59 protein-coding genes (2 of these 59 cut by a window edge) are annotated in these 55,582 nt (G+C 64.5%); 35 read left to right on the forward strand and 24 right to left on the reverse strand.

Features of this window, described 5'->3' with window-relative positions:
• Positions 1 to 778: the 5' portion of a DUF2306 domain-containing protein gene (locus FHU29_RS04695; protein ID WP_064441621.1), read on the reverse strand. 377 nt of this gene lie to the left of the window's left edge; only the first 778 of its 1,155 coding nucleotides appear in the window; its start codon is at positions 776 to 778; its stop codon lies beyond the left edge, outside the window.
• Between the two features lie 151 nt (positions 779 to 929).
• On the opposite strand from FHU29_RS04695, the gene FHU29_RS04700 reads away from it, so the two are divergent.
• Positions 930 to 1,658: a TetR/AcrR family transcriptional regulator gene (locus FHU29_RS04700; RefSeq protein WP_183377472.1), complete on the forward strand. Its 729-nt coding sequence runs from the start codon at positions 930 to 932 to the stop codon at positions 1,656 to 1,658.
• 19 nt (positions 1,659 to 1,677) lie between these two features.
• Here FHU29_RS04700 and FHU29_RS04705 read toward each other — a convergent pair whose 3' ends face one another.
• On the reverse strand, positions 1,678 to 2,736 hold the full coding sequence (locus FHU29_RS04705) for a beta-ketoacyl-ACP synthase III (protein WP_064441622.1): 1,059 nt from the start codon (positions 2,734 to 2,736) through the stop codon (positions 1,678 to 1,680).
• A gap of 101 nt (positions 2,737 to 2,837) precedes the next feature.
• Here FHU29_RS04705 and FHU29_RS04710 point away from each other — a divergent pair, with 101 nt between their 5' ends.
• The 4 genes from FHU29_RS04710 (at position 2,838) to FHU29_RS04725 (ending at position 6,073) form a co-directional block, all read left to right on the forward strand.
• A complete protein-coding gene (locus tag FHU29_RS04710; RefSeq protein ID WP_083962451.1) occupies positions 2,838 to 3,677 on the forward strand; it encodes a helix-turn-helix transcriptional regulator in 840 nt (279 codons plus the stop codon).
• A gap of 10 nt (positions 3,678 to 3,687) precedes the next feature.
• Complete coding sequence (locus FHU29_RS04715) at positions 3,688 to 4,092, forward strand: nuclear transport factor 2 family protein (protein WP_064441623.1); 405 nt, start codon at positions 3,688 to 3,690, stop codon at positions 4,090 to 4,092.
• 90 nt (positions 4,093 to 4,182) lie between these two features.
• Positions 4,183 to 5,202 (forward strand): beta-ketoacyl-ACP synthase III, encoded by a 1,020-nt coding sequence (locus tag FHU29_RS04720; RefSeq protein WP_064441624.1) that lies wholly within the window; start codon positions 4,183 to 4,185, stop codon positions 5,200 to 5,202.
• A gap of 124 nt (positions 5,203 to 5,326) precedes the next feature.
• Positions 5,327 to 6,073 (forward strand): spermidine synthase family protein, encoded by a 747-nt coding sequence (locus FHU29_RS04725; RefSeq protein ID WP_064441625.1) that lies wholly within the window; start codon positions 5,327 to 5,329, stop codon positions 6,071 to 6,073.
• Here FHU29_RS04725 and FHU29_RS04730 read toward each other — a convergent pair.
• Positions 6,024 to 6,767 carry a class I SAM-dependent methyltransferase gene (locus FHU29_RS04730; protein ID WP_064441626.1) on the reverse strand — a complete coding sequence of 248 codons (744 nt, stop codon included), beginning with the start codon at positions 6,765 to 6,767 and terminating at the stop codon, positions 6,024 to 6,026. The genes FHU29_RS04725 and FHU29_RS04730 overlap by 50 nt on opposite strands.
• Positions 6,768 to 6,895: 128 nt before the next feature.
• Here FHU29_RS04730 and FHU29_RS04735 point away from each other — a divergent pair, with 128 nt between their 5' ends.
• From FHU29_RS04735 to FHU29_RS04745, 3 genes are all read left to right on the forward strand, one after another.
• The gene (locus tag FHU29_RS04735; protein ID WP_064441627.1) at positions 6,896 to 7,948 is read left to right on the forward strand and encodes a hypothetical protein; all 1,053 of its coding nucleotides are present in this window, start codon (positions 6,896 to 6,898) and stop codon (positions 7,946 to 7,948) included.
• A gap of 102 nt (positions 7,949 to 8,050) precedes the next feature.
• Positions 8,051 to 8,908 carry an endonuclease domain-containing protein gene (locus FHU29_RS23025; protein WP_064441628.1) on the forward strand — a complete coding sequence of 286 codons (858 nt, stop codon included), beginning with the start codon at positions 8,051 to 8,053 and terminating at the stop codon, positions 8,906 to 8,908.
• Between the two features lie 154 nt (positions 8,909 to 9,062).
• A complete protein-coding gene (locus tag FHU29_RS04745; protein ID WP_157095303.1) occupies positions 9,063 to 9,218 on the forward strand; it encodes a hypothetical protein in 156 nt (51 codons plus the stop codon).
• Position 9,219: 1 nt separating this feature from the next.
• Here FHU29_RS04745 and FHU29_RS04750 read toward each other — a convergent pair whose 3' ends face one another.
• The gene (locus FHU29_RS04750; protein ID WP_064441630.1) at positions 9,220 to 9,522 is read right to left on the reverse strand and encodes a hypothetical protein; all 303 of its coding nucleotides are present in this window, start codon (positions 9,520 to 9,522) and stop codon (positions 9,220 to 9,222) included.
• Positions 9,523 to 9,595: 73 nt separating this feature from the next.
• Here FHU29_RS04750 and FHU29_RS23030 point away from each other — a divergent pair, with 73 nt between their 5' ends.
• Both FHU29_RS23030 and FHU29_RS23615 read left to right on the forward strand, forming a co-directional pair.
• Positions 9,596 to 9,982 (forward strand): hypothetical protein, encoded by a 387-nt coding sequence (locus FHU29_RS23030; RefSeq protein ID WP_232323039.1) that lies wholly within the window; start codon positions 9,596 to 9,598, stop codon positions 9,980 to 9,982.
• Between the two features lie 60 nt (positions 9,983 to 10,042).
• Positions 10,043 to 10,213, forward strand: a complete 171-nt coding sequence (locus FHU29_RS23615; protein WP_232323040.1) for a hypothetical protein — start codon at positions 10,043 to 10,045, stop codon at positions 10,211 to 10,213.
• A gap of 3 nt (positions 10,214 to 10,216) precedes the next feature.
• On the opposite strand, the gene FHU29_RS04760 is transcribed toward FHU29_RS23615, so the two are convergent.
• Together FHU29_RS04760 and FHU29_RS04765 are read right to left on the reverse strand one after the other, a co-directional pair.
• Positions 10,217 to 10,366 (reverse strand): hypothetical protein, encoded by a 150-nt coding sequence (locus FHU29_RS04760; RefSeq protein WP_157095305.1) that lies wholly within the window; start codon positions 10,364 to 10,366, stop codon positions 10,217 to 10,219.
• Positions 10,367 to 10,465: 99 nt separating this feature from the next.
• Positions 10,466 to 11,917, reverse strand: coding sequence for a plasmid pRiA4b ORF-3 family protein (locus tag FHU29_RS04765; protein WP_064441631.1), 1,452 nt, complete (start codon positions 11,915 to 11,917; stop codon positions 10,466 to 10,468).
• Between the two features lie 216 nt (positions 11,918 to 12,133).
• Here FHU29_RS04765 and FHU29_RS04770 point away from each other — a divergent pair, with 216 nt between their 5' ends.
• Entirely contained in the window at positions 12,134 to 12,586 is a 453-nt protein-coding gene (locus FHU29_RS04770; RefSeq protein ID WP_064441633.1) for a hypothetical protein, read from the forward strand.
• A gap of 21 nt (positions 12,587 to 12,607) precedes the next feature.
• Positions 12,608 to 13,504 carry an oxidoreductase gene (locus FHU29_RS04775; RefSeq protein WP_064441635.1) on the forward strand — a complete coding sequence of 299 codons (897 nt, stop codon included), beginning with the start codon at positions 12,608 to 12,610 and terminating at the stop codon, positions 13,502 to 13,504.
• A 13-nt stretch (positions 13,505 to 13,517) separates the two neighbouring features.
• On the opposite strand, the gene FHU29_RS23620 is transcribed toward FHU29_RS04775, so the two are convergent.
• On the reverse strand, positions 13,518 to 14,150 hold the full coding sequence (locus FHU29_RS23620; RefSeq protein ID WP_064441636.1) for a TetR/AcrR family transcriptional regulator: 633 nt from the start codon (positions 14,148 to 14,150) through the stop codon (positions 13,518 to 13,520).
• A gap of 116 nt (positions 14,151 to 14,266) precedes the next feature.
• On the opposite strand from FHU29_RS23620, the gene FHU29_RS04785 reads away from it, so the two are divergent.
• Both FHU29_RS04785 and FHU29_RS04790 read left to right on the forward strand, forming a co-directional pair.
• Positions 14,267 to 15,082 (forward strand): thioesterase family protein, encoded by an 816-nt coding sequence (locus FHU29_RS04785; RefSeq protein WP_064441638.1) that lies wholly within the window; start codon positions 14,267 to 14,269, stop codon positions 15,080 to 15,082.
• 118 nt (positions 15,083 to 15,200) lie between these two features.
• Positions 15,201 to 15,488: a hypothetical protein gene (locus FHU29_RS04790; protein WP_064441640.1), complete on the forward strand. Its 288-nt coding sequence runs from the start codon at positions 15,201 to 15,203 to the stop codon at positions 15,486 to 15,488.
• A gap of 4 nt (positions 15,489 to 15,492) precedes the next feature.
• Here FHU29_RS04790 and FHU29_RS04795 read toward each other — a convergent pair whose 3' ends face one another.
• On the reverse strand, positions 15,493 to 16,281 hold the full coding sequence (locus FHU29_RS04795; protein ID WP_064441642.1) for a DeoR/GlpR family DNA-binding transcription regulator: 789 nt from the start codon (positions 16,279 to 16,281) through the stop codon (positions 15,493 to 15,495).
• 225 nt (positions 16,282 to 16,506) lie between these two features.
• Here FHU29_RS04795 and FHU29_RS04800 point away from each other — a divergent pair, with 225 nt between their 5' ends.
• From FHU29_RS04800 to FHU29_RS04820, 5 genes are read left to right on the forward strand one after another with little or no spacing between them, the layout of a single operon-like run.
• Entirely contained in the window at positions 16,507 to 18,600 is a 2,094-nt protein-coding gene (locus FHU29_RS04800; RefSeq protein ID WP_064441644.1) for an RbtT/DalT/CsbX family MFS transporter, read from the forward strand.
• Positions 18,597 to 20,105 carry an FGGY-family carbohydrate kinase gene (locus FHU29_RS04805; protein WP_064441646.1) on the forward strand — a complete coding sequence of 503 codons (1,509 nt, stop codon included), beginning with the start codon at positions 18,597 to 18,599 and terminating at the stop codon, positions 20,103 to 20,105. The genes FHU29_RS04800 and FHU29_RS04805 overlap by 4 nt, the downstream gene beginning before the upstream one ends.
• Positions 20,098 to 21,558: an FGGY-family carbohydrate kinase gene (locus FHU29_RS04810; protein WP_064441648.1), complete on the forward strand. Its 1,461-nt coding sequence runs from the start codon at positions 20,098 to 20,100 to the stop codon at positions 21,556 to 21,558. The genes FHU29_RS04805 and FHU29_RS04810 overlap by 8 nt, the downstream gene beginning before the upstream one ends.
• Positions 21,555 to 22,199, forward strand: coding sequence for a histidine phosphatase family protein (locus FHU29_RS04815; protein ID WP_064441650.1), 645 nt, complete (start codon positions 21,555 to 21,557; stop codon positions 22,197 to 22,199). The genes FHU29_RS04810 and FHU29_RS04815 overlap by 4 nt, the downstream gene beginning before the upstream one ends.
• Positions 22,196 to 23,203, forward strand: coding sequence for a 2-hydroxyacid dehydrogenase (locus FHU29_RS04820; protein WP_074390910.1), 1,008 nt, complete (start codon positions 22,196 to 22,198; stop codon positions 23,201 to 23,203). The genes FHU29_RS04815 and FHU29_RS04820 overlap by 4 nt, the downstream gene beginning before the upstream one ends.
• 63 nt (positions 23,204 to 23,266) lie before the next feature.
• Here the strand turns inward: FHU29_RS04820 and FHU29_RS04825 are convergent, their stop codons facing one another.
• Entirely contained in the window at positions 23,267 to 23,869 is a 603-nt protein-coding gene (locus FHU29_RS04825; protein ID WP_016997609.1) for a cadmium resistance transporter, read from the reverse strand.
• Entirely contained in the window at positions 23,866 to 24,225 is a 360-nt protein-coding gene (gene cmtR, locus FHU29_RS04830; RefSeq protein ID WP_006590980.1) for a Cd(II)/Pb(II)-sensing metalloregulatory transcriptional regulator CmtR, read from the reverse strand. Before cmtR ends, FHU29_RS04825 begins: the two co-directional genes overlap by 4 nt.
• Positions 24,226 to 24,470: 245 nt before the next feature.
• Between cmtR and FHU29_RS04835 the strand changes: the two genes are divergently transcribed.
• From FHU29_RS04835 to FHU29_RS04850, 4 genes are all read left to right on the forward strand, one after another.
• Entirely contained in the window at positions 24,471 to 26,144 is a 1,674-nt protein-coding gene (locus tag FHU29_RS04835; protein WP_064441652.1) for a Mu transposase C-terminal domain-containing protein, read from the forward strand.
• On the forward strand, positions 26,138 to 27,055 hold the full coding sequence (locus FHU29_RS04840; RefSeq protein ID WP_064441654.1) for a TniB family NTP-binding protein: 918 nt from the start codon (positions 26,138 to 26,140) through the stop codon (positions 27,053 to 27,055). The genes FHU29_RS04835 and FHU29_RS04840 overlap by 7 nt, the downstream gene beginning before the upstream one ends.
• An 11-nt stretch (positions 27,056 to 27,066) precedes the next feature.
• The gene (locus FHU29_RS04845; protein ID WP_232323043.1) at positions 27,067 to 28,236 is read left to right on the forward strand and encodes a TniQ family protein; all 1,170 of its coding nucleotides are present in this window, start codon (positions 27,067 to 27,069) and stop codon (positions 28,234 to 28,236) included.
• A 118-nt stretch (positions 28,237 to 28,354) separates the two neighbouring features.
• Positions 28,355 to 28,957, forward strand: coding sequence for a recombinase family protein (locus FHU29_RS04850; protein ID WP_221194830.1), 603 nt, complete (start codon positions 28,355 to 28,357; stop codon positions 28,955 to 28,957).
• A gap of 119 nt (positions 28,958 to 29,076) precedes the next feature.
• Here FHU29_RS04850 and FHU29_RS04855 read toward each other — a convergent pair whose 3' ends face one another.
• The 4 genes from FHU29_RS04855 to FHU29_RS04870 all read right to left on the reverse strand — a co-directional run bounded on the left by FHU29_RS04855 (position 29,077) and on the right by FHU29_RS04870 (position 35,981).
• Positions 29,077 to 32,529 (reverse strand): pyruvate carboxylase, encoded by a 3,453-nt coding sequence (locus FHU29_RS04855; RefSeq protein WP_064441791.1) that lies wholly within the window; start codon positions 32,527 to 32,529, stop codon positions 29,077 to 29,079.
• Positions 32,530 to 32,713: 184 nt separating this feature from the next.
• Positions 32,714 to 33,355 (reverse strand): LutC/YkgG family protein, encoded by a 642-nt coding sequence (locus FHU29_RS04860; RefSeq protein ID WP_064441658.1) that lies wholly within the window; start codon positions 33,353 to 33,355, stop codon positions 32,714 to 32,716.
• Positions 33,352 to 35,085, reverse strand: a complete 1,734-nt coding sequence (locus FHU29_RS04865; protein WP_064441660.1) for a lactate utilization protein B — start codon at positions 35,083 to 35,085, stop codon at positions 33,352 to 33,354. Before FHU29_RS04865 ends, FHU29_RS04860 begins: the two co-directional genes overlap by 4 nt.
• On the reverse strand, positions 35,082 to 35,981 hold the full coding sequence (locus tag FHU29_RS04870; protein ID WP_064441662.1) for a (Fe-S)-binding protein: 900 nt from the start codon (positions 35,979 to 35,981) through the stop codon (positions 35,082 to 35,084). Before FHU29_RS04870 ends, FHU29_RS04865 begins: the two co-directional genes overlap by 4 nt.
• A gap of 396 nt (positions 35,982 to 36,377) precedes the next feature.
• Between FHU29_RS04870 and FHU29_RS04875 the strand changes: the two genes are divergently transcribed.
• The 5 genes from FHU29_RS04875 to FHU29_RS04895 all read left to right on the forward strand — a co-directional run bounded on the left by FHU29_RS04875 (position 36,378) and on the right by FHU29_RS04895 (position 42,330).
• On the forward strand, positions 36,378 to 38,174 hold the full coding sequence (locus FHU29_RS04875; RefSeq protein ID WP_064441664.1) for an L-lactate permease: 1,797 nt from the start codon (positions 36,378 to 36,380) through the stop codon (positions 38,172 to 38,174).
• A gap of 104 nt (positions 38,175 to 38,278) precedes the next feature.
• Positions 38,279 to 39,115, forward strand: coding sequence for a FadR/GntR family transcriptional regulator (locus tag FHU29_RS04880; protein ID WP_083962453.1), 837 nt, complete (start codon positions 38,279 to 38,281; stop codon positions 39,113 to 39,115).
• A gap of 407 nt (positions 39,116 to 39,522) precedes the next feature.
• Entirely contained in the window at positions 39,523 to 40,110 is a 588-nt protein-coding gene (locus FHU29_RS04885; RefSeq protein ID WP_432679578.1) for a recombinase family protein, read from the forward strand.
• 7 nt (positions 40,111 to 40,117) lie between these two features.
• Positions 40,118 to 41,515, forward strand: coding sequence for a Mu transposase C-terminal domain-containing protein (locus FHU29_RS04890; RefSeq protein ID WP_074390911.1), 1,398 nt, complete (start codon positions 40,118 to 40,120; stop codon positions 41,513 to 41,515).
• Positions 41,512 to 42,330, forward strand: coding sequence for an AAA family ATPase (locus FHU29_RS04895; protein ID WP_037161208.1), 819 nt, complete (start codon positions 41,512 to 41,514; stop codon positions 42,328 to 42,330). Before FHU29_RS04890 ends, FHU29_RS04895 begins: the two co-directional genes overlap by 4 nt.
• 163 nt (positions 42,331 to 42,493) lie before the next feature.
• Here the strand turns inward: FHU29_RS04895 and FHU29_RS04900 are convergent, their stop codons facing one another.
• The gene (locus FHU29_RS04900; RefSeq protein WP_064441668.1) at positions 42,494 to 43,123 is read right to left on the reverse strand and encodes a maleylpyruvate isomerase family mycothiol-dependent enzyme; all 630 of its coding nucleotides are present in this window, start codon (positions 43,121 to 43,123) and stop codon (positions 42,494 to 42,496) included.
• 13 nt (positions 43,124 to 43,136) lie between these two features.
• Positions 43,137 to 43,598, reverse strand: a complete 462-nt coding sequence (locus FHU29_RS04905) for a cupin domain-containing protein (protein ID WP_064441670.1) — start codon at positions 43,596 to 43,598, stop codon at positions 43,137 to 43,139.
• An 85-nt stretch (positions 43,599 to 43,683) separates the two neighbouring features.
• Here FHU29_RS04905 and FHU29_RS04910 point away from each other — a divergent pair, with 85 nt between their 5' ends.
• Complete coding sequence (locus FHU29_RS04910) at positions 43,684 to 44,121, forward strand: MarR family winged helix-turn-helix transcriptional regulator (RefSeq protein ID WP_064441672.1); 438 nt, start codon at positions 43,684 to 43,686, stop codon at positions 44,119 to 44,121.
• Positions 44,122 to 44,462: 341 nt separating this feature from the next.
• On the opposite strand, the gene FHU29_RS04915 is transcribed toward FHU29_RS04910, so the two are convergent.
• Together FHU29_RS04915 and FHU29_RS04920 are read right to left on the reverse strand one after the other, a co-directional pair.
• A complete protein-coding gene (locus FHU29_RS04915) occupies positions 44,463 to 45,167 on the reverse strand; it encodes a DUF3159 domain-containing protein (RefSeq protein WP_083962455.1) in 705 nt (234 codons plus the stop codon).
• Positions 45,164 to 45,826, reverse strand: a complete 663-nt coding sequence (locus FHU29_RS04920; RefSeq protein WP_064441674.1) for a TetR/AcrR family transcriptional regulator — start codon at positions 45,824 to 45,826, stop codon at positions 45,164 to 45,166. The genes FHU29_RS04915 and FHU29_RS04920 overlap by 4 nt, the downstream gene beginning before the upstream one ends.
• A 112-nt stretch (positions 45,827 to 45,938) precedes the next feature.
• Here FHU29_RS04920 and FHU29_RS04925 point away from each other — a divergent pair, with 112 nt between their 5' ends.
• The 3 genes from FHU29_RS04925 to FHU29_RS04935 all read left to right on the forward strand — a co-directional run bounded on the left by FHU29_RS04925 (position 45,939) and on the right by FHU29_RS04935 (position 49,340).
• Positions 45,939 to 47,339, forward strand: a complete 1,401-nt coding sequence (locus tag FHU29_RS04925) for a DUF2252 domain-containing protein (protein WP_064441676.1) — start codon at positions 45,939 to 45,941, stop codon at positions 47,337 to 47,339.
• Positions 47,340 to 47,447: 108 nt separating this feature from the next.
• Entirely contained in the window at positions 47,448 to 48,566 is a 1,119-nt protein-coding gene (locus FHU29_RS04930; RefSeq protein ID WP_064441678.1) for an outer membrane protein assembly factor BamB family protein, read from the forward strand.
• A 54-nt stretch (positions 48,567 to 48,620) separates the two neighbouring features.
• A complete protein-coding gene (locus tag FHU29_RS04935) occupies positions 48,621 to 49,340 on the forward strand; it encodes an LmeA family phospholipid-binding protein (RefSeq protein WP_064441680.1) in 720 nt (239 codons plus the stop codon).
• A 7-nt stretch (positions 49,341 to 49,347) separates the two neighbouring features.
• On the opposite strand, the gene FHU29_RS04940 is transcribed toward FHU29_RS04935, so the two are convergent.
• Positions 49,348 to 50,526: a cytochrome P450 gene (locus tag FHU29_RS04940; protein WP_064441682.1), complete on the reverse strand. Its 1,179-nt coding sequence runs from the start codon at positions 50,524 to 50,526 to the stop codon at positions 49,348 to 49,350.
• 80 nt (positions 50,527 to 50,606) lie between these two features.
• On the opposite strand from FHU29_RS04940, the gene FHU29_RS04945 reads away from it, so the two are divergent.
• Entirely contained in the window at positions 50,607 to 51,233 is a 627-nt protein-coding gene (locus FHU29_RS04945) for a TetR/AcrR family transcriptional regulator (protein ID WP_083962456.1), read from the forward strand.
• Positions 51,234 to 51,257: 24 nt separating this feature from the next.
• Here the strand turns inward: FHU29_RS04945 and FHU29_RS04950 are convergent, their stop codons facing one another.
• Positions 51,258 to 51,722: an NUDIX hydrolase gene (locus tag FHU29_RS04950; protein ID WP_074390912.1), complete on the reverse strand. Its 465-nt coding sequence runs from the start codon at positions 51,720 to 51,722 to the stop codon at positions 51,258 to 51,260.
• A gap of 132 nt (positions 51,723 to 51,854) precedes the next feature.
• Between FHU29_RS04950 and FHU29_RS04955 the strand changes: the two genes are divergently transcribed.
• The gene (locus FHU29_RS04955; RefSeq protein ID WP_157095307.1) at positions 51,855 to 52,253 is read left to right on the forward strand and encodes a VOC family protein; all 399 of its coding nucleotides are present in this window, start codon (positions 51,855 to 51,857) and stop codon (positions 52,251 to 52,253) included.
• Positions 52,254 to 52,465: 212 nt separating this feature from the next.
• Positions 52,466 to 53,305 carry a DUF559 domain-containing protein gene (locus FHU29_RS04960; protein ID WP_064441684.1) on the forward strand — a complete coding sequence of 280 codons (840 nt, stop codon included), beginning with the start codon at positions 52,466 to 52,468 and terminating at the stop codon, positions 53,303 to 53,305.
• Between the two features lie 4 nt (positions 53,306 to 53,309).
• Here FHU29_RS04960 and hepT read toward each other — a convergent pair whose 3' ends face one another.
• The 4 genes in view from hepT to FHU29_RS04980 are tightly spaced (at most 35 nt apart) and all read right to left on the reverse strand, a layout consistent with a single transcriptional unit that may run on beyond the window.
• Positions 53,310 to 53,723 carry a type VII toxin-antitoxin system HepT family RNase toxin gene (gene hepT, locus FHU29_RS04965; RefSeq protein ID WP_064441691.1) on the reverse strand — a complete coding sequence of 138 codons (414 nt, stop codon included), beginning with the start codon at positions 53,721 to 53,723 and terminating at the stop codon, positions 53,310 to 53,312.
• 2 nt (positions 53,724 to 53,725) lie between these two features.
• Positions 53,726 to 54,112: a type VII toxin-antitoxin system MntA family adenylyltransferase antitoxin gene (mntA, locus tag FHU29_RS04970; RefSeq protein ID WP_064441694.1), complete on the reverse strand. Its 387-nt coding sequence runs from the start codon at positions 54,110 to 54,112 to the stop codon at positions 53,726 to 53,728.
• A gap of 35 nt (positions 54,113 to 54,147) precedes the next feature.
• Positions 54,148 to 54,885: an ABC transporter permease gene (locus FHU29_RS04975; RefSeq protein WP_064441695.1), complete on the reverse strand. Its 738-nt coding sequence runs from the start codon at positions 54,883 to 54,885 to the stop codon at positions 54,148 to 54,150.
• A 16-nt stretch (positions 54,886 to 54,901) separates the two neighbouring features.
• On the reverse strand, positions 54,902 to 55,582 hold the 3' portion of the coding sequence (locus FHU29_RS04980; RefSeq protein ID WP_083962458.1) for an ABC transporter ATP-binding protein. 198 nt of this gene lie beyond the right edge of the window; only the last 681 of its 879 coding nucleotides appear in the window; its start codon lies beyond the right edge, outside the window; its stop codon occupies positions 54,902 to 54,904.

Raw genomic sequence — 55,582 nt, forward strand, 5'->3', positions numbered from 1 at the left:
ACGCAACCACTGCGGACGCGTAAATCGTTCCCCGGACCCAGGGTGGTACGGCGATTGGCTGGTTGATCTTCGAGATCCGGCGTGTGTCGGACGCTCGGATCGCGAATACCGCGCCCAGGAAGAGCACGATCGGAACCACCGTGCCGCTCGCGACATTGATGATGTCGTGGGTTGCGTCTGGCCACGCAAGCCCGAAGAGCAAGTATCCGATGCGCAGGAGCGGCGCAGACAGCAGCAGCGCGAAGTTGACAGCCATCAGTGTCTGATGTGTCCGCACATGCCCGCGAACGATTGCTATCACCGCGAGGATGGACGTGGTGAGCGTCGCAATCACCAAAGCCCAGAGCTGCAGGTAGAACGCCGGCCCGGAGAACGTGTCGTCAGGCCCGGTGCGTATGAGGTAGCCGCTCGCGGCAATCATCGAAATGATCACAATAGTCACCTGCGCCCGGCCAATTCTCCGGTGAATATGCAGGTAACGCGTGCGGAAGCGCTGCGAGAACTGGGTGATGCCGAGGAGGATGGCCAGCCCTCCGCCTATCGTGTGGACGAGAAGCCACCCGAGGCTATTTTCGTATGCGGCCTGCTGGTCGAGATGAATTGAACCCTCGCCATAGACGATTTCGTCTCCGACGACCGACGAGAAGGTCGTGTCCCACAGCGACGGCGCGTTTGGGGTGAAGAAGCGAAGCATGTATTCGATCGCCATCGGGCCGTAGACGACGCAGAGCAGCGCGAGCCCGATCCACATCGCTGTGCGGACCTGTTTGTTCTTCATGTGTCGCTCCTGCCGCCGTTGGCTGGGCTCCGCCCGGGTCGTCGCATTCGAGACTGGCAGACCCGAACACAATTTACAAGTAGATTCAAAAGTGAATCTAATTCACAACTGGCTGACATGGAAGGGGGATGTGACCCATTACGCTGTGAGCATGGCGGCATCAGCCCAGCAACATCAGATCGGCGACGCGGCACCACAGAGCCCGCGGGTCAGTCGGCGCCGCGCGCGAAACCGTGAAGCCATGCTCGACGTCGCCGAGCGGCTGCTTTCTGCTGACGGGGTCGATGCGGTCCACATCGAACAGATCGCCGAGGCCGCGGACGTCTCGGTGGGTTCGATTTACACCCACTTCGGCAACAAAGAAGGCTTGATCCTCGCGACTGCAGATCGCATCTTCGACCGCATCCACGACTACCTAGCCATGGCGTATTCGGCGAGTGAGAAGCCGATCGAACAAGTTGTGGCCACCGGAAGTGCTTACCTCAACCTGCTGCTTGACTACCCATTCCTAGTTCGTTTCATGGCGTCTGGACTGCCGCAGCAGGGGGAGGATGGCGTTGTCTTACGCATTCACCAACGCATCGAGGCGCTGCTCACGTACCTCGAAGACAGGATCGACGCGGCAATCTCAGCTGGACAGGCGAAACCAGTCAACAGCGCACACTTCGCCCGGTTCCTCCTGGGATCGTGGAACGGAGTCGTCGCGCTGAGCTTGCAAGGTGACGCATTCCGCTTATCCCGTGACGAAGCCGAAGAGTGCCTATATCAAGCCCGACGCATCATCATCGAGGGTCTCTGCACGCCCCCGTACCTCGATGATGAAGGGCGCGCCACAATCGACCTCCCGCGCGTACCACGCCCGCCGTCAGAATCAGCATGACGGCAGGCCGTAGGGGCGGTTAGAAACTGGGCTCGACTGGAGCGGGCGGGAGCTTCACTACCTGCCCGGCATAGCTCAGGCCAGCACCAAAGCCGAGTAGCAGCGCGATCTGACCGCCCTTGGCCTTGCCGCTAACGAGCATCTCTTCGATCGCGAGCGGAATTGACGCGGCCGACGTGTTGCCGGTGTTCTCGATGTCATTAGCGACGGGCACATTCTCGGCGAGACCGAGGTTCTTCTTCATCAGGTCGTTGATGCGTGAGTTCGCCTGGTGGGGGATGAACACGTCGATATCATCAGTGGAGACGCCGGACTGTTCGAGAACGTTCGACAACGCCTTCGGCAACGTGATGGCAGCCCAGCGGAAAACACGCGGACCCTCCATCCGGATCGCCAGCCGCCCTACCTTCTCGACTTCCGGATCAGTGCCCTGAAGTGCGTTAGCCCGATCCATATACTCCACGAGGTCGTATTGCTGCGCGATCGCGCTGGCGTTTTCACCGTCGCTGCCCCACACCGTCGGAGAGATCCCATTTTCTTCGCTCGGGCCGACGATTACGGCACCCGCACCGTCACCGAAGATGAAAGCGGTTCCGCGGTCGGTCGGGTCGAGGCCGAGCGACATCGTCTCCAGACCGATGACGAGAACGTACTTCGCGGACCCTGCGCGCACCTGGTCCGCTGCTACAGAAAGCGCATACCCAAATCCGGCGCAGCCAGCGCACACATCGAATGCCGCGACGCCGTTGATGCCGAGGTCGTAAGCGACAGTCGGCGCGCCGTGCGGGGTGAGTGTTTTCCACGTCGATGTGGCAAGGATTACCGCGCCAATTTCTGCTCTATCGATGCCGCTGCTGTTGATAGCGCGATCGGCGGCTGCGACAGCCATTGAACGTGGCGTCTCATCGCCGCTGACGAAGCGACGGTTACGAATGCCGCTGCGTTCGAAGATCCACTCGTCGGAGGAGTCGAGAACCTCACATACCTCGTCGTTGGTGACGACTCTGTTCGGACGGTACGCGCCGATGCCGAGCATCGACACATTCTGGTGGCCCTTGGTGGAGGCAATGCTGACCATGGATCTCGGCTCCTTCGCCTTGCGTGCAGGTATCCAACATATCTTGTGGATGGTGCTAGACGTTTCTTCTGGGGGTAACTGGGAGAAATATACTGGTACTCGTGATCTCAGGTAGTCCTGAGCTGGATCTCGTGGTGCGCGAGCCGCCATTGGCGTTGCGCGGACTCATCGATGGTTACCTCGGTTACCGGATGTCAGGATTCGCGCCGGCGCTGCATCGTGGCCTGCCCTCGAGTCACATGACCTTCATCGTCAGCATTGGTTCGCCGATCGTTGTGGTGGAGCAGACCAGCCCCGCTCAGCGGCCGGACCGTTACCGGTGTGTGCTTAGCGGTTTGCAGGCCTCATCTGCAGTTATCTCGCATGACGGCTGCCAGGAGGGCGTGGCGATCGAACTGACGCCGCTCGGCTGCCGCGCATTGTTCGGGATGCCCGCCCGGGAACTGTGGGATCTTTCGTTCGAGTTCGGTGATGTCGTCGGGCGACGCGGTGAAGAGCTGTGGGATCGGCTGCAGTATGCCTCCACCTGGAGTGACCGTTTTCACGTCTGTGATGACGTCCTCACCCGGATGATGACGGCTCGACAAGTCGCCCCGGAACTGGCGTCGTGCTGGCGCGGCATCATCGGGTCCGCGGGACAGGTGCCGGTCGCCGCGCTCGCTGACCACGCGGGGTACTCACGACAGCACCTGGCGCGGTTGTTTCGCGCGGAGTTCGGCCTGGGCCCGAAGCTGGCTAGCCGTGTTGTCCGATTCGATGCGGCACAACGCGAATTGCGTTCGCAGCCAGGAACACCTCTCGCTGACATTGCACAACATGCTGGTTTTGCCGATCAGGCGCACTTCACCCGCGAATGTCTGGAACTCGCAGGGTGCACGCCTCGTGAGCTGAGGGCGGAGTCCGTTCCAAAGGTTCAAGAATCCGTCACCGCCAACGAGTGATCCTTGAGATATGCAGGACACATCAGATCACGCTGAGTTTCAAGACCTTCTCGACCGCTGGGCCGCAGCGATCGTTGCAAACGATGCCGACGCGATCGCGTCGTTCGCCGAACCTGACTGGGTGATCGTGGGCCCCGAAGGCGGACCGTCGCGCCTCTCGGATTTTCTCGCGGTCGTGCGGTCCGGCGACCTCACCCATTCGGAGATGACATTCGAGATCCTCGATGTCCGACGGTTCGGCGACATCGCGCTCGTCCTCGCGCACGGCACGAATAAAGGCGAATGGCAGGGTGAGCCCTTCAGCGCCGACGAATGGGTCAGTGAAGCCTTCGTTCGGCGTGCGGACGGGTGGCGCTGTGTACAGTCAGCGCTGACACCGAACTATGCCGCCGGAACTCCACCGACGGCTCGGTAACTTTCGGAGGCGTAGACACTGGGTGTGGCGATTCCGCGATCCTGGGATAAAAACCGGGACAATAACCGCAAACAGCGGGAAGTAGGTTGAATGCCACCTCAGATCAGGGCCGTTAATGGTGCGGCTCATACGCGAATACTTGGGCTGGGCGTGTACCGGCCACAACGCGTGGTTCCCAACGCTGACATCGTCGGCGCGATCGACTCGTCAGATGAATGGATCCAGACGCGGTCGGGGATCCGCAACCGCCGGTTCGCAGGCGACGACGAAACAGTGATCTCCATGTCCGTCGCCGCCGCGGAGCAGGCGATCCGCTCGAGTGGGATCGAAGCGGGCGATGTCGACTGCGTTATCGTCGCGACCTCCACATACCTGTATCAGACACCGGCCGCAGCGCCGCAGATCGCCTACCAGCTGGGGATGAGGGGAGCGGCGGGCTTCGATGTGTCCGCGGGCTGTGCCGGGTTCTGCCACGCCCTGTCACTCGCGTCAGACATGGTGCGCGCGGGAAGCGCCGGGCACGTCCTCGTTGTCGGTGTGGAGAAACTCAGTGAAAACATGGACCCCACGGACAGGTCAACGGCGTTCATTTTCGCTGACGGCGCGGGCGCGGTGATCGTGGGACCCTCGGACACCCCGGGCATCGGTCCCGTCGTGTGGGGTTCGGATGGATCGCAGTATCAGGCGATTCGGCAAGAGCCAAGCTGGGGTGAGTTCCGCGCAGACTCCTCGATACCGCGTCCTGTCGTGAAAATGGAGGGCACTGCAGTGTTCCGGTGGGCTCCATTCACAATGGCCCCAGTTGCGCGGAAAGCGCTGGAAAAGGCCGGCGTCACGATTGACGACCTTGATGCGTTCATCCCGCACCAGGCGAACATGCGGATCACCGAAACGATGGCGCGAAGCCTGAAAATCCCTGAGCATGTGGCGATTGCCCGCGACATCGTCGATTCCGGCAACACGTCCGCCGCTTCGGTGCCCCTCGCGATGGAAACTCTGCTGAAAAACGGGGACGTCGGTGAGGGATCGCTCGCTTTACTCATCGCGTTCGGGGCAGGGCTGTCCTTCGCAGCGCAAGTCGTGACAATGCCGGGGCTCGCTGCTAACTGACGCCAGAGAAGGATGACTTCCGGCCCACCTCTGCGCGACAGTCCCGAAAGTTGTCGCGCAGAGGTGGGCGGACAGAAATCGGCCCGCGAGGCCGGTGAACGGTTCACTCCGTAGAGTCGGGGGGATGCGATTCGAAGAGCTGGCGTACAAGCAAACGGCCATTGGTGAGGTCAGCCTGCGGCGGCGGTGGGACCCGGCCGTGCAGAAGGACGTCTATGAGGTGAAGCTCGACGACGACTATCTGATGTCCAGTTTGTTCACCGTCGCTGAGGAAGATCTCGCCCGGATCGCGCTCACACATCTGGACGGCGAGCAACTGCACGTCGCGGTCGGCGGGCTGGGGCTCGGCTACACCGCGCTCACGGTGCTCGACGACTCTCGAGTCGACTCACTTATCGTGATTGATGCACTCGCGGAGGTGATTTCGTGGCACGAAGAAGGCCTGATCCCCGCCGGCCGCAGGCTAATGGCTGACGAGCGCTGCCGATTCGTGCACGCCGACTTTTTCGAACTGAACGGAACCAGTTCGCTGGATCCGCAGCGCCCGGACCAGCGATTCGATGCGGTGATCGTGGATATCGACCATTCGCCGCAGCATGTGCTGCACCCGAAGAATGCAGCGCTCTATTCGGTGGACGGGCTGCGTCAGCTCGCCACCCACATACAGCCCGGCGGCGTCTTGGCACTGTGGTCCAACGACCCCCCGGATGACCAGTTCATCACGCGCCTCAGCGCAGTCTTCGCTAGTGCTGACGCTCGTGTCGTCGAGTTCCCCAACCCACTTCAGGGTGGCCAGTCGGCGAACACCGTCTACCTGGCCATCACTGCCGACGCGAATAGCAAAACGCATACGTCCGGTACGGCATCGTGAAGGTGGCTCTGCCTCGAAGTGCGGCGTCGTCGGCGAGGAGCCGTTCCAGCGCTTCATCAACCCGGCGTCGCTCCTCCAGAGACGCGGTCAGATAGGGGCTGCGGCTCCGCGCCAGTTCGCGCAACGTTTCAGGTGCGAGCGGCCGTTCCCAATCCCACGTCTCAAGCCGATCGAGCTGGAACGGGGCGGCAACCTCCGGTTCGGATGTGAGGATCAGATCCTCCGCCGGACTATGCCCGATGATCGCCGTCAGCTTGCGTACCCATTCGACGTCCTCGTTGCGGATATTCCAAATCAGAATCAGGACGCCGCCTGGGGCGAGAACACGGTCCGCTTCTTGTGACGCGGCCACAGGGTCCACCCAGTGCCAGGCCTGCCCGAACAACAGTGCGCGCGCGGTGGAATCGGGGAGGGGCATCGACTCGCCTGTCCCCTGAAAAGTCGGGAGACCTGGGGATTCGGCGCGGAGCTGCTGCAGCATAAGGGGATCGGGATCGACAGCGGTAACAGCATGGCCGAGTTCGATAAGAGCCCGCGTGAGCAAACCCGTCCCCGCGCCACAGTCGATGACGGAACCACCAGCAGTGGGCAGAACCCGCGCTAGGAGTTCCCTCGGATAAGTAGGCCGTGCACGGTCGTATTCTGCGGCTGCCTGGCCGAAACTCGTCGCTCTGTCTGGCGAATTGGCGGTCATTCGATACTCCTAGCTGCGGATTATCCACATGTTTTGCATGCCAACAACTATCATCCGCTTATGGAGACCGGCAGGCCGAAATGCCAAGCACCGAGCGTCGCGCGGCCTTGTGGCACGGAGCCAGCCCGGTGAGGCGCAAGAAAGCCGAGCCGGCGCCCGACCCGCACGCGTTCGGCCGTGAGGCTGCATCCCGCGCAATTGACAAAGCTTTTGAACCGGTCCGCCAAGCTGCCGAGAACGCCGCAGCCGACGCAGTAACCGCAACCGCGTCGAGCATCGCTGAAGAAGTCGCGAGCATGGTGATCGACAGTCCTGTTTTCTCTGCCTCGGTGCGAGCATCGGCAATCACCGTCGCGAGTCCGGTGGGCCGCGCGGCCACGAAGGCCACCTACTTCGCGTCAGGGACGCCGATGGGCAGGGTGGTGCGAGACGTGGCCGGGCTTGCGGCAGCGAGTCCTGTTACGCGGCGCGTCGATAGGGCGGCGAAGGAAACAATAGGTGCCGCGCTCGTCAATGACGCAACCCACGCGGCCCTCAGCGTGGTTGTCGACGCCGCGCTCGACGCTGCAGTGGACGTGGCGATCCCAATGCTCGTCGAAGCGGGCGTAAATGCGGCGTTCGAAGTCGCCAAAGCTGGCGCGCTCCACGGTGCCACCGCCGTGGGCGGAGGACACGAGAGTATTACTGATGCAGTAACATTCGCCACTGGCAACCCGGTGACTACCGGTGCGCAGCGGTTCTTCGTCAAAGCTGTTTCCCTGACCGCGAGGCGGGCCGCGGCGATTGTCGTCGCGCCAATCCTGGGGCGGGCCGCGGAGAAGGCTCGCGGTGAAATTGTCCGGAAGGTGACAGGCGACGTTATCGTCGACATCCCCGTCGCGATGAGCAACGCCGTGCTGGTCACCATCGGTGACGTCATCGAAGCGAACGGCAAGTCCCGCGCCGAAATCGAGCTGCTTTTGAGCGAGGCGGCAGCACATGCAGTTGCCGATGTGGTGCGCAGCGGTGTGCGACCGGTGGCGGGGATGGTTGCGCGCGACGTCCTCACTGGCTCCGTCGTCACGGCGGCGGTCAAAGCTGCCGTCCGCGAGGCGATCGAGGCGATCAAGTCGACCACGCACGCCGCGAGCGGGGCCCCAGGCCGGTTCCGCCAATGGCTGACCAGACGGAACGACGACTGACTTCGCGTCGTGTGCACAAACTCGCGGTCCGCTTGCAGATTTTTTGCGAGTTTGTCCACACGACCGCGAGTCCGTCTCGGCCTCTCGTGCGTCCAACCATGCGTGACAGATTTCGAGACTCGCTCGCCATTCAAGCCTGCCCGTCGCGCCATTCCGCACTACGCCGCGGGCCGGAAGTACCGGCGATTGCTCGACGGCGTGTATGTCGACAGATCGGTGCCGGTGACTCCCGCAGTGAAAGCGCAGGCGGCGTGGGTGTGGTCGGATGGGAACTGCATCCTCTCGGGTATTTCGGCCGCCGCGATTTGGCGGGTCAAATGGCTTCCGGTCGAGGCGCCCGCGGAGATCGTTGTCAAACGGGTCGTCCGGGTGCACAACCTCGTGGCGCACAGGGACGTCGTGTCGCCACACGACGTTGCAGTACGCAGCGGCATGCGACTGACAACTCCCGCACGGACCGCTTTCGATCTCGCGCGCCGGCTTCCTGAAACGGACGCGGTCACCTTGACGGATGCGCTGTACCAGGCCACTGGGATTTCCCCAGATAGCCTGCGTGAATCGGCTGCCATGCGGCCGGGTTACAAAGGGATCCGGAAGCTGCGACGTGTGATTGTGTTGTCAGATGCCGGTGCGGAGTCGCCGCGCGAGACGCAGTTGAGGCTGCTGGTTCTCGGTGCTGGACTGCCCCGCCCAGTTGCACAGTATGTGGTCCGTGATCGTGCGGGCAGGTTCATTGGGCGCGCTGATCTGGCGTGGCCGCAGTGGAAAGTCGCACTCGAATATGAGGGTGCGCATCATTTCACTGATCCGGTGCAGGCGCGGCGGGACGCGCTGCGTGCGAACGCTTACATGCAGGCGGGCTGGAGGACAATCCGTGTGCTCAGCGAGCTGACCCGTGAGCCGGAAGCATTGCTGAACCAGATCATCAGCACTCTGCGAGCGGCCGGCGCTCCAATCTGACTTCGCGTCGTGTGCACAAACTCGCGGTCCGCGTCACAGATTTCTGCGAGCTTGTGCACACGACGCGGTGTCCGCCGATGGAACCACAGCGCAATTCGATGCGTCAGTTCTAGTTATGCGTTTGTACGGGATAACTTGGCGGCGGCTGCGAAGCGTGAGCATCGTAGCCGGGGTATTCGCGGGCACCGCGCTGGGAGCGTGGCTTGTCGCGACGGGCGGCGAATGGCCCGGCTACGGCATGCCTGGGCTGCCGGGCGGGGGAAGCCCGAGCGAGGTGACGGTTGTCGAGTCCTTTCGGGACACGAGGTAAGTCAGCTCTCGACGAGGTCAGCGCCCTTGATGACGGGCCCGGTGCCGAGTAGTTCTGAGGGCGCCGCCATGAGTGGATTGAGCAGTTGTCCGACCACCGGACCGATCCGCGGCAGCGCGGTTTTTGCGCTTTCTTCCTTATCCCACAGATTGACGGTGGCTTGTTTACCGTCACCGAGATCAACGATGAGGCTGCCGATGAACCCAGGCTGCTCGGCGTGGATCCGGTCGAATTCCGCGACATCGGTCGAGTGGGCGGTGAGTTTCTCGGTGTCGAAATGATTGACTCGCACCACGGCATACATGTGACGGCCTCCTTCGAAGGTGGGGTGGTCTCAGGTTACTAACCACAGGCGGGCACGCAGCTAAACTTGCGGTGTGCAGACGATGCCAGAGAATCAGGGTGAACATGCTGCACGTCGTCCGCGCCGCCACCGTGTCGCAATGCTCCTGGTCGCATCTCTCGTGTTCATCGTCGGCCTGGTCTGGGTGGTCGCCGCCTACTTTGACCTGTGGAACATGGTGGGCCCCCGATCGTTCCCCGATGTCGAGGTCACCGAACTCGATGAACGGCAGGCTGCGGTGATCGAGGTGCTTCGCACGGAGTTCGCAGAGAATCCGCCGGGGGAGAAGTACTCGGAAGGCGCGGACGAGGCTTGGTGCGCGAACTTCGTGAGCTGGGTGATGCGCGAAGCAGGGATGCCGCTGGAGAATCCGAACTCCGGGTGGTGGCGAATCCCTGGCGTGTACACGCTGGAGGAGTAGTACCGGGCAGAAGGCCGCTTCGAGTCGCGCGACTCAGGTTACGAGCCGAAGGCGGGTGATGTGGTCCTGTATGCGCCAGGCAGCAAGTTCACCCAGCACACCAGCATTGTCGTCCGCAACGACGATGGGGCCTTGACCACCGTCGGCGGCAACGAGTTCATTCGCGGAGAGGTCGCCGCGCGTAACGTCGGCATGGGCCACTCGGGGATCATCGGTTACGGGGTGCTGTAACAGCTAAAGCCCCAGGAACGTGCCTCCGCTGAGGCCGAGCATCTCGATGAGCGCATACATGATGCCGAAGATTGAGTCGAAAATTTCTTCTCGGGGCATGCCGAGCTGGTCTTCGCCGAGCGTGGAGAAGTCGAGAACGGAGAACGGGGGCATGGATTGTCCTTTACCGAGAGGGGATGTTCCCCAGGAGCGTACGTTGGCTGGAGCGGCTGCGTTGCGGCAGTAGCTGTTTCGTAACATTCACCGGCCGCGTTAGACGGGCCGCTGGAGCGCGGCACGCGCGAACTGGACGCCGCCTGGGGTGATATGGTCCAGCTCCCAGCCTTCCCGCGATAATGCGCCGACCAGGCACAGGTCGTGGTACAGCGGCTGCGTCAAATCCAGCACGTCGATCGCGTCGAGTGGCTCGTCATCCATGCGCCACCCGATTTCTGTCATCAATTCTGCCGTCGGGTGGAGTGCCGAATCATCGGCGAAACCGGCGATAGTCAGCAGCAGCAGTATTAACGCGTGCGACTCGCATGGGTCCGCCGCGATGACGGGGGCTGTTTTCGCGAGGTGGTGCCACAGTGCCAGCGGGTCGTGTGCCAGGTGACGGCCGAGCTTCGTGAGGACCAGCGTCCCTTTCTTCGTTCGCAGCAACCCTTTGTTTTGCGCTGATGCGCGCAGCCGGAGCAGCGGGCCAACACTGACTTCCCGATTCACTTTGAAGATCGCGGGATCGAGCTCGAGCGCCTGAATCCCCTCCTGAACCAGCTTGGGTGGCAGATATCCGGCATTGGTGAGTTTGATGCCGTCGCCCTCCGCGCGCTGCAGCAGCCAGGCATAGCTGGACACCATGGGGGCGGCTTTCTCCGCCGTGATCACGGGGTCGGCGGTGAGGTTCGCGCCCGAAATCAGCCGTAGAACGGGACGCTTGCAGGTGTTCGGCAGTGAGTCAGTGAACTGTTGCACGAACGGTGGCATTTCCACATCGGCGAACATCGCTCGGAGGGCTTTGTTGATATCTCGGGCGCGGAATGGAATCAGCGTATGAACGGGCTGGGGGTGGTGGAGGTTCTGAACGGCGCGCTCATACGCCTGCACACCGCCGCAGTCTTCGGGCGGCCCTGGACGTCGCCCGCCCGTGCACCAGGCGGCCGGTTCTGCGCCGCTGCGCGGCTGCACCTTTTCCAGCTTCAGTGAGTGCATCCAGTTGTCGCCGTAGTCGTAGACGTAATGAAGGACGTCTCCGGGTTCGGAAAGGACCTCGTCGAGGCGGACCTCTTCTTCGGGCACGCCTTCGTCTTCACCCGCATCCGCGTCGAAGGGGCAGAGGTAAAGTTCGCCGCCACTGTCGAAGGGGCCGCCGCCGCTTGAGAAGCGGTGCAAATGACGATCTTGCCAGCCGAAAGCGACTTGCAGCACGTCGTGAACTTCGTTGAGGAGGAGATCCGACGCCAGCTCGAGGCGTCGCCACAGGGGAGGTTCGGCTCCGTTGATTTCGACTCGCACTACGAACGTCACGACGTCCTCGCGCCGGGGGAGCCGGTTGTCGGGACGTGCTGCTGCGTGGCGGTCAGAGGCTGCCGGTCCGGCCACGAGAATCGAGCCGAGCGCCTCGTGAAGCTCGGACGGCGTCATCGTCTCCAAACGCTGCCTGAACTGATCCAGCAGTTGCTCCTGGTCAGCGGGTAGTTCGTCGGGAGCGTTCGAGGGAGCCACAAAGGAACTCTAATGGAATGGAGGGGTCCGCGAAGCCCGGATTCCATTTGTTGGAATTCTCTGTCTGACAGGAAGAATGCACGAATTACCCAAATATTTGCGTTCCGTTAGGGGTATGAAGGACGTCTTTACGGGTATCCACATCAAGTTAGGCGCGATACGCGGGCCGATATAGCGGCACCACCGTGCAACGCCACGCGAGGTGAGGAAACCACAATGGACACCACAACGATCGTCACTATCGTTATCATCGTCGTCGCAGTTCTCGTAGTTGCTGCGATCATCGTCATGGTTATGCGCGGCCGGACCGAACACCGGCGGCGAAAGGCTCAGGAAATGCGGCAGAAGGCCGTTGCTCACCAGCACGAGGTTGCTGAACGAGAAGCGGAGGCGGAGGCGTCTGCAGCGCGAGCGCGCGAAACGAAGGCCCGGGCTGAGGCGAAAGCCGCGGAGGCCGAGCAGATGCAGCATCGTGCCGCGGAGCAGAGGTCTGACTTGAGTGGCGAACGCGAGAAAGTCAACAAGGAGTTCGAGCGAGCGGCGAAACTCGATCCTGACGCGGGCGCCGATCCGCGAACGCCGAATACGCCCCGTGGCACCGCACCCCGGGGTGACGTTCCTCCTGGTGGGGCTCCTCCGCACGGAAGCACGCGCAGGCCCCGCCCCTGACCCCGGTGTTAGGGTGGGCCCATGACTGGCACGCAGCGGCGCAAGGCCGTCGTCACGGGCGCGAACTCAGGGATCGGCTATTTCACAGCGGTCGAACTTGCGCGCGCAGGAGATAGCGTTGTACTCGCGTGCCGGAACGAGCAGAAGGCCGCTGCAGCCGCCGACGAGATTCGGGCTGAGATCCCGAATGCGGATGTCGAATCCGCGAAACTGGATCTCGCGAGTCTCGCTTCGGTGCGCGAATTCGCAGACAGCCAGTCAGGTTCCCTTGACCTCCTGATCAACAATGCAGGTGTCATGATGCCCCCGCGCCGTCTCGAAACCGCAGATGGATTCGAATTGCAGTTCGGGACAAATCACCTCGGCCATTTCGCGCTGACGGCGCTACTGCTGCCCCGGCTGCTCGAAGCCGCTGAGCCCCGCGTGGTGACGGTGTCGTCGCTCGCGCACCGTCAGCGACGGCAGCTGGACTTCGAGGATCCGCAGGAGGTCCGGAGTTACGATCCACACCGCGCATACGCACGGTCTAAGCTCGCTAACTTGATGTTCGCGCTTGAATTGGACCGGCGTGCGCGCGCAGCCGGTTCGCCACTTGTCAGCAATGCCGCTCACCCGGGTTTCTCAGCGACAGGCCTGTACGGCAGTGATGACGGGCTCGGCAGCAACCCCGTTCTGCGCAAGCTCGCGCCCCTCGGCGCCCGGGCAGTGAGTCAGTCCGCGAAGGCTGGGGCGCTTCCCACGCTCTACGCGGCGAACAAAGGCGGCGCCGGTAGTTATACCGGCCCTCGTGCGCTGATGGAGACGCGCGGCAAGCCAGGCCCGGCGAAGATTTCTCGAGTGGCGCAGAATAAGCAGCTCGCTGCGGATTTGTGGGGCATGAGCGAGGAATTGACCGGAGTAACTTTCACGTTCAACTGAGCGCTGCGGCGGATCAGGAGCGCTCGGGGGTGAAGATCCGCATGACCGCGGTGACGAGGTCCCGCTGTGCGGCGAGCGCCCGCCCGGGGTCTTTCATTTGCGAGAGCCAGATCGACGCATTGTTGATGATGCCGTGCAAACACTGCAGAGCGACGTCGATGTTCGCGCAATCGAGTTCACCTGACTCGACTCCCGCGGTGACGACCTGACGGAATATCGCATCGTGTCTGCGGCGCATCGACTTCCGGGCTTCGTCATGCATTTCTGGCCAGGATGTCTGCCACGCAAAAATCGTGCCGACCTCGGGATACTCTTCCGTCATTATCCGAATTTGTTCGTTGACCAGCGCGTGCAGGCGGTCTCGGTGTGCCTCTCCGGGAGCGTCCTCGAGTACGGCTGTCAGTCGGTCCAAGACATTGTTTGACAGCGTCTCCAGCGCTGCGGAAACCAGTTCGTCCTTGCTGGAAAAGTAGTGGTAGAGAGTTGGTTTCGCGATATCGGCGCCGTCGGCCACATCGTCTAGCCCCATCCCTTGGTAACCGCTGGTTGCCAGCAGGGAGATCGCGACACGCACGATTTCGGCCTTGCGGCGCTCACGGCGCCGGGAGAGCCGGGTCGGTGCTTCCCCAGTCTCCACGGTTTCCACGGCTGTGCTCCTCACTCGCGAACGGATCTGCGCAGAAAATACCACAATTCAACCAATAGGACGTTTAGTCGACTCTAGGGTTGAAAAACCACCCACAGAGTCGTAACGTCGTTTGTGTGCATGACGACACCGACTGCTATTTCACTCGGATCGACGAGCATCGTTACCGGCCGACAGAGCGGACCGGCGGTGCATGGTCACCGACGGAGCAGCACATCAGCCCGGTCATCGGAGTGATGATCCACGAGGTGGAACGGTTCATCGCCAAGCGTGAACCGGACAACCTGGCGATCACGCGAATCAGCGTCGACATTCTCGGCGTGCTGAGCATTGAGGACTTCGACATTCATGTCGACGTCATTCGGCCCGGAAAGACCATCGAACTGCTCGAGGCGACAGTCACTGCCGGCGGGCGCCACGCTGTCCGTGCGCGCTTGTGGCGACTGTCGGTCGCGGACACCAGCGCGGTGGCCGGTGGCGTGCAGCCACAGCTCGTGCCGCCCGAGGCCATGGACTCATGGGATATGACCCAACTGTGGCCCGGTGGCTATATCTCCTCTCTGGATGTGCGGACAGCTGCCCCGCCGCAACCGGGCCGCACCACCGCATGGGTGAGTAGCGACGTCGCGCTTGTGGGTAACGAACCAGCGAGCGCCCTGGCTCATTTCGTCGGGCTCGTAGACACAGCCAACGGGGTCGCCGTACGGCAATCACCGCGTGAATGGATGTTCCCTAACCTCGATCTGACGATCCATCTGTTCCGGCAGCCACACGGAAAGTGGGTGGGCCTCGACACGACAGTCGTTTTCGGAACCGGGGGACAGGGGACCACGACAACAACCCTTCACGACGAGGATGGCCAGGTGGGATATGCAAGTCAGATACTCACCGTGCGCAGTATGGGCCGCGCGGCAGCCCGCGTGAGCGCGTGACGCATCGCGGTGCGCTCGGGCGGTGATCGGAAACACTAGCCCTTCTGGGAACACCCCTCGCAGGCAGATCGTTGCTTAAGTAAGTAGTTCACAAATGTGCCTGAAAGGAGGGTCTGTCATGTGCACAGTTCTTTCGGCTGGTCCAGGACGCTTGGACCCTCGCTCGGCGCCTCGGGGCGCGTACCTCGGCCACCATCAAGGACGCGAGATCCCGGTGTATGGTCCGCACAGCGTCTATCCCTCTGGCCTGCCCCACTTCACCGTGCTGAATGGCGGTGCCGGGAAATACATTCTGGCCGGCGAACTGGACTGGGTGAAGAAGCCGTCACTCCGCGACCGCCTCACGCGATCTGAGGTCCGTAAGAGCCCTGGCTGGGTGGCTGCGCAAGAACCCTGGGCGGCCTGAAAACCTAATGCACCTTCACAATCCTTAGTTCGACGCCTGTGTCTCTGATGGCGCGCTGTTCTGCCATCGGCAGTCCGTCATCTGAGATGACGAGGTCGAACTCGTTGAGTGGTGTGAGCGCGTAGAGTCCTTCGCGGCGGAACTTGGTGTGATCGACCAGCAGAATCCGCCGTGATGATGCCTGGAGCATGCCTCTTTTGACCTGCACCGTTTCCTGCGATTGGTGATAGCACCGCCCGCGTGAAATAGCGGTCGTCGACATGAAAAGGGTGTCCGCGCGAACCTTGGCGACACCTTCAGCCGTGTACAGGCCGAGGAATGCTTCGTAAGCCGGGAAATACTCGCCACCGAGTGCGATCAGAGTGATCCCCGGCGTGGCGGCGTGCATTGCGATGAGCGGCTGAAAGTTCGTGATCAGTGTCAGTGGCGTCCGGTCAGGCAGGTGCTGCGCCAGGTGCAGGCAGGTCGTGCTCTCGTCGATCATGATGGTCTGACCCGGTACGACGAGTTCCAGCGCAGCTTTCGCGAGCGCCTGTTTGATGCCGGACTTCGCTGCCATCCGCTGGTTCACGTTGCCGTGAAACACCGCGGAAGGCACGGATGTGGCCCCGCCGCGCACTTTCCGCAACCAGCCTTGAGCCTGCAAGACGTCGAGGTCACGGTGGATTGTCATGAGGCTGACGCTGAATTCGTCGGCGAACTCCCGGGCGCGGGCGAACCCGTCACTGGTGACGCGTTCGCGAATGCGGTTTCGCCGTTCCTCCTGCGTCGTGCTGGGCTCGATTCCGGTCATTTCAGCTCCTGTGCAGACCCTGTTATCTTAACGCCAACATCACATCGCAGCGCACGGCAAGTGCCGTGTTAAGCGGCTTTTCAGCAAATTATTCACATATGGGGAAGCGAACATCACGTTGGCTTCCCCAATTTTGTTGTCTGGGTCACAGTCATAGATGTCTCCTATCAGTAGCTCCTCCACCTCGGACAATCCACCGAATGGAGGCAAGGAATGGAGAGAGACATGACGACTTCATTAGGTCTCCCACACTCGGGCACCGAGCCCCGGCGGTCGTGGGCAGACCGGTTCGGCATGCCGCGAGCTCTGCTGTGGGGCTACGTTGGCTTATTGATTTTCATGATCGGTGACGGTGTCGAAGCGGGCTACTTGTCGCCATTCATGATGGACCGGGGCCTGTCCGGCGAACAGGTCGCGCTGATGTGGACCTTGTACGGAGTCACCGTCGGTATCGCTGCGTGGCTATCAGGTGCGCTCTCAGATCTATGGGGGCCACGCAAGGTTATGTGGCTTGGTCTCGGGATCTGGGCTGCGCTGCAAGTCCTCCTGCTCGCGATCGCGATTCCGACGATGAACTTTACGCTCATCCTCTTCGCGTTTGGCTTGCGCGGATTTGGCTACCCGCTTTTCGCCTATGGCTTCCTGGTATGGATCGCCGCAGCCACACCGCAGCGGCGCCTCGGCACCGCGGTCGGATGGTTCTGGTTCGCGTTTACCGGTGGACTTCCGACGCTGGGTGCGCTGGTCGCTGCGGGGATGATCCCCCTCGTTGGGGAATATGAAACTCTCTGGTTCGCACTGATATTGATCATTCTCGGTGGATTGCTCGCGCTACTCGCTGTCAAAGAACGCACCGGTTATCATCGCCTCGCTCCGGAAGGCGAGCATCCAGTCAAAACGCTGCTGGGCAGTGTGTCCATCCTGTGGCGAAATCCGCGGATCGGCGCGGGCGCGATCGTCCGGACCATCAACACCGCACCGCAATTCGGTTTCCTCGTGTTCATGCCGACGTTCTTCACGGAGACAATCGGATTCACGCTCAGTGAGTGGCTGCGTCTGCTCACCGTGATGTTCGCGGTGAACATTGTGTTCAACCTGATCTTCGGCGTCGTCGGTGACAAGGTCGGCTGGCGCACTACCGTGTGCTGGTTCGGCGGCATCGGATCCGCCGTCAGCATCCTGCTGCTCTACTACGTGCCCGTCGCGGCTGGCGCCAACTATGCGCTCGCACTGCTCGTCGCTGGACTGTACGGGGCGACGCTGGCCGGGTACGTGCCCCTATCTGCCCTGATGCCGTCACTCGCGCCGCAACACAAGGGGCAGGCGATGGCGGCGCTGAACCTCGGCGCGGGCGCCAGCGTGATGGTCGGTCCTGCGATCGCCGGGATCTTCCTCGGACCGCTCGGAGTCCAGGGCGTCATGATTATCTTCGCGGGCATGTACGTCTTCAGCGCGATCCTGGTGCTGTTCCTCAAACTGCCGGGCGAGACAGCAGAACGCCCGGAAACCAACGGCAGCCCGGTGGGCCACCTGGCAGCTATGGCCGGCGGCAGCGTCCTCGGCCACCCGATCATGCTGCGCAAGCCCAGCCCTGAAGATCGTGTCGACGCGATCTTCTTCGACATCGGGGGCACCATTTACGACGACGACTGTTTCGCGCAGGCGCTGCTCACAGCGGTACACGAACTGAACCCTGACGTCACTGATGCCGACTTCTGGGCCGTGTACGACGCCCACCGGCAATACGCGAAAGGCTCGCTGCGCACCACCATCGCTGAGCGATTCGTGGGCGGGCGTCGCACTGAACTCGACGAACGGGCACGGGCACACTGGGAGTATCCGCAGTCCTCGCTGTACTCCGATGTGCTGCCAGTCCTTTCGGCCCTCGCTCAGCAATACACGCTCGGCATCATCGCGAACTCGCGAGAAAATGTGCTTGACGCTCTAGAACGTGATGGGCTCAGGGAATTGTTCACCGTCACCACGCTCGCCGACCAGGTAGGTGCCGTAAAGCCGGATCGCCGGATCTTCCAGCACGCGTTGCTCGAGGCGGGCATCCCAGCTGACCGCACCGTCTATGTCGGCAACAGGCTGGATGCGGACATCCGGCCCGCACAGTCACTCGGTATGCGGGCAGTGTGGATGCTGCGCGGTGAAGCTCCGCCCGCTCCGACCGAACGTCAGCTTTCGGAACCAGACGCGGTGATCAGCTCGCTCACCGGACTGCCACTCGTACTTGAGCGTTTCGCCGGCAGGGAACCCACGCCACCCTCGGCAGTCCAGGTCCACGCGGCAGCGAAGACCGAGGCGCCACGATGACTGCCCTTGCTGTAGACGTCGGCACGTCCATGATCAAGACGGTGCTGTTCGGCGACAACGGTGACGAAATTACCGTGTCGCGGCAGGCCACCGAGGTTCAGCGTCCCCAGCCAGGATGGGCCGAGCAAGACATGATGGCGGTGTGGAACGCGGTGCTGTTCACGATCCGCAGCGTCCTCCCTCAGGCGGACACGCCTGTCCAGTTCCTTTCGATCACCGCGCAAGGCGACGGTTGTTGGCTTGTCGATGAGGATGGCGCACCTACAGGTCCCGCGATCCTCTGGTCCGACGGGCGCGCCGCTGACATAGTCGACACTTGGCGTGATGAAGGTCTGCTCGAGAAGGCCTTCCGATTCAACGGCTCGCTGACGTTCCCCGGCCTGCCGAACGCGATCCTCACGTGGCTTGCCAACCATGACCCGGGGCGCCTTGAACGCTCCGCGGTGTCGCTTTACGCGGGAGGATGGCTGTTCCTTCGCTTCACGGGCCAATGCGTCGTCGACGAGTCCGATGCGTCGGCTCCGTTCCTCGATCTTCGCTCACGAACCTACGCGCCGGAGATCAGGTCGATGTTCGGATTGGAGTGGGCCGAACCATTGATGCCTGATGTCCGTTCAGATGAGCAGCGCGCCGGAAAGCTCAGCCCGCAGGCAGCCGCGGAGCTCGGCCTTCCAGAGGGACTGCCCATTGTCCTCGCTCCTTATGACATCGTGTCGACCTCGATCGGTGCGGGCGCGACGTCACCCGGGCAGGCTTGCACGATTCTCGGGACGACCCTCTGCACCGAAGTGGTCCGGGACACGGTTGACACCACTGGAGAACCCGCCGGTCTCACCATCGCACTCGACTCGAAAGCAAAAGTGCTGCGTGCGTTCCCGACTCTCGCGGGGGCAGAAGTTCTGGTGTGGGCGGCGGAACTGCTCAGCGTTTCGCACCCGCGCGACCTGGTGACACTCTCAGAGCAGTCGGTGCCCGGTGCGCGGGGGCTGGTGTTCCTCCCGTATTTATCCCCAGCGGGGGAGCGAGCACCCTTCCTCGACACGCATGCGCGGGGCACGTTCTGGGGGCTGAGTCTCGAACACGGTCGCGCAGACATCGCCCGGGCCGTGCTCGAAGGCCTGACGCTGGTGATCCGGGATTGCCTCGAAGCGTCCGGTGCACGCACCGAAGAACTCCGAGTTTGCGGTGGAGGAGCGGCAAACATGCTGTGGTGCCAGCTCATTGCTGACGTCGTGGGTGTGCGGGTGGTGCGGTCCGCGGACAGCGAAGCCGGTGCGAAAGGTGCATTCCTGGCGGGGCTTGTCGCAACGGGTGCGGTACCCGATCTGGAAGCCGCGGCGGTCAGGTACGTGCGCACACACACGAGTTGTGACCCGGACCCGGCCCACGCCGCGTTCTACACGCAGCTGTACGCCGAATTCCGGCAACTCCGTGACGTGGCACGGCAAGGCTGGGAAATTCAGGCCCAGTCGAAGGGCACGCCGGAGGGAGTAACTCATGTCTGACGAAGTCTGGCTCGGCATCGACGTCGGTACTCAGAGTGTGCGGTGTATCGCAATGACAGCGGAAGGCCGCATCGCGGGCTCCGGTGCACATCCGCTGACGAGTAACCGAAGCGGAGATCGGCATGAACAAGAACCGGAATCATGGTGGGAAGCGCTCGCAACCGCTAGCAGGGCGGCACTAGCACAGTCGGATGTCACCGTACGTGGCGTCGCGCTCGACGCCACGTCAGGGTCGATCGTCATGACGGACCGCGCCGGGAAACCTGTGACGCCTGGACTGATGTACGACGACGCTCGCGCGACCGATGAGTCAGTGAGGGTTCAGGAAGCGGGCGACGATCTGTGGCGGTCGCTCGGTTACCGGCCGCAAGCCTCCTGGGCACTGCCGAAACTGCTGTGGCTCTACCGCCATGGTGATCTGCCTGAGGGCGCCGTGCTGCAGCATCAGGCCGATTACCTCACCAGCCTCCTCGTGGGAAGGGCAACGGCGGCGGACTCGAGTCACGCGCTGAAAACCGGATACGACCTCGAACACGAACGGTGGCCCGTAGACCTGATTGACACGCTCGGACTACCCGTTTCCGTACTTCCGGACGTGGTGCGGCCCGGTACCGAACTCGGTGTGGTCGGGACGGCCGCTGCCGACGCCACGGGCATCCCCGCGGGAACGCCCGTCAAAGCTGGTATGACGGATGGCTGCGCGGCGCTGCTCGGTTCCGGCACCGTGGGCGTGGGCTCGTGGAACGCGGTTCTCGGCACAACCCTGGTGCTGAAAGGCGTGACGGAACAGCGAATTCGTGATCCGCTCGGCGTCGTCTACAGCCACCGCGCGCCCGACGGCAACTGGCTGCCAGGCGGGGCGTCCAGTGCGGGCGCAGGTGTCCTGTCCGCCGAATTTCCAGGCGCAGACCTCGACGCGCTGAGCGCTAAAGCAGCAGAACGCGACGGCCGGGCATTCACGTATCCAGTTGTGTCGCAGGGGGAGCGGTTCCCGTTCGTCGCGCCCGAACTGCGGCGTTTCACCATCGGCGAAGTCGCCGACGACATCGACTATTACGCGTCACTCCTGCGCGGTGTCGCGTACGTGGAACGGCTGTGCTTCGACTATCTCGACCTGCTCGGCGCGCCGACACACGGCACGCTCAGCGTCACCGGTGGCGGTGCGCGAAGCAGCTATTGGAATCAATTGCGCGCCGACGTTTTACAGCGAACCATCGTCGTGCCCGAACATGCCGATGCCGCGACGGGAATGGCGATTCTCGCCCGAGCCGGAACCGGATCGCTGGCCGACGCTGCGAACGGAATCGAGCGCCGAACAACCACATTCGATCCCCGCGGCGATCAGGCGACGTTGCACGACGACACGTATCTGACGCTGATCGCCGAGTTACACAAGCGGGGCTGGCTGCCGGACTCGGTCGCCCGCCACGCGCAGAATAGGAGAAACCGGTGACTGACCTGACTTTAGTTCGGCACGGAGAAACCGTCTGGCATGCCGACAACCGCTACACCGGAAGCACCGATATCGCGCTGACAGAACGCGGTCGCCAACAAGCTGACCAGCTGGCGAGCTGGGCCAAGCAAGCGCACCTGGACGCGATCTGGGTGTCGCCGCTGGAGCGGGCGCGCAACACCGCGGCACCCTGCGAGCGGGCCACCGGCCTGACCGCATCCGTGGATAAGCGGCTCGCCGAACTCGACTTTGGTGCCGGTGAAGGGCTAACAAGCAGCGAAATGCTCACGCAGTTTCCAGACGCCCGCCGCGCCTTCGAGCAGGACCCCGTCGCTGGGCACCTTCCTGACAGCGAAGATCCGCGCCACGCAACGGAACGGGCGGTCGACTGTCTGAAAGACATTGTCCACAAGCACCCTTCAGATCGTGTCCTTGTGGTCGGCCACGGCACAGTGAAGCGCCTCGTGCTCTGTCACCTGCTCGGCATCCCGCTGCGCCACTACCGCGACATGTTCCCCGTAGTGCGCAACTGTGGTGTCACCACGATCCGCTGGAACGGAACAGGACACGCTGCCCTGATCGAATACAACACCCCCATCGACTTCCCTGCATACGACCCTGGAAAGGACATGACCCCATGACTGTCCGCATTCTCGCCGCCGGTGACCAGTTCGTCCGCACTGACCTGCTAGCGGACGCCCTGCACCAGGAACTCGGCAACGACATCGACGTCTCGACGCTGGAACTGCAGTGGCCAGTAGAACCGTTCGGACGAATCGCAGAAGTGGACGAAGCGTCCGGCAGCGAGGAACAGATGATAGAGGCGCTGCAAGATGTCCGTATCTGTGTCACCCAAATGGCGCCGCTCACCGAACGGATCCTCGCGGCGTGTCCCGATCTGGAACTGTTCGCGGTGGGCCGTGGCGGACCGGTAAACGCGAACATCGAAGCTGCCGCCCGTCATGGCGTAACAGTTACTTGCGCGCCGGGACGGAACGCGGTCGCGACGTCTGAGCACACTGTCGCCATGATGATGGCAGCTGCCCGGCGCATTCCGAATACTCACAGCGAGCTGATGGGCGGTGTGTGGCGCGGCGACTACTACCAGTACGACCAGGTTGGTGTAGAGCTGGAAGGCTCCTGCGTCGGGCTTGTCGGTTACGGGGCCATCGGCAAGCGCGTCGCCCGTATCCTCAAGGGCTTCGGTGCGACGGTGCTGGTGTACGACCCGTACATACGGGCCGATGCTGTGACTGATGTTGATGAGCTTGTTGGTCTCGATGAGCTGCTGAACCGGTCGCAGGTTGTCTCGCTGCATGCCCGGCTCACCAAAGACAATGCGGGAATGATCGGGACGAAAGAGATCGCCGCGATGCCGAGCGGAAGCATCATCGTCAACTGTGCGCGCGGGGGGCTGCTCGATTACGACGCTGTATGTGACGCGCTGGAGAGCGGCCACCTTTTCGGGGCAGCGTTCGACGTGTTTCCCGAAGAGCCGATTCCCGTCGGTTCGCGACTGCTGGCCACACCCGGGATCGTTATGACACCGCACCTCGCATGTGGCTTCGTTCGCTTGGTGGCGGGGTTTTTGCAGCGCTCCGTGGCGGTCTTGTTGCCGCGATCACGCAGGACTGGCTGCAGGTAGGTGTCGCGGTCTGAACCGAGATGGGTGCGCCCGGTCGGGGCCGTTTGGATCGCTGCCGCTACGTCAGAGTCCGAAGGCTCCGCCGCTGACGAGGATCACGATGCCGAGGCCGATGAGAACGATGGGGAAGAGGATGTGCTCCCAGCGTTCGAGCACTTCGGCGATCGGGGGGCGGGTGGCGACGAACTTTGCCAGGGCCACCAGGACCGCGACGAGCGCGAGGAAGACGATGCAGTAGGCGACTACTGCGAGAGGTTCCACGCTGAGGAAGACAGGGGTGTAGACGCCGATGTTGTCGCCGCCGTTGGCAAGGGTGACGCCTGCGACTGTCCACACGCCGACCTTCTTGCCGGCAACCTTGGCCTCGTCGTCATCGTCGTCATCGTCTCCGCGCCAGGCCTGCCATGCGGCCCAGAGGCCGAGGCCCAGAGGGATGAGACCGAAGTACGGGATGGCTGCCGAGGGCAGGAATGCTCCGGCACCGATGGTCACCAGGACCGCGGCACCGAGGATGCCGGCGAATCCGAGGTACTGGCCGGCCAGAATGCGGGCGGTAGTGCCGCGCTGGCCTGCCCCTCGCGCGAAGAAGAGGGAGAGCACGATGATGTCGTCGATGTTGGTCGCTGCGAACAGGCCCATCGCCTGCAAGACCGAGGTGAGGATCATGCGCCCTCCCCAGCTGCGTCGCATCCGGGAAGCGAGCAGGCGGGATCGATGCACGGGGCGTCTTCGTCCACTGCCAGGGTGGCATCGACCAGTGCCGTCAGCGCCTGCGCCAGGTGCGAATCGGCGATCTCATATCGTGTCCGACGACCCTCGGGCTCGGAGACGACGATCCCGCAATCGCGCAGGCATGCCAGGTGGTTGGACACGTTCGGGCGTGTCAGGTCCAGATCTCGGGCCAGTTCCGCCGGGTAAGCGGGATGGTCGAGCAGGGTCAAGATGATCCGGGATCGAGTGGGGTCGGCCAGTGCACGACCCAGGCGGTTCATCACGTCGAGACGCGAAGCAATAGTCAGCATGAACTGAACTATACAGCGCGCACTGAACACTCGGTCACAGGCGTCAGCCCAGATCGCATGCCCGTAAGGGGAACCCTCACCGGACACCACCGCTACTTATCGAGAGTGTCAGTTTCAGAAGTCGACTGCACTCTCAGGCCCGTGATCCCGGGGGTAGTGTCGTCGGGTTCTGAACTCTGGTTGTTCAGGAGTCCTGTGCACTAGGGTCGCGTCTGCTCAGTAGTCCTGTTCTCTAGGAGACAGGCGTGGAGGATGACCAGAACGAGATAGCTGCCTCGGGCTTGCTGGCGGTGCCTGAGCCCGAGTGGGAGCAGGCTCGATTGCGGTCCCAGGTGATCGGTCGCCTGGCCGAGCGCGATCCGGTGAGCTTGGCTGCCGTGGACGAAGCCGCTATGCAGCTGGGGATTTCACGGCGTCGTGTGTACGTGCTAATGAAGCGGTACCGGCAGGGCTCGGGTCTGGTCACCGATCTTGTGCCCCGGCGCTCGGACGGTGGCAAGGGCGGGGCCCGCCTGGCGGAACCCGTGGAGCAGGTCATCCGTGAGTTGGTGCGGCAGCGGTACCTGACGCGGCAGAAGCGCAGCATCGCCTCGCTGCACCGGGAGATCGTGCGGGCCTGTGCGGCGCGGGGTCTGCCGGCCCCGGCGCGGAATACGGTGGCCGCGCGGATCGCCCGGCTGAATCCGGTCGAGGTCGGCCGACGACGGGCCGGGCCCGAGAGCGTCCGACCGTTGCAGTCGGCCGGGGACGAGGTGCCAGTGGTCGAGACGATCCTGGACCGGGTGCAGATCGATCACACGGTCATCGATCTGATCGTGGTCGATGACCGTGAGCGACAGCCGATCGGACGTCCGTACCTGACGGTGGCCATTGACGAGTTCAGCCGGTGCCTGGTCGGGATGGTCGTGACCTTGGAACCGCCCTCGGCGGTGTCGGTCGGATTGTGCCTGGCCCATGCGGCCAGGGATAAGCGGCCCTGGCTGGAGCAACTGGGTGTGGATGCGGACTGGCCGATGAGCGGCAAGCCCAAGGCCTTGTACGTGGACAATGCCCGGGAGTTCAAGAGCGAGGCGCTCAAGCGTGGCTGTGAGCAGCACGGCATCGCCGTGGACTACCGCCCGCTGGGCCGGCCGCATTACGGGGGGATCGTGGAGCGGATCATCGGCACGGTCATGGAACAGGTCCACGAATTGCCGGGCACGACGTTCTCGAACCCGGTGGAGCGGGGAGCGTACGACGCCGAGAAGATGGCCGCGCTGACGGTGGCGGAACTGGAACGGTGGTTGGTGTTGGCGGTGGCCACGTATCACGGCACGGTGCATTCCACGCTGGGTCAGACCCCGGCCGGCCGGTGGGCCGAGGCAGTGGCGAGCACTGGTCCTCCGGCGACGACGGCGAACCCGAGCGCGTTCCTGGTGGACTTCCTGCCCGTGTTCCGCCGCAGGCTCACCCGTACCGGGTTCGTGATCGACCATGTCCACTACTTCGCCAACGCGCTCAAGCCCTGGATCGCCCGCCGTGATCGGCTGGAGCGGTTTCTGATTCGTCGGGATCCGCGTGATATCAGTCGGATCTGGGTGCTGGACCCCGAGGGCGCCGGGTACCTCGAGGTCCCGTACCGGGCGTTGTCGAACCCGGCGGTCAGTGTGTGGGAACACCGCCAGGCCCTGGCCCGGCTGCGCGAGCGGGGTGCCAGCCAGGTGGACGAGGCGGGCCTGTTCCGGATGATCGAGCAGATGCGCACCATCGCCGAGACCGCCCAGAAGGCCACCAAGCGCACCCGCCGCCAGAGGCAACGCCGCACCCACGCCGGAACCACCACGCCGCCGACGCCGGCGTTGGCACCCCCTGTTCCGCCGACGGACCTGGAAACGGTGGGACGGCCGGTGGCCCGGTTTGAGGAGATCGAGCAATGGTGAACGCCGAGGAGGACGAGCCGCTGGATCTGTCGCACTTGCACCCGGCCGCGCAGCCGGTGGCGCGGTTACCGGCCGCCGAGCGGGTCCAGCTGATCCGGGCCGACCGCTGGATCGGCTACCCCAAGGCCGTCCAGGCCGTCGAGCGTCTGGAGACCCTGCTCGGCTGGCCGCCGAAGCAGCGGATGCCGGATCTGCTGCTGGTCGGGCCGACGAACAATGGCAAGTCGATGATCATCGAACGCTTCCGCCGCCAGCATCCGCCCACCTCCGAACCGGACCGGGAGCAGATCCCGGTGGTGTGCGTGCAGATGCCCTCGGAGCCCTCACCTCTGCGGTTCTATACCGCGATCCTGGCCGCCCTCGGGGCGCCCTTGCGGCCCCGCCCGCGCGTCGTCGAACTCGAACACCTTGCCTTGTCGTTGCTGCGTGAGGTGGGGGCGCGGATGCTGGTCGTCGATGAGCTGCACAACGTGCTGGCCGGCCGCGGGGACTCCCGGCGGGAGTTCCTGAACCTGCTGCGGTTTCTGGGCAACGAGCTGCGCATCCCGCTGGTCGGGGTCGGCACCCGTGAGGCCTATCTGGCTGTGCGCTCGGATGACCAGTTGGAGAACCGGTTCGAGCCCTTCGTGCTCCCATTGTGGGAGGCCGACGACCAGGCCAGATCCCTGCTGGCCAGTTTCGCCGCAGCCTTCCCCCTGCGCCGGCCCTCGGTGATCGACACCGAGGACATGGCCCGCTACCTGCTGGCCCGCAGCGAGGGCACCATCGGGGAACTGGCCCACCTGCTCACCACGGCCGCGGTGGCCGCCGTCGAGTCCGGTTTGGAAGAAATCAATCACCGGACGCTGACAATGGCCGACTACTTGGGGCCGACCGAGCGCCGACGGGTCTTCGAACGCGAGCTGCTGTGACCCGGTGGCCGGTGCATCCGGCGCCCGTCCCCGGTGAGGCACTCACCTCCTGGCTGCGCCGGATCGCCCACCGCCACGGGGCCGAGGTCCAGGACCTCGTCCTCGACCTCGGATACTGCCTCTCTTGCCCCGAGGACCTCGACACGGTCCCCCCGGAAGGGTTCATCGACCACCTGGCGGCCCGGACCGGGGCAGCTACCGACACCATCCGGGCCATGACCCTGAACGGGCAGACCCCGTGGCTGCTGGACCAACTCCAGCCCGCGGCACAGGCCTACACCACCTACACCCGCCAACTGACGGTGCTGCTGCCCCCGGGCAGGCGACGGGACCGCGCCGTGGATCACTGGCGCCCCTGGGCGCCCACGGATGCCGGCTGGCAACACCGGGCCTGTCCTCTCTGCACGATGGAATCCAGTCCGCCCTGCCCCTACCAGCTGACGTGGTTGGTGCCGCTGATGCTCTCCTGCCCCGTCCACCATTGCCGACTGGAGCGCTACAACGGCCCGGTCGGGTACCACGACATCTGGCACACCTCCCTGGGCGGGCCCGCACCGCGGCCGGTCAACGCAGCGATCCGGCGGATGGACGAACGGACCTGGCAGGCCCTCACCACCGGTCACGTCGCCCTGCCCCGGCATCGCGTGCACGCCGGCATCTGGTTCCGGCTGCTCAGGACCCTGCTCGATGAGCTCGGCGCGACCCTGACCGAATGCGGTACCTACGGGCGACTGACCCGCGAGGTGTGGGAACGCGCTGGCCACCCGGTCCGCGCCGGCCAGCACCCGTGGCGTCCGTACGAGCACCTCACCGACCAGCAGCAAACCCAGTCCCTGGAAGCCGCTGCCACCGCGATCCACCTACTGGAGACTCGGGTCCTCGCCGGCCTCGGACACGAAGCCGCACTGTTCCTCCCGCCACCGAATATGACCCGCGACCCCGGCCGCCCTCACCAGACGATGGACCCCACTGCTCTGCGCTGGCAGGAGATCAAGGACTCCCTGGACGCCACCGTCGAAGAAGCCCGGACCACCCCGGAGACCGCCCGGCAGCTCTTCAACTTCTGCACCATGTACCGCGGCGAGGACGACCACATCGTTCGCGAAGTACGGGGCAGTTTCACCAAGCTCGGCATCCCCTTGGAGTACCTGTCACCAATGAATGATCCACACCGTCTGTAAGACATAGAATAGATGACGGATTATGTGACATCTTCCCTGAGTTCTTGATGCTGCGGATCTTCTGTCACGAAAACGAACAAATAAATGACAGTGGAGGTGCACGGTGCTCGTCGGGTACATGCGGGTGTCCAAGGCCGACGGGTCCCAGACCACCGACCTACAACGCGATGCCCTCCTCGAAGCCGGCGTGAAGCTGAAAGCCCTGTACGAGGACAAGGCTTCCGGCAAGACCGACGACCGCCCCCACCTGGCCGCTTGCCTGAAGGCGCTGCGGGACGGGGACACCCTACTGGTGTGGAAGCTGGACCGGCTCGGCCGGGACCTGCGGCACCTGGTCAACATCGTGCACGAGCTCACCGAGCGCGGTGTGGGCCTGAAGGTGCTCACCGGCCAGGGCGCGGCGATCGACACCACCACCGCCTCGGGCAAGTTGGTGTTCGGGATTTTCGCCGCGCTGGCCGAGTTCGAACGCGAGCTGATCTCCGAACGCACCAAGGCCGGCCTGGCCTCGGCCCGCGCCCGGGGCCGCACCGGCGGCCGGCCCCACAAGATGACCCCGGCCAAGATCCGCCTGGCCATGGCCTCCATGGGGAACAAGGACACCAACGTCGGGGCCCTGTGCAAGGAGCTCGGCATCACCCGCCAGACGCTCTACCGCCACGTCTCACCCACCGGGGAACTGCGCGAAGCCGGACAGAAGGTGCTGGCCCAACGCCGCTGACCACCCTGCGGTGCTCGGGGAAGGCGGGGTTGAGCACTTTTGGCGGAGCGCGCTGCAGCGGTGCCCCACTCTCATCCGTCGCTCAGACAGTCACGGGCGCCCCGTCCGGGAGAGGCCTGTTAGTCGGTCGTGCGCAGCACGAGCAGGAGGTCTCCACCGGTGACTTGGGTGACGCCGGTAAGGGCGACGCGTTGCACGGTGCCGGCGACGGGTGCGGTGATCGCGGCTTCCATCTTCATGGCCTCAATGGTGGCGACCTGGGTTCCGGCCTCGATGGTGTCACCCTCGGTGACGGTGACGGTGACGGCACCGGCGAAGGGTGCGGCAACGTGGCCGGGGGCGGTGGGGTCAGCTTTCTCGGTCTCGGGCACGATGGAAGCCGCGTGGGTGTCTCGCACGTCGATGGTGCGCGGCTGGCCGTTGAGGGTGAGCATCACGGTGCGCATGCCCTTCTCATCGGCCTCGGAGACCGCCTGCAATTTCACCAGCAGGCGCACGCCGGTGCCCAGGGAGATCACGTGTTCGTGTTCCGTGGTGAGGCCATAGAGGAAGTCGCGGGTGTGCAGCACGGACAGGTCTCCGTACTTGGCCTGGCCGGTCTCGAAGTCCCGGGTCGGGCCGGGGAAAAGTAACCGGTTCAGGGTGGCCCGCCGGGTCGTTGAGTCGGCGGCCAGTGCCCCGGTGTCCTCGGCGGACAGCTCCGTCACGCCCACCTTGACGTTGCGGCCCTGGAGCGCCTTGGAACGGAAGGGTTCGGGCCAGCCCCCTGGCGGGGTGCCCAGTTCCCCGGCGAGGAAGGCGATGACCGAATCGGGGATGTCGAAGCTCTGCGGGTCGGCCTCGAACTGGGCCGGGTCCACGCCCATGCCCACCAGTTGCAGGGCCAGGTCGCCGACGACCTTGGAGGACGGGGTGACCTTCACGAGCCGGCCGAGCATGGCGTTGGCGGCGGTGTACATGTCCTCGATGGCCTCGAACCGTTCGCCCAGGCCCAGGGCGATGGCTTGCTGGCGCAGGTTGGATAGCTGTCCGCCGGGGATCTCGTGCCGGTAGACCCGCCCGGTGGGGGCGGACAGGCCGGACTCGAACGGGGCGTACATCCGGCGGATGACCTCCCAATAGGGTTCCAGGGCGGCGACGGCGTCCAGCGGGATCCCGGTGTCCCTCTCGGTGTGTTCCAGGGCGGCGACCAGGGCCGAGGCTGAGACCTGGGAGGTAGTGCCGGCCATGGAGGCGTCGGCGACATCGACCGCGTCGACCCCGGCATTCACGGCGGCCATCACGGTGGCCATCTGCCCACCGGCGGTGTCGTGGGTGTGCAGATGCACGGGCAGCTCGAACCGTGCGCGCAGGGCGGTGACGAGCTTCGTGGCCGCGGCCGGGCGCAGCAGTCCGGCCATGTCCTTGATCGCCAGGATATGGGCGCCGGCCTGGACGCACTGCTCGGCCAGGTCCAGGTAGTAGTCGAGGGTGTAGAGGTCTTCGGCGGGGTTGTTGAGGTCGCCGGTGTAGCACAGGGCCACTTCGGCCACCGCGGTACCGGTCGCCCGGACCGCCTCGATCGCCGGGCGCATCTGCTCGACGTCGTTGAGGGCGTCGAAGATGCGGAAGATGTCCACCCCGGTCGAGGCGGCCTCGGTGACGAAGGCGTCGGTCACTGCGGTCGGGTACGGGGTGTAGCCGACCGTGTTGCGCCCGCGCAGCAGCATCTGGATGGGGATGTTCGGCATCGCCTCGCGCAGGCGCGCCAGCCGGTCCCAAGGGTCCTCACCCAGGAACCGCAGCGCGACGTCGTAGGTCGCCCCGCCCCAGGCCTCGACCGAGAGCAGCTGGGGCAGGGTGTGGGCGTAGGCCGGGGCGGCGGCCAGCAGGTCCCGGGTGCGCACCCGGGTGGCCAGCAGGGACTGGTGGGCATCCCGGAACGTCGTGGAGGTCACGGCCACCGCCTGCTGTGCACGCAACGCCCGGGCGAAACCGACGGGACCGGTGTCCTGGAGGACCTGGCGCCACCCCGTCGGCGGAGTGTGCCCGGAGGGCCCGTCGAAGGGGGAGCGCATCGGCTCGTCCTGTTTGTCCCCGGGGTAATGGGGCAGCTTCGTGCGCGGGTCGATGCCCTCGACCCGAGGGCCGTGGGGCTGGTTAACCGTGGCTTCGGCCAGCCAGGTCAGGAGCTTGGTGGCCCGGTCGGCGGAGACCCGGGCCTGGAGCAGCTCGGGGCGGGACTCGATGAAGTCGGTGGCCACGTCCCCGGCCAGGAACTGTGGGTCGGCCAGCACTGCCTGGAGGAACTGGATGTTGGTGGCCACCCCGCGGATGCGGAACTCGGCCAGGGCGCGCCGGGCTCGGCGCACGGCGGTGGCGTAGTCCCGGCCGCGGCAGATGAGCTTGACCAGCATCGAGTCGAAGTGCGGGGAGATCTGTGCGCCCGCGTACACGGTGCCGCTGTCCAGGCGCACCCCGGCCCCGCCGGCCGAACGGTAGGCGGAGATCCGACCCACATCGGGGCGGAACCCGTTGGCCGGGTCCTCCGTGGTGATCCGGCACTGCATCGCCGCGCCCCGGATCCGCAGGTCCTCCTGCCGGATCCCGAGCTCATCCAGGGTCTGGCCCGCGGCGATGCGCAGCTGGGAGGCCACGAGGTCGACGTCGGTGATCTCCTCGGTGACCGTGTGCTCGACCTGGATGCGGGGGTTCATCTCGATGAACACGTGCTGACCGGCACGGTCCCCGGCGGTGTCCACGAGGAACTCGACCGTGCCGGCGTTGACGTAGCCCAGCTCACGGGCGAAGCGCACCGCGTCGGTGTGCAGGGCCTGACGGATCTCCTCATCCAGGTTCGGGGCCGGGGCGATCTCCACGACCTTCTGGTGCCGGCGCTGCACCGAACAGTCCCGTTCGAACAGGTGCACTACCTCGCCGGTGGCATCGGCCAGGACCTGGACCTCGATGTGCCGCGGGCGCAACACTGCCTGCTCCACGAACATGGTCCGGTCCCCGAAGGCCGTGTCGGCCTCGCGCATCGCCGCGGCCAGGGCTTCGGGCAGTTCCCGGGCGGTCTCCACCCGGCGCATGCCCCGGCCGCCGCCGCCGGCTACCGCCTTGACGAAGACCGGGAACCCGATCCGCTCGGCCTCGCCCAGCAGGTACTCCACGTCCGAGGACGGCTCCGAGGAATCCAGGGTCGGGATCCCGGCCCGCTTGGCGGCCCGCAGCGCCTGCACCTTGTTGCCGGCCAGTTCCAGGATCTCCGCCGCCGGGCCGACGAAGGTGATGCCCGCCGCCGCGGCCGCCCGGGCCAACTCCGGGTTCTCGGACAGGAAACCGTAGCCCGGGTAGATCGCATCACACCCGGCTTCGATGGCGACCCGGAGGATCTCCTCCACGTCCAGGTAGGCCCGGACCGGGTGGCCCCGTTCGCCGATCTGGTAGGCCTCGTCGGCTTTCTGCCGGTGCAGGGAGTTGCGGTCCTCATAGGGGAAGACCGCCACGGTCTGGGCCCCCAGCTCGACGGCCGCCCGGAACGCCCGGATGGCGATCTCGCCGCGATTGGCCACAAGGATCTTCTGGAACACGAACATCACTCCGTTCCGCTGCCGTGAGCACTCGGAAGGCGCACGGAGCTGTCGAAAGGTACAGGAAGGCCGGGCACCACCCGGTCTCGGGGCGCGGTGAGGCCCCGCCGCGGTGATCGGCCCCACCGCGGGCAGGCCACTGGCCGGCAGGTCCCGACGGCCGGCAGGCCTCGGGGTGAGGGTATTAGCCGAGCAGGATGACGTCGAGCCGGCGTGGGCCGTGGACGCCCTCGACACGTTCGAGCTCGATATCTGAGGTGGCCGAGGGTCCGGAGATCATGGTGATCGGCGCGATGGGCTCCACCCGGGACAGGGCCTCGGGGATCAGTTCCACCACCGATGCGGCCGGCACCACGCAGATGTGGTGGTCCGGGACCAGGCTGATGGCCCGGCGTCCCTCGTCGGGGCGGGCGGTGAGGAAGATCGTGCCGGTCTCGGCGCAGGACACGGTGGAGGAGGTGACCACGGCGTCCACGGCATTGAGTTCTCGGACCCCGAGCACCTGTCCGCGTTCATCCGTGGACTCCCGGATCATCTGGAGGGTGTCGGTGTCGGCCGGCAGCCAGGATGGGTCCAGGCCAGCGGGGACCACGTACCGGGCGGATGAGCCCAGCAGCTCGGTGATGCGTGCCGGTAGGGTTTCCACGTTCTCGTGGTGGACCGTGGCCTTGTAGTCGACGAGCCGGTCCTCGAGCATCTCCAGGACTTCCGCGGCGGGCCGGTCTGAGACGGTCCGGTAGATGCGTTCCACCGTCGGGGCGGTGGGCTGGTCGGCCAGGGCGCCGCGGATGCGGGCCAGGATCTCGGTCTTGGCGTCGGTGCTCATCGGTCGCCCTCCTTCAACTGGTGCGGGTCGGTAGGTTGGGCTGGGTCGGTGTCGGGTACCGTCCCGTCCGCGCGGACCCGGTCTTGCGTTTCGTCGGCGTGTTGGGCCCACCAGTTGCGGAAGGACTCGCGGGGCGGTGCTGGGATGTCGCGGACGTCGGTCCAGCCGCCGGCCATGCCGGGCAGCCAGCCGATGCGTCGGTCGTGGCCGGCCACGGCCCGGCCCAGGGGCAGGGCCCGCTCGGCCAGGGCCATGCGCCGTCCGGAGGACATCACCATCGAGGCGCCCTTCATCATCAGGTCCATCTCGGACGGCGGGTGCGGCAGCCGCTGGAACAACCGGCGCACCCGGCCCGGGGCCGGTCCCGACGCCGGTCCGGTGTTGCGGCCACCGCCGGTGTTCTCGGCGGCGGCTTGGGGGCCGGCCGGAGTTTGAAGGGCGGCGGTGGCGCCGTCTTCGGTGGGGACCGCGTCGACGGCGGGGCGCTGGCCGTGCTTGGTGCGCACGTCCTCGTCGCGCAGGTGCACGAGGATCTCGGGGATGTTGATCTTCACCGGGCACACGTCGTAGCAGGCCCCGCACAGGGTGGAGGCGTACGGCAGGGAGGCGTTCTCCGCCGAGGTGATCCCGGTCAGCTGGGGCGAGAGGATCGCCCCGATCGGGCCGGGGTAGGTCGAGCCGTAGGCGTGTCCGCCGGCCTGTTCGTAGACCGGGCACACGTTCAAGCAGGCCGAGCAGCGGATGCAGTGCAACGCCGAGCGGCCGGCCGGGTCCGAGAGCACCGCGGAGCGGCCGTTGTCCAGCAGCACCACGTGCACGTCTTGGGGCCCGTCCCCGGGGGTGACCCCGGTCCACATCGAGGTGTAGGGGTTCATCCGCTCACCCGTGGAGGACCGCGGCAGCAACTGCAGGTAGACCTCCAGGTCGGCGAAGGTGGGGACGAGTTTCTCGATGCCCATCACGGTGATCAGCGTCTCGGGCAGGGTCAGGCACATCCGCCCGTTGCCCTCGGACTCCACCACGGTCAGCGTGCCGGTCTCGGCGACTCCGAAGTTCGCCCCGGAGATCGCGACCTTGGTGGAGAGGAACTTCTCGCGCAGGTGGGCGCGGGCGGCCTCGGCCAGGTCGCGCGGCTCGGAGGTGAGGGTCTCGTCGGTCTCGGTCATCTCCCGCAGGAAGATCTCGCGGATCTCGTGGCGGTTCTTGTGGATGGCCGGGACCAGGATGTGAGAGGAACGGTCGTGGCCCAGCTGGACGATCAGTTCGGCCAGGTCGGTCTCGGTCGCGGTGATCCCGTGCTCGGCCAGGTGGCGTTCCAGGTCGATCTCCGCGGTGGCCATGGACTTGATCTTGATGGCCTCGGTGCTGCCGGTGGCCTGGACCAGGTTCGTGATGATCCGGTTGGCCTCGGCGGCGTCCCGGGCCCAGTGCACGGTGCCGCCGCGGGCGGTGACGTTGGCCTCGAACTGCTCCAACAGCTCGGGCAGGTTCGCCATCACCGACTCCTTGAGGGCCGAACCGGCCGAGCGCAGCGCCTGCCAGTCCGGGAGCTCGTTGACCACGTTGGCGCGCTTGCCGCGGATCGTGTGGGTGGCGTGGCGGATATTGGCCCGCATCTGGGTGTTGCCCATCTCGGCCCGGGCCGCGGCCGGGAAGGCGGTCTCGGCGTGCAGATTCCCGTGCCCGCGCACGGGGCGGACGGCGGGCATCCCGAGGGCGGTGCGGCTCATCGGCTCTCTCCTGAATCGGCGGCCACGGCCGCGGGGGCATCACTACTGGCCGAACCGGCGGTCGAACCGGTGGCGGCTTGGGTCCGGTGGCGTCGTCCGGTCGGGCCGGGGATGGACAGCTCCACCGGCCCGGTCACCTCCAGCGGGTTCTGCCGGGTGGAGGCCAGGATCTCGGCGAAGTGCACGGTGGCCACCCCCGCACCGGTGCGGGAGATCGCCCCGCCCAGGTGCATCAGGCAGGAGGCGTCCCCACCGGTGCAGACCTGGGCGCCGGTGGCGGTGATGTTGCCGATCTTCTCCTCGGCCATCGCCGCGGACACATCCGGGTTCTTGAACGAGAACGTGCCGCCGAACCCGCAACACTCCTCGGCGTCGGGCAACTCGGTGAACTCCACCCCGGCCACCGAGCGCACCAGGTCCTTCTGCCGGTCACCCAGGCGCAGCAACCGCATCCCATGGCAGGACGGGTGATACGTCACCGTGTGCGGGAACCACGACCCCAGCTGCTCGGCGGCATCGGACACCCCGAGCACGTCCACCAGCAATTGGGAGAGCTCATAAGTGGTCCCGGCCACCGCCTCGGCCCGCCGAGCCAGATCCTCGTCCCCGCCGGCCCGGGCGACCATCGGTTGCTGGTGCCCCAGGGAGGCCACACAGGACCCCGAGGGCGCCACCGCGACGTCGTAGTCCGCGGCATTGAAGGCCTTCACGTGGTTGCGCACCACCGGCAGCGCGTCCTGTAGGTAGCCGCTGTTGACGTGCATCTGCGAACAACACCCCTGCCCGGGCGGGAACACCACCTCGTGGCCCAGCCGCTCCAGGACCCGCACGGTCGCCAGGGCGACCCGCGGGTACATCGCGTCCACGATGCACGTGGCGAACAAGGCGATTCTCATGCGACCTCCGTCGGGGAGCAGTGCTGGACGGCCCAGCAGACCGTGTGGTCTGACCACTGTAGGGCAGTGTGAGGCACCGCACAACCACGCCCTCTCCCGGCGTCCGGTTCTAGCGCCCCCTTAGATGCCCGCCCGAGCGTCCGGGTGCCACCCAGGGGCGGCGCCCAACGAGGGGCCAGACGGGGTGTCCGGTGGCCCGCCCGACGGCACGCCGCGCCGGTGGGGGTTGACCGGTGTGATGCACCTCATATAACTTATGTGACCTGACCACTGTGGTCCGACCACAGCCGGGGCGGTGTCGGGATCCTTTCGCTGCAACCCCTGCCGGCCGGCGTCGAGGCATTGCGCCTCGATGGCGGGCCCCGCCAGATCCTGTCCCCAGAAAGGACACCCCTCGTGGACAATCTCGCCGTGCTGAGCCTTCTAGCGCTGCTGCCCCTGCTGTTGGTGGGCGTGCTGTTGGCCGGATTCCGCTGGCCCGCGAAGTACGCCATGCCCGTGGGGTATGTGGCGGTCGTGGCCATCGCGCTGACCGTCTGGCAGATGAGTCCGGCCGGGGTGATCGCCGCCTCCATCGAGGGCCTCATCGTGGCCCTCACCCTGCTGTACATCGTCTTCGGGGCCCTGCTGCTGCTCTCGGCCCTGACCGTGGGCGGGGCGATGGCCACCATCCGGGCCGGGTTCGACAACATCTCCTCGGACCGGCGGGTCCAGGCGATCATCATCGGCTGGCTCTTCGGCAGCTTCATCGAGGGCGTCTCCGGGTTCGGCACCACGGCCGCGGTCGTGGCCCCGCTGCTGCTGGCGATGGGCTTTCCCGCGATGGCCGCCGTCATGGTCGGGTTGATCGTCCAGTCCACCCCGGTGAGCTTCGGGGCGGTCGGCACCCCCATCCTGGTCGGGGTGGCCAACGGGCTGGGCGGTGACCCGGCGGTAAGCGAACGGGCGAGCGTGCTTGGGCTGAGCATGCCGGAGTTCGTTGACTCGATCGGGTTCTCCGTGGCGGTCATGCACGCGATCGTGGGCATCCTCATCCCGCTGATCCTGGTCTGCCTGCTCACCGGCTTCTTCGGACCCGAGCGCCGCTTCCGCGACGGGCTGGCCGTGTGGCCCTTCGCGATCTACGCCTCCCTGGCCATGACCGTGCCCTACACCCTCGTGGCCCGCTTCCTCGGCCCGGAGTTCCCGTCCCTGTTCGGCGGGCTGATCGGCCTGGCACTGGTGATGTTCACCTCCAGCAAGGGCTTTTTGATGCCCAAGGACCACTTCGACTTTGGCCCCCGGGACTCCTGGGTCGGGCGCTGGACCGGGACCCTGGACCCCGAGAAGGTCCCGCCGGTGTCCCGGAAGATGAGCCTGGTCCGGGCCTGGGCGCCCTACGCCCTGCTCGCCGCACTGCTGGTGATCACCCGGATCGTCACCCCCGTGACCGAGTTCCTGCGCAGCCTGGCCATCCCTGTGGAGAACATCCTCGGCACCGGGGTCAGCACCCGCATCGAACCGTTCTACTCTCCGGCCCTGCTGCTGATCCTCTCCGCGGTATTCGCCTACCTGCTGCACCGCATGAACGGCCAACAGGTCCTGCGCACCCTGAAGGTCTCGGGTCGCCAGCTGGCCGGCACCGCCGTGGCCCTGCTCTTCGCCCTGCCCCTGGTGCGGGTACTCATCCAGTCCGGCCCGGAACTGAACGCCTCGGGACTGTCCAGCATGCCGGTCACCCTCGCCGAAGGGGCCGCGGCGATCTCGGGGGGCGCCTGGCCGCTGCTGGCACCCTGGATCGGGGCCCTGGGCGCCTTCGTTGCCGGATCGAACACCGTCTCGAACCTGACCTTCTCCCAGTTCCAGTTCTCCACCGGCGTCCAGATCGGCGTGCCCCAACCCGAACTCGTCGTGGCCGCCCAGGCCGTCGGTGGCGCCGGCGGCAACCCCATCTCCATCCACAACATCGTCGCCGCCTCCGCCACCGTCGGCCTCCTGGGCCGAGAGGGTGACCTGCTGCGCCAGACCATCCTGGTCACCACCTACTACTGCCTGGCCGGCGGTGTGGTGGCCTACCTGTTCATCCACGGCCTCGGGGCCAACCCCGGGACCATCATGCTCGTCCTGCTGCTGGCCGGGCTGGCCCTAGTCGCGTGGTGGATGATGCGGCACAACACCCCCGCCCCGCTCCGGACCGAGCGGGTGAGGACCTAAACCCGCGGGCCCATCCCCGGACTGTGGGCCAGACCAGCCCACGGTCCGGGGATCGGTGAGCCTCTCTAGAATGAGGTCCTACCCCTTTACCCCAGGAGCCGTCCGTGCCATCAGCCCCCGCCGCCTACACCCTGGTCCTCGACTGGATAGAGGCCCAACTGCGCACCGGACACCTCAGCGTGGGCGACAAACTGCCCGGAGAGCGCCACCTCGCCGAACAATTCGGGATCTCCCGCGCCTCCGTCCGCGAAGCGGTCCGCATCCTCGACGCCATGGGCCTGGTGCGCTCGGCCACCGGCTCCGGACCCTCCGCCGGCGCCGTGGTCATCTCCGAACCCTCCAAGGCCCTGGGTTGGGCGCTGCGCATGCACATCGCCACCCGCTCCCTGCCCGTCCAGGACATCGTCCAAACACGACTCCTGCTGGAAACCCAGTCGGCCCTCGACGCAGCCGCCGCCCCAGACTCCGATCAGCGGTCAGAAATCCTGAACCAGGCCGCTGAACTGCTCCAGACCATGGATGACCCGGATCTGCCTTCCGGGTGGTTCCACGAACACGACTCCCAGTTCCACACCCTGCTCAGCTCCCTGGCCGGAAACGTGGTGGTCGAAACCATCATGGACTCCCTCCGCCAGGCCACCATCAGCTATGTCCAGGAAACCGTCGCAGGCCTACCCAACTGGACCGACGTACGGTGCACCCTTCAAGACCAGCACAAAACCATCCTGGAAGCCTTCCGAGACCGACGCGGCCACGACGCCGCCGACGCCCTACACCACCACATCACCTGGTTCTACAGCCTCAGCGAAGACCACAACGGCACCGACGACCAGGCCACCCCTGCTCCGACGGGCACGGCAAGCGCCGCAGCGTTCCTAACGCTTCATCCCTCCAGGACCACCCCAAGACCAGCACCCAAGTCAGACACCGCTAAGGCCTGACCGGAGAGAATGGAAAGGCCCGGGGCTCGCTCCTCCCTGCTAGGAGAAGGCACCCCGTCGAGGCAAAGCTCCCGCGCGCAGCCCGCGACATCAGTGACCTTCGACGAACCAGATCTCAACGGGCTCGCCGGGCCGGACCGTGTGACAGAACCGGCTAACAAGAACAAGGCTGGACCGAGCATCCCACCGGCGTGAAGCCGGACTGATCAAGGTCGCTGTCGATGACTACTCATCGACGCGGAGACGACGGGGGAATCGAGTGCAGCGCGCTTCTGACATTAGTGAAGCCCACTTCTGAACCTGACAGAGAGGAACGACGGCACGCCTGGCGGGCTGTCCCGTAAGACCCGTCCGGTGAACTGTCCGGTGAAGGGAGGCTATATGACACACTGGGGAGCATGTCCCCCTTGAAGGTCGGCTATGCCCGAGTCTCCACCGACGAGCAGGACCTGACCGCGCAGCGTGACGGACTCGCGGCGTTCGGCGTCGATCCCAAGCGCATCTACGTCGATCACGGGCTCACGGGCCGCAACGCCGACCGTGAGGGCCTGCAGCAGGCGCTGGCAGCGTGTCGGGACGGCGATACATTCGTGGTCACCAAGCTCGATCGGCTGGCGCGTTCGGTCCGTGATGCCCACCAGATCGCCGACGACCTCGCGGCGCGGGAAGTGAAGCTGAGCATCGCCGGATCGGTGTACGACCCGACCGACCCGATGGGGAAACTGTTGTTCAACGTGCTGGCGATGGTCGCCGAATTCGAAGCCGACCTCATCCGTGCCCGCACCCGCGAGGGGATGAAGGTCGCCAAGGCCAAGGGCCGGCTGCGCGGGAAGTCACCGAAACTCACCCCCCGGCAAGAAGCTCACCTCGTCCAGCTACATGCCGCCGACGAGCACACCGTGGGCGAGCTGGCCGAGCTGTTCAGCGTGGGCCGCTCCACGGTCTACCGCGCCCTTCAGCGCGCCGAGCGCGGGCGCGAGAACGCCTTGCAGTAGGTGCGTCGTGGACGCTCGAGCGCGGTGGCGAATCCTCAGGCTCCACGTCGAGGACCAGGTGCCCCTCGCGCGCTTAGCTCGCGAGACCGATGTTGGGCTGCGGACCCTGGAGCGCTGGCACGCCCGCTACCGCGCCGACGGCTACGCCGGACTGGAGACAGCCTCGCGAGCGGACACCGGCTCCCGCCGCCTTCCGCCCGACCTCGTCCACCTGATCGAGGGCCTGGCACTGAGCAAGCCGCGGCCGGCCATCGCCACCATCAACCGCAAAGTCACCGGCATCTGCGCCGCCCGGAGATGGCCGGTCCCCTCCTACTCGGTGGTGTGGGACATCGTGCGGACCCTGGATCCCGGCATGGTCACCCTCGCCCTGGAGGGCGCAGCGTCCTACCGCGACAAGCACGAGCTGGTGCTACGCCGGCAAGCAGAGCTGCCCAACGCGATGTGGCAATCCGATCACACCATGCTCGACATCCTGGTGGTGGGCACCGACGGCAAGCCCGCACGGCCATGGCTGACAACGATCCTCGACGACTGCTCCCGGGCGGTCTGCGGCTACACAGTCTTCCTGGGCGCACCGTCGGCGATGAACACCGCCCTGGCGCTGCGCCAAGCGATCTGGCACAAGACCGACCCGGCCTGGCCGATGTGCGGCCTGCCCGACGTGCTCTACGTCGACCACGGCAGCGACTTCACCAGTGACCAGCTCGCCCACACCGCCGTCGACCTCCACATCCGACTGATCCACTCCACCGTCGCCCGACCCCAGGGACGGGGCAAGATCGAGCGGTTCTTCGGCACCATCAACACCGAGCTACTCGCCACCCTGCCCGGACACATCACCGAAGGGCACCCCTGGCCGACACCGAAACTGTCCCTGGCCGCCCTCGATAGCGCCCTGGAGGCGTTCGTGGCCACCTACAACGACCGCACGCACAGCGAGCTCGGAACCTCCCCGCGCAGCGCGTGGATCGCCGATGGCTGGCTGCCCCGAATGCCCGAGAGCCTGGAAGACCTCGACAGACTGCTGTTGACCGTCGCCAAGACCCGCGTCGTGCGCCGCGATGGCATCCGCTTCCAGGGCCTGCGCTACGTCTCGCCAACTCTGGCCGGCTACGTCGGACGCTCGGTCGTGATCCGCTACGACCCCCGCGACATCACCGAGATCCGCGTCTTCGATCACGACGAATTCGTCTGCAAGGCCGTCAACCAAGAGCACCACGACCAGAAGGTCAGCCTCAAGGAGATCCAGGCCGCGCGCAACGCCCGCCGCCGGGCGCTGCGAGCCGGCATCAACGAACGCATCGCCCTCGTGGCCGCACCTACCGAGACGCCACGGATCACCGAAGCACCGGCTCCGGCGCCGAGGTCGGCGTTGAAGATCTACAAGGAGGACCTCAGGTGAGCCAGCGCTTCATCGTCACCAAGGAGCACCGCCGCTTCACCGAGTTCGCCGACGCCGTGCGCCGCGGGCACACCATCGGTTTGTGCTTCGGATCAGCCGGCGTAGGAAAGACACTCTCCGCGCGCCGCTACGCACACTACGAGAAGGCTCATGACCTGCTGACCTACTGGGGGCCGCGCTCCGACAACGACGCCAAGATCTACGCCGCCTTGAACCGGAGCCGCACCGTGCTCTACACCCCCAGCGTGCTGACCACCCCGCGGACCCTGAAGGACGAGCTGACCCAAGCCATCACCCGCACCAACATGTGCATCGAGCAGCACCTCGTACCTCCCGGCACGGCCACTCCCGAGGCCTGGGGATGGCGACACGGCAGGAACTACGTGGAGCTGATCATCGTCGACGAGGCCGAACGACTGCGTCCCGCCGCTCTGGAACTGCTGCGCGATCGCTACGACCGCGACGACATCGCCCTGATCCTGATCGGCATGCCCGGCCTGGAGAAGCAGTTCAGCCACTACCCCCAGTTCTACAGCCGAGTCGGCTTCGCCCACCAGTACCGGCCCCTGGGACAAGACGAACTGCTGTTCGTCCTCGAGCGACACTGGCGATCCCTCGGCAAGACCCTCGACCCCGACGACTTCACCGACGCCCAAGCCATCGCAGCCATCGCACGGATCACCCGCGGCAACTTCCGGCTCCTCGAACGCCTCTTCCCCCAGATCCAGCGGGTCCTGAAGATCAACGAACTCGACACCATCACCAACGACGTCATCGAAGCCGCACAGAGCACCCTGGTCATCGGTGTCACCTGACCCCGCCACGAAGCGACCGAAGAACCCCGCCATTCAGCAGACGAAGTCACACACCTCGCAGGAGCCAGCAAACAGACCGCGCACAACGCGGCAAAGATAGTTGCTGCGGAAACCGGCCGGTTCCTGCGCGGTGAGGCGCTCGAGAACGCCGTCGCCCCGAACGTCACACGCGCCGGGTGAGGTCGGGGAGCCCATCTCCGCTGAGGTGCGAAAGTGTGGCACGACGTCCGCCGAGCACCATCAACAATGCGCTGATCGGGCCATGCACGTCGGAGCCGCGTCCTGCAGTCCAGTCGGTGTCGGTCGCGGTGAAGCGGACTCCGCGGTAGCGCCGTTTCGCCCACATCGGCCAGATCATCTCCCAGAGCCGGTCGGCGCTGTCGCGCGCGAGTTCGACTGGCATGTGATGATCGCGGCTGAGGGGGAGAGCGATGTCCTGGGCGTGGATGAGTGTGTCGGCGAGAATGTTTCGCTGATTGGTTAACGGCGGAAGTTTGCGTGACGCCGCATGCTTGCGCAGCGCCGCGACGATCTGGTCCTCGGGGTGACTGCCGTAGGCGATTCCGAGCGCCTGGTTCATTTTGTTGAAGCGGCCGTAGTTGCGGATGGCTTCTCGTGCGGCGGCGCGGAGCGGCGGGTTAGCGCCCAGAGCGACATGTGCCGCGACGTCCCGTACGAGCCATCCCTCGCACAGTGAGGGAGCGTCCCATTCGTTGGGGGTAAGTGACTCGAGCATGTCAGCGAGATGTAGCCGTTCCTGCTCGATTGCGTACCACCTAGCTTCGTGATCCATGAGGTTGCCGCTATCACCCGATAGCTGACTTGGGGCTTGTCCCAACGGAAACACCATGTCGGTGTGCGATGTCAGCCATGGCTGACATCGTTTCATCCATTGTGCGATCCCGGGGCAGTCGTGCGATGTCGGCAAAGAATGATCCCGCGCCGTCCCCGGTTGTGAACGCCAGTATGCGGGCACCTGGCGCGGCAGCGTTCCACGTATATGGAGTGCCTGGCGTGATTGTGATGCTCGCGCCTGGCGTGAGCGTGTGCTGCTCGGTTGCCGAGACAAAGGTGATCGTGCCTTCGAGCACGTAGGCCGTCGTTCCCCAGGGCGAGGTGTGGAGAGGAACGAGCGGTCCGGGCCGCACGTCGACTTCGAATAGTTCGTATGCGCCGCCAGTCGTCGCGGCGCTCGCCTTGGCGACGTGAACGCCGTCGAATGTGTCGAGAGCGACACCGTCGCCGGGTGCGCTGTAGTGGCTGTTCATGGTTGTCTCCACGATTCCCAAAAAGTTCGATACACTTACCAATGTAGTCAGACTAGCTGACTAATTCAAGGGGTGTGAAGGGGAAATGGCGAACGACGAATTGCCCGTTGGGCTGCTGATGTTCATTTCGTTCCGGTACCTCGAAGGCCGCGTGCATGAGGCACTTGAGGCCGCGGGGTACGGAGACGTGAGCATCGCGCAAGGCCGAGTCGCAGCCAGGATTGCGCCGGGGGGCAGCCGACTCACCGACATCGCCGAGCAGGCGCAAATCACCAAACAAACAGCAGGCTTCCTCGTCGACCAGCTGGAGAAATCGGGCATCGTGGAACGAGTGTCCGACCCGATGGATAAGCGGGCACGGCTCGTCCGGTTTACCGAACGCGGGAAGAAGCTCTCGGCCACCGCCGATGCCGCCGTCGCGGAAGTCGAGGCCGAATGGGTAGCACATTTGGGCAAACGACATATGGATCAGTTGCGCCGCGCGCTGTCCGAACTGCGGGAAGTCACTGACCCGTACATGTGACGATCGGTGCTGCCCCCAGACAGGACGTGAGCGCCCAAACGGGGAATTGGGCGCTCACGTTCAAGAGTCAGGCTGGGGCATTTCGTCCAACCACGCTGGCCAACGTGATCAACTCCGTGCCGAAGTCTTTAGCGGCTCTTCACTTTTGCGGGTGTCTTACGCATCCGTGTTTTCAACCGCGCCTTCCTGCGTATCCAGTCCCCCGGGGTCGCTGTTTTCCGGATCCAGCGGCCGGGCTGTATGGATATGTGAGTCTCTCTGCAGTAGAACTCACCGCATTCCAGTCGGTCTATTTATGCTACGCCTCGCACTGCACGTCAGCAAGAAGCCAATTTGCCTTATTAAAGGCCTGCGTCCTGGGAACGTGTGTCTGCGCTGACATGTTTGGGGGCGGTGAAGTTCGGGTCGTATAGCTCCCGCCGCTTGTCAACCCTTCGTACGGCCCAGATCGTGGGCAGGACTACGAGGAGGGTAAGTGGCCATCCCATCGCCACCCGTGCGATGCCCAGCCACGTCGTCTCGTCCAGGTTGTACAGCCACTGCTGCACGACGAACCTGGAGAACGCGGCTACGAACCACAGCGCGGTCGCGAAATCGTAGTAACGCAGCGACGTCCTGTCCTCGCGCCAGAATGAACCCTGGAAGTTCGCTGAGGCCCAAATCTGCCCGATCAGCGGTCGCCGCACCAGAATTGAGATCAGGAGTATCGCGCTGATAGCAGCGGTGACGATGTTGCCGATCAGGTAATAGCCCCGCGCTTCTCCGAGGACCGCGGCTACAAATGAGCTGAGGACGACACCGCCCAGCCCGACAAAGGCCGCTCCAAGCGTTTCCCTCCTCAGTAACTGGACGATCCCGACTATCGCAGCAACACCGATCGATGCCCCGATCGCAGCCCATAACCCCTCAAAGTCATTGACGACGATGAAGGCGAAAACCGGCAAGAGGGTCAGGAACGCACCGGAGAATCCGCCGATATACGTCCACGCAAAGACCAGTTGGTCGTGCAGCGTCTCGGGAACCTTCTTGGCCGCCTGTTGCCTCATATCTCCTCCTGGTGCGCTAGCTCTCCCGTGTCACAGTCGTGGTTCTCGTGTTCTGGTGACTGATCCGCGCGATTGAACAGTCTGCTGAGGTAGCTATCCAGCGCCCGCACAAGCGCATGGGCCGGAAAAGCGTCCGGATTGGTCGCGTGGTGAAGGCATAGCCCATCGACGAAGGCCACGAGTGCCGCAGCCTCCACGTCCGTGCTAACGTCCGCGGACAACTCGCCTCGTCGCTGCGCACCCGCGAGAGCGCGCGCGAGGCCATCGATCAGGTTGTGTGTTGCATCGTGGTGCAGAGCGGCCATCGCCGGATCGGTGAGCCCAACGTGCAGGAAGTTGAGCCAGAATCGAAGTTCCTTCTGCCGCTCGGCGTCGAGCGGCAGTACACACCGTAGTAACCGTTCGAGATACGTCCTGATAGGCAGCACTAGTTCGGTCTGGTGGACGCGCTGTTCGGTGCGTTCGAAGACGTGAGCTACGCCGAATCGGAGCAATTCGTCCTTTGTGCGGAAGTACCGTTGAACCAGCCCCACCGATACTCCCGCGAACTCGGCAACGTCGGCCAGGCTTGTCTTCTGAATCCCGCGAGTGGCCACGGCGTCCAGAAGGGCCTCGGTGATCTGCTGACGACGCGTCGATGCTTCCTCGTGGCGGGGCATAAAAAAATATTATCATATTATTTACTTGAGAGGTTCCTGAAGTCGTGCAAGGGCGTGGGACCATGACGGCAATGTGCTCACACCGGCTTCGTCGAGGAAGATACTGAAACGCATGATGAACCACCGCGTCCTGGCCGATGCAGATAGCCGCGCCTACGGCTCGATGCGGGATCAGCCGGTATCGCGCGGCGAACGGTACAAGGTGGGTCAGGAGTTGCGGCACAGTGTGCCCCGGTCGTCCCTGGCTGAGTGGAAAAAGCCTGATGACCGTGCCGATCCCGTCGAGCAAGTCAACGCATCGCATGAAGGACGGCTGGACTGGCTGATCCCGGTGCGGGTCGGACGGATGATCGCGTCACCGTACGGCTTTCTGCGCGGCACCGCGGGACTGATGGCAACTGACGTTGCGGCGCTCCCCGCGACCGGCATCATGCCCGTGATCTGCGGAGACTCTCATATGGGTAACTTCGGTTTCTACGCGTCCCCGGAACGTGAACTGGTTTTCGATCTTAACGACTTCGATGAAGCACACCCAGGGAGCTGGGAATGGGACCTGCGGCGGCTCGTGGCAAGCATCTGGGTAGCAGGACGGCAAAACGGCGCCTCCGAAGATCAGTGCGGGGAAGCCACACATTCGTGCGTGGAGGCGTACCGAGGCCAGTTGCGCCGCCTCGCCGAGATGCCTCTGCTGCAACGCCATTTCGAGCGCCTCGACGTCGATCGGCTGCGCGCCACCGCCAACGACAGCAGCTTGCGTCACCAGATCGAGCGGTCCGCCAAGCGAGCCCGCAAACGCACCAGTGACCGTGCACTGCCACGGTTCACCGAAGAGCGCGACGGGCAGCGCCGCATCGTTGAAGAACCACCACTGATCACCAGCCTCGGCGAGAAGGAAGCCACCCGGCTAGCTGAGGCGCTTGATCAGTACCTCGAATCCGTGCCGTCGCAGTGGCGGCGCGTACTCGCCGGCTACACGGTGCGCGACGTCGCCCACAAAGTGGTTGGTGTGGGGAGCGTCGGTCTGCGCGCATACGTGGTGCTGTGTGAAGGCAGCAGCTCCGACGACGTCCTCTTCTTGCAGTTGAAGCAGGCCCGTCGATCCGTCATTGCGCGGTTCGTGCACGGTGATGACGCGTGGCACGCGCACCAGGGTCAGCGTGTCGTCGAATATCAGCACGCGCTGCAAACGGCGAGCGACCCACTGCTCGGCTGGACGTCCTTCGACGGCCGACAGTTCTATGTCCGCCAGTTCCGGAATATGAAGGGTGCAATCGACATCGATGACATCGACGCCGAGGCGCTCGCGGACTATGCGCGCATTTGCGGCCACCTCCTCGCGAAAGGGCACGCACGTACCAGTGGCGCATCAATGATCGCCGGGTACTTGGGGAAAAGCGACAAGGTCGCGGAATCGCTCAGCAAATTCGCCAAGGCATACGCAAACCAAACAGAAGAAGACCATCAGGCCCTCGTCGATGCGGTGAAAAAGGGGAAGATTCCAGCAGAAGCCTGAACGGGCAGCCGTCCCAGTCGATTTAGCGTTGTGCTAAACACGGATGGCGGTTTCCGGTGGCGGGTTGCTGACGATTGACGGGGGCCATTACGAATTGGGGGATGATTGATGCTGGGGCAGCGTTGCGTGATCATTGCTGCGACATGCGTTGTGCTGGCTGGATGTTCAGCACCAGATGCAAACGATCCGAGCTTGTTCGAGCACACCGCAACCGTGCAAGAACCGGGGTTCTCGTCGAAACCCACTGACCAGGCAGCAGTCGTTGGCAACACAGTTGTGGTGCCATCGGGGCGGGATCTGGTCGCGTTCGAGATACCGTCCGGGGAAGAGGTGTGGCGCAATACCGTGTTCCCCGAGCCTCAGACCCGTGACTTACCTGGCGTCTTCGGGATCAGCGCGCCCGCTGTCCATGCCGACGGGCTGCACGCCACGTACATTGTCGACGTCGAAACTCACCCTTCCAGCTACGAGCATGACCTGGAACTCGTGGTAGTCAGCCTGACCGACGGTGCGGTGCTGAGTCGCAGCAAAGCAAGCACCCGATTCACGCCCACATTCGAGCGCCTGGACATGGTGTACGCGGATGAAACACTGCTCGTTGTCGCGAACGATTCAGTAGTGGTGGGCTTCGACGCCCGGAGCGGCGATTCTCTCTGGACTGCAGGGAATTACGCTGGCGCCAGCGCAGATATTGTTCTCACGGTGAGTGGGCGAGACGCTCTCAGGGCTCTCGATCCCCGCACCGGCAGTGAGCAGTGGACCGCACTCGAAGGCACCGCCGACATCAGCGTTCACTACGTCGGCGACGAACAGATCCTTGTCTCCGCGAACGGCGAGCAAATAGTCCTCGACCCTAGGAGTGGCGCAGCGATGGATCAGGGCAGCCTCACGGGCGTGGCTGAGCATCAGAAGTGCGACCGCGTCACCAGCGACGTAATCCTTTGCGGGCGCAGGCAGCCTGGAGTGCCGGCCGCCTATGACTACGCAACAGGTGAACAGTTATGGGTTTCGCCCGGGGAAGGCGAAGTGATCACAGGCCAGTTCGGCGACGAACTGTATGTCATTCAGGACTACCAGCCGACGGTGAAGGATCTGCGAACGGGTGAGATCCTGTCGACCTGGCAGGGCGTACCGCTCGAACTAGTCGTGGCCGACGGCGCAGTCACCGGACTGAGCCCAGAAGACGGCGGCGCCCTGTACTTTCAGCAGGCTCCCGACCGGGGCTAATTGAAGGGCTGGGAATTGCCGCATAGTGTCGTGGGACTACAGGAGAGGACTGGGATGCGGACACTGATCAAACTTCTCATCGGTCTCGTGGTGGTCGTTGTGGCTGCCGCAGCAGTGGGAGAGGCGCTCGCGCGCTACTTTGTCGGCCGGGAAGTCAGCGAGCCGCTGAGTGACACGTGGCAGACCAGCGTTTCCACCTCGTTCGGGACTCAACCGCTGATACCGGGCCTCCTCAATGACCGGGTCGGTGAAATGACCATCGAATCTGACACCATCACCAGGGGCAGCCTGAGCGGTTCGTCGGTGCTCATCAAACTGGACGGCACCGATATCAGTGACCGCGCCAACCCTGTCTCCGAGCAGGTCAACATCACGGCGCGGGTCACCACTCAGACGATCCTCGAGTCAATCGAAGCCCAAGGTGGTGGCGGCGTCCAGCTCCCACTAGGAGTTGTAGTGACAATCGATGACGTCGTCGCCCGACCGGACCGCAACGCCATCGAAGTGGTTCTCGGTGAAGGTGCCGCGTCGGTGTTCGTCACACCGCTCGTCCAGAATGGGGAGATCGTCACCGAGACTGACGGCGGCACGATTTTCGGCTTCCCCATCCCGGACGAAATCTTCTCCGCCATCCGGAGCGGCACACAGGAATCAGTCGCGGTGCTGCCCGACGGATTGGTGGCGGAACGCGTCGAGGTGACCGACGGCGGCGTCGACGTTTATCTCGCCGGGCAATCATTGGCACTTAGCGAGCTGAACAACGCGCAACCTTGATGAGGAGCTACCAGCGGACTGGCAAAGTTTCGAGTCCTCCGGTGAGAGTGTGGGTCTTGCGCCGAAGCTCATGCGGCTGAACGGCGAGCTCGAGTGCAGGAAAGCGCTGAAGCAGCATGCGGAGCGTCGTTTGCAGTTCGAGGCGCGCAAGAGCAGCACCAATGCAATAGCGGGGGCCGTGCCCGAACGTGACATGCCTATTTGGTGTGCGCGTGATGTCGAAGTCGTTCGGCTTGCTGAATGTGCGCTCGTCGTGGTTTGCGGATGACAAGTCGAGCAGGACGAGGTCGCCTGGCGTTATGGTGACGTCGTCCAGCTGGATTGCCGAACGCGCGTACCGGGGGAGTATCGCGCCCGAGGGCAAGTATCGGAGTACCTCCTCAACCGCAGAGGGGATGAGCTGCGGGCTGCTGAGCAGACGTTCCCGCGCGCTGGGGTGCGTTATGAGGAGTAGTGCGCCGATGTCGAGACGGACAACTGTCGTCTCATGTCCCGCGAACAGCATCCCCGCCGACAGCATCGCCACAGCGTCGACGTCAGTTGTGCCGCTGGATGTGGCGATGAGGTCGGAAATGAGATCAGCGCCGGGGCGCTGGCGTTTCACCGTGACGAGTTCGCGCATGTAACTGACGAGGGCGGTGAGTCCACGCTGTGAACGGTCGCCATCGAGCGTGTCGGCGATTTCTTCCGACCATCTCCGGAAGGTATCCCGGTCGTCGGCGGGCACGCCAAGTAGTTCGCAGATCACCAGCACCGGCAGCGGAAAGGACACCATCTCATGCAGGTCGACCGGCGGACCGGATTCTTCCATGTGGTCTAAGAGGTTGTTTGCGAGTTCCTGCACGGGTTGCTGCAGGGCGCGGAGGCGAGCAGGGGAGAACGCGGGCAGTAGCTGTGCCCGCATGTGCGCGTGGTCGCCATCTTCGGTGTCGTAGTTCCCGAGCGGACCTCCGAAGAGGGCTGAATTGGTCATCCGTGCCGCAGCTTCTGGCTGGGGGTGTGTCCGGCCCAGCCGTGGATCTGTGAGCAGTGCGTGCACATCGGAGTACCGGCTGACGAGCCATGCTTGATCGCCGACCTCGGTTATGACGCGACTGATTGGCGATTGTGCGCGCAGGTCGCTCAGTACCTGAGGGACGCCGAAAACTTCAATGGGCTCGCAACTCAGAGAGGGAGGTGCATCCATGACGACTCCAAGATGGATGTATACGACTCAGTGTATATTTGAAAGTATACTTAGCGTTCCCCGAATCCGAAAGTGCAGTGATGTCTTCCAGCGAGCAGGAGTCGCAGACCGACAGCGGTGTCGCAGCACAGCCCCCAATGCAACGGCGGCTTCCTCGCGCTGCACGGCGTGACCAGATTCTCACCGCAGCGACCACGGCGTTTGCTCGCAGCGGTTACGCGGCCACAAGTCTTGAAGACATTGCGCGACAAGCGGGCGTCAGCAGGATGATCCTCTACCGCCACTTCGACTCGAAATCCGATTTGTACCTGCAGGTACTCGATCGCATGGTGCAGCGCCTCATCTCAGCCACAGAGTCACCGCACTTCACTGAGAACAGCATCAGGCATCTGCTTGACGCTGCCGCCGAGGATCCAGATGGCTTTCAGCTTCTGTTTCGGCACACTGCACGCGAACCCGAGTTTCGCGAACACACGAACATGTTTCAGCAACGGGGTGTCGAAGTCGCCCGGCAACATCTCGCTGCCATGATCCCCGACCAGCAATGGGCAGAATGGGCCGCCGCTCTTGTCCCCGCCGCAGTCATCGAAGGTGTTATCGCGTGGCTCGACGCGGGCCAGCCGGATCCACAAGGAGCCGCGGACAGGTTGATGCGGGTAGTGAGTGGGATTGTGGAAGCCGCGAGCATGGACACGCGCGGTGAGTGACGGTCCAGGACCGGAACGACTAAATCAATGGTTGCGAAGTGTCGCGGCGAGGGCGTCCAGCATCGGGCGCTGTCCCGCGACGAGAAGTGGGCGGGCTTCCGCCACCGGAACCCAGCGGGCGTCGTCAATCTCGGGGAAGGTTTGACGCTTGCCCGAACGCGGCGGCCACTCGAGCTCGAACGTGTTGCTGCTGACCGCATCGACCGTGAACTCAGGCGCCTCGCCAGCGAAAACGTGCACTACCTTGCCCGACGTATAACGAAACGACCCAAGCTTGACGTACGCAACATCGGGTGCTGCGGTGCCGATCTCTTCGGCGAACTCGCGGCGAGCAGTCGCGAGCGCGTCCTCACCGGTCATGAACTCGCCCTTCGGGATCGTCCAGGCGCCCTCCGTCCTGCGCGCCCAGAACGGTCCGCCCATGTGTGCGAGGAACACTTCTAGCGAGTTGCTCATCCGGTACAGCAGAATGCCCGCGCTTTCGGCCACGAACGGAGGATAGCGCGGAGTTGCCTGCTTCGTGCGCAGGCTTTTAGCGAAATGCTAAACCGGCGGATGCGTACTGGAGGAGTAAAATCTCAGCCAGCGCCCTGTGCAGGGCTGCTGAAGGAGGCGTCGGCCGTGTCTGATTTCCCGCCCCTAGGTCATGTAGCTCTGACTGTGAAGAGCTGTGACGTCAGCCGTCCCTGGTACCAAGCGTTATTGGGCACTCAGCCCGTCATCGACGAAGATGCGGGCCCCTGGTATCACGTCGTGTGGGCATTGCCCGGCGGCGGCTTGCTCGGCATTCACGAGCATCCGGGGACACCGAGCGACGACAGTTTCGATGAACGGCGCGTCGGGCTCGACCATGTGTCTTTCCACTGTGGGAGCAGAAACGAGCTCGACGCATGGAAGGGCAAATTAGACGAAATGGGTGTCAGGAATGGAGGGATCACCGACGCGCCGTATGGCTCCGGCCTTTCCTTCCGTGACCCCGACGGAAACGCGCTGGAGTTCTTCGCGGCACCAGAAAACTGAGTTCAGTGCAGCGTCGAGGCCAACTCGGTGCGCTTCTCATAGTGGCGACTCAGACGCGGCGGCGCATCCGTGACCGGCCGGTGCATACAGCGTCTCCGCCTGCTAGAACGCGCTCCCTGACACGTGCAGAGAAGCGCACGCCCGAATCGCAAGATCCTGTGATTTTCTCTGCACATGTGATCCGGCCAGCCGTGCCGTGCGTCTGGTAAGGCGTGCACCCATTCACACCAGCTCAGCGAGGACTCGCACGCGGCCAGTTGCGCGGATACCAGCGTGTGCTCCGAGGCGTCTACATCGAGCGCGGAACTGAATTGACCCCACTGGTGAAAGCACGGGCCGCATGGGTCTGGGCGGACGGGGAGTGTGTGCTCTCCGGTGTGTCCGCGGCTGCTGTGCACAACGTCAGATATCTGCCCGACCAGTCGGCTGAAATCGTCACCCGGAAGGCTGCCCAGGTCCGCGGCCTGGTGATCCACCGTGACCGGCTCGAGGAGCACGAGGTGATGCGGAAACATGGCATGCGGCTGACGACCCCGGCCCGCACTGCTTTTGATATCGCTCGGCGTCACGAACTCGATAATGCTGTGACGCTGATTGATGCGCTGTACCAGGCCACACCACTCACACCTGACATGCTCGCTGAGTACGCGGAACTCAAGCGCGGCAGCCGTGGAATCACTGCGCTGCGTGAAGTTCTGCTACTCGCGGATCCCGGTGCAGAGTCTCCTCGCGAGACACGCCTCCGCCTTCTGATCGTCCGGGCAGGCCTGCCACGTCCGGTAACTCAGCACACTGTGCGGGATGGGGCGGGGCGGTTCATCGCACGCGCTGACCTGGCCTGGCCACGATGGAAGGTCGCTGTCGAATACGACGGGGCACATCACTTCGAAGATCCTCGGCAGGCTAGGAGGGACGCCATGCGCGCGAACGCCTACATGCGCGCAGGGTGGCGTGTCATCCGAGTTGTTAATGAGCACCTGCGAACACCAGAGCTACTGATTCGCCACATCGAGGAGACACTGCGCGACGCCTCCCGCGTCGATGCCGCCTGAGTCTTCACACCCTCGTGTCCCGTATCGAACGCAGGAACTCGCGTAAGTCCTGGGGACCGTTCAGCGCCGCGTCGTGCACTCGTGTGAGGTCGATCTCGGCGTAGGCATGAACCACGAGGTTGCGGAAACCAGCAGCTTTGGCGAGCCGCGAAGCAAGCTCGGAAGGGAGGATTCCCTCGGATGCGAGAGCGAGAAATGCATCCCCGTAGGTTGCTGGTACTCCGAGACCACGCTTCACACACACGGATGTCGCGATATCGATGACGATCTGGACTGCCTGCCAAAGGTGCAGGACAACCGCGTCGGTGGCATCTGTCATTGGGTGCAGGTCTTCCGCATGTTCGGGGAGCCTGTCCCGTACCCGGCGCAGATGCCGTTCAACGGATGCGGCACGTTCGGCGAACACTAATCGGTCCATCATCACATCCCTGCCAGGAACTCGCTCTGTGCTTCCCGAACCACCGGGGCGACGTCATACCAGTGCAGCGCCGCAGCGAGCGCGAAGTCGTTGAATCGTCCGTGCTTGCTTTCAGCAATGATGCGGCCCTCGGATGCGGCCCGGAAGCGTAGCAGACCCGAGGCTGCCCTCAGGTCGACAAGGTCAACATCGTCAGTGCCGAGAACCTGGGTTATTTCGTGGAGAAGGCCTAGGTGATCGACCTCGCCGTGGGCGAGATATCCGAAGTCCCAGTCGGATCCGGGGTGCGCGTCACCTCGGGCCCGCGACCCGTGCAATATCAGTAGGTCAACCGTCGGATAGTCACGAACGAGGCGGGCCAGCCGAAGGATTGCCTGCTCAACGTCCATGGTGCGACTGTACTCGACGCTTCGGGAGCGCTGTCCTACTGGAATCGCCTACCTTCGTCACGCTGATAGCCCCATACCGCCGCCGCCGCGAGCACGGCCGTCCAGAAGGCGAGCATTGCGAGAGCCAGCGGGCTTGGTGAATAGTCTGTCAGCGCGCCCACGACAAGATCGGTCGCGCCACGTGTCGGGACATACGGCGCGATCGTCTCAACAAGAGCAGGAGTGTCGTTGGCGTCGAAGAACATTCCGCCCGCCACCGCGAGAGGGATGAAGATGATGCTGTTCGTGATCATCGTGGCACGCGCGGACAGGTTGTAGCCGATCGCAATGCCCATGATCGTGAACGACACAATCACAGGCAGCAGTGCGAGGGTTGCGAGAAGAACTCGGCTCAACGGTGCCGTGGCCTCCGTGAAAAAGGCTGCCACGAGGACGATAGGAATGACCCCTGCGAGCACGACGGCGAGTCCGGTGAGTATGTTGCTCATGAACTGAGGTCCGAGGCCACCTGGCAATGTGCGCATGTAGGCACCCCAGGGTGATTCGCGGAGTGCGGACACAGTGAACGAGAAATGCCCGACGCAGCCGAGCAGCACAGCGAACACCACCATCGTCGCGGTCGCACCCGTCATGGCCGCGGGATCGTCGGACAGAAACGGGACGATGAAGAACACCATCACAGCGATCGGTGTCAGCGTGATTGCGAGGAATGAGACGGGTGTCCGCGCGGTCTCAATGAGTTGGCGCTTGGTGTACAGGGCAGTGAGAGACATCTGGGGCCTTCCGCGGTCAGGCGACGTGCTTGCTGGTGATCGAGAGGAACGCGTCTTCAAGAGAGGCAGAACGAATCTCGAGGTCTGAGAAGCGTGCTCCCGACGTCACCAGTTCGCGCACGAAGTGGTCCGCATCATTCGTCAGGACGTGGGTGTGGCCGTCGTTGTTTTCGACGCGCGCGGCACCAGGGATCGAGGGCAGCTCGGGACAGATCAGCGAAACCCGTTTCAGGCTTACGAGGCGCCGAACGTCGCGCATACTTCCGTCCGCGATGACGCGGCCGCGGTCGACAACGGCGACACGCTGCGCAAGCGCCTCGACCTCCTCCAGGTAGTGGCTCGTGAGCAATACCGTTCCGCCTTCTTCGTGGAACGCGCGGATACCTGACCAGAGCTGGTGTCGCGCCTCGACATCAAGTCCTGTTGACGGTTCGTCGAGGAAAACCACTCGCGGGTTCCCCGCGAACGCCAGCGCCACCGCGACGCGACGCTGCTGGCCGCCGGACAACCCACCTATCTGGCGGGAACACAAGTCCTGCAAGTCGAAACGTACGAGCAGGTCATGGCGATTCGTCGGGTTCGGATGATGAGCGGCGATGAAGTCGATGAGTTCGCCGACGCGCCACGCTTCCGGAAGCGCTGTTTGTTGCGGAGTGACGCCGATGGCCTGGCGTGTGGCCTCATCGCGTGGGTTGCC

Source organism: Hoyosella altamirensis, assembly GCF_014191505.1.
In the GTDB taxonomy this organism is placed as follows: Bacteria; Actinomycetota; Actinomycetes; order Mycobacteriales; family Mycobacteriaceae; genus Hoyosella; species Hoyosella altamirensis.

Bases quoted from the DNA above. Each gene is read 5' to 3' on its own strand.
- FHU29_RS04760 (WP_157095305.1), bottom strand. From the start codon at position 10,366: ATGCCCCCGTTCTCCGTTCTCGACTTCTCCACGCTCGGCGAAGACCAG.
- FHU29_RS04715 (WP_064441623.1), top strand. From the start codon at position 3,688: ATGCAGGACACATCAGATCACGCTGAGTTTCAAGACCTTCTCGACCGC.
- FHU29_RS04915 (WP_083962455.1), bottom strand. From the start codon at position 45,167: ATGAGGCAACAGGCGGCCAAGAAGGTTCCCGAGACGCTGCACGACCAA.
- FHU29_RS04820 (WP_074390910.1), top strand. From the start codon at position 22,196: ATGACTGTCCGCATTCTCGCCGCCGGTGACCAGTTCGTCCGCACTGAC.
- FHU29_RS04840 (WP_064441654.1), top strand. From the start codon at position 26,138: ATGGTGAACGCCGAGGAGGACGAGCCGCTGGATCTGTCGCACTTGCAC.
- FHU29_RS04865 (WP_064441660.1), bottom strand. From the start codon at position 35,085: ATGAGCCGCACCGCCCTCGGGATGCCCGCCGTCCGCCCCGTGCGCGGG.
- FHU29_RS04720 (WP_064441624.1), top strand. From the start codon at position 4,183: ATGCCACCTCAGATCAGGGCCGTTAATGGTGCGGCTCATACGCGAATA.
- FHU29_RS04975 (WP_064441695.1), bottom strand. From the start codon at position 54,885: ATGTCTCTCACTGCCCTGTACACCAAGCGCCAACTCATTGAGACCGCG.
- FHU29_RS04795 (WP_064441642.1), bottom strand. From the start codon at position 16,281: ATGACCGGAATCGAGCCCAGCACGACGCAGGAGGAACGGCGAAACCGC.
- FHU29_RS04775 (WP_064441635.1), top strand. From the start codon at position 12,608: ATGACTGGCACGCAGCGGCGCAAGGCCGTCGTCACGGGCGCGAACTCA.
- FHU29_RS04945 (WP_083962456.1), top strand. From the start codon at position 50,607: ATGTCTTCCAGCGAGCAGGAGTCGCAGACCGACAGCGGTGTCGCAGCA.
- FHU29_RS04870 (WP_064441662.1), bottom strand. From the start codon at position 35,981: ATGAGAATCGCCTTGTTCGCCACGTGCATCGTGGACGCGATGTACCCG.
- mntA (WP_064441694.1), bottom strand. From the start codon at position 54,112: ATGGACGTTGAGCAGGCAATCCTTCGGCTGGCCCGCCTCGTTCGTGAC.
- hepT (WP_064441691.1), bottom strand. From the start codon at position 53,723: ATGGACCGATTAGTGTTCGCCGAACGTGCCGCATCCGTTGAACGGCAT.
- FHU29_RS04705 (WP_064441622.1), bottom strand. From the start codon at position 2,736: ATGGTCAGCATTGCCTCCACCAAGGGCCACCAGAATGTGTCGATGCTC.
- FHU29_RS04725 (WP_064441625.1), top strand. From the start codon at position 5,327: ATGCGATTCGAAGAGCTGGCGTACAAGCAAACGGCCATTGGTGAGGTC.
- FHU29_RS04800 (WP_064441644.1), top strand. From the start codon at position 16,507: ATGACGACTTCATTAGGTCTCCCACACTCGGGCACCGAGCCCCGGCGG.
- FHU29_RS04770 (WP_064441633.1), top strand. From the start codon at position 12,134: ATGGACACCACAACGATCGTCACTATCGTTATCATCGTCGTCGCAGTT.
- cmtR (WP_006590980.1), bottom strand. From the start codon at position 24,225: ATGCTGACTATTGCTTCGCGTCTCGACGTGATGAACCGCCTGGGTCGT.
- FHU29_RS04900 (WP_064441668.1), bottom strand. From the start codon at position 43,123: ATGGATCACGAAGCTAGGTGGTACGCAATCGAGCAGGAACGGCTACAT.
- FHU29_RS04940 (WP_064441682.1), bottom strand. From the start codon at position 50,526: ATGGATGCACCTCCCTCTCTGAGTTGCGAGCCCATTGAAGTTTTCGGC.
- FHU29_RS04860 (WP_064441658.1), bottom strand. From the start codon at position 33,355: ATGAGCACCGACGCCAAGACCGAGATCCTGGCCCGCATCCGCGGCGCC.
- FHU29_RS04810 (WP_064441648.1), top strand. From the start codon at position 20,098: ATGTCTGACGAAGTCTGGCTCGGCATCGACGTCGGTACTCAGAGTGTG.
- FHU29_RS04925 (WP_064441676.1), top strand. From the start codon at position 45,939: ATGATGAACCACCGCGTCCTGGCCGATGCAGATAGCCGCGCCTACGGC.
- FHU29_RS04805 (WP_064441646.1), top strand. From the start codon at position 18,597: ATGACTGCCCTTGCTGTAGACGTCGGCACGTCCATGATCAAGACGGTG.
- FHU29_RS04850 (WP_221194830.1), top strand. From the start codon at position 28,355: ATGCGGGTGTCCAAGGCCGACGGGTCCCAGACCACCGACCTACAACGC.
- FHU29_RS04700 (WP_183377472.1), top strand. From the start codon at position 930: ATGGCGGCATCAGCCCAGCAACATCAGATCGGCGACGCGGCACCACAG.
- FHU29_RS04930 (WP_064441678.1), top strand. From the start codon at position 47,448: ATGCTGGGGCAGCGTTGCGTGATCATTGCTGCGACATGCGTTGTGCTG.
- FHU29_RS04920 (WP_064441674.1), bottom strand. From the start codon at position 45,826: ATGCCCCGCCACGAGGAAGCATCGACGCGTCGTCAGCAGATCACCGAG.
- FHU29_RS04730 (WP_064441626.1), bottom strand. From the start codon at position 6,767: ATGACCGCCAATTCGCCAGACAGAGCGACGAGTTTCGGCCAGGCAGCC.
- FHU29_RS04750 (WP_064441630.1), bottom strand. From the start codon at position 9,522: ATGTATGCCGTGGTGCGAGTCAATCATTTCGACACCGAGAAACTCACC.
- FHU29_RS04790 (WP_064441640.1), top strand. From the start codon at position 15,201: ATGTGCACAGTTCTTTCGGCTGGTCCAGGACGCTTGGACCCTCGCTCG.
- FHU29_RS04935 (WP_064441680.1), top strand. From the start codon at position 48,621: ATGCGGACACTGATCAAACTTCTCATCGGTCTCGTGGTGGTCGTTGTG.
- FHU29_RS04910 (WP_064441672.1), top strand. From the start codon at position 43,684: ATGGCGAACGACGAATTGCCCGTTGGGCTGCTGATGTTCATTTCGTTC.
- FHU29_RS04825 (WP_016997609.1), bottom strand. From the start codon at position 23,869: ATGATCCTCACCTCGGTCTTGCAGGCGATGGGCCTGTTCGCAGCGACC.
- FHU29_RS04905 (WP_064441670.1), bottom strand. From the start codon at position 43,598: ATGAACAGCCACTACAGCGCACCCGGCGACGGTGTCGCTCTCGACACA.